Here is a 54,592-nt window from a genome sequence, read left to right as displayed (position 1 = left end):
CGGTCACGTCGTCGGCGCCATCAACGGCGCTTCGATTGCGCGCAAGACCAGCTTCCTGAAGGACAAGCTCGGCCAGCAGCTGTTCGCCAAGAACATCCGCATCATCGACGATCCCCTGCGCAAACGCGGCCTGCGCTCGCAGACGTTCGACGCTGAAGGTGTCGCCGTGAAGAAGATCGCGCTGATCGACGAAGGCGTGCTGACGACCTGGCTGCTCGATTGCGCCACCGCGCGTGAGCTCGGTCTCACCACCACCGGCCATGCCCATCGCGGCGTCTCCTCCTCGCCGTCGCCCGGGCCGTATAATCTGCATCTTGAACCCGGCACGCCGACGCCGGCCGAACTGATCTCCGACATCAAGCAGGGGTTCTACGTCACCGATTTGATCGGCTCGGGCGTCAACGGCGTGACTGGCGACTACAGCCGCGGCGCCTCCGGCTTCTGGATCGAGAACGGCGAACTCACTTATCCCGTGAGCGAGGTGACGATCGCCGGCCATCTGTTCGAGATCTTCAAGTCGATGCAGCCGGCGAACAATCTCGAGTTCCGCTACGGCGTCAATGCGCCGACGGTGCGCATCGAGGGTTTGACGCTTGGCGGACGTTGACGCGAACGCAACAGGCGAAGCCATCCTGACGCGCGACGCGGCGCTGCTGCAAGACACGGTGCGGGAGGCGGGCGCACTGGCGCAGTCGATGTTCCGCACCGAGCTGAAGAAGTGGACCAAGGGCGCGTCCTCGCCGGTCTCGGAAGCCGACATCGCCGTCAACGATCTCCTGGAAGCGCGCCTGCGCGCGGCGACGCCCGACTATGGCTGGCTGTCGGAGGAGAGCGCCGACGATGAGGTGCGGCTGTCGCGGCGGATGACCTGGATCGTCGATCCCATCGACGGCACCCGCAACTACCTCAACGGCCACGACGAATGGTGCGTCAGCGTCGCGCTGGTCGAGGACGCCTCGCCGGTGCTGGCCGCGGTGTTCGCGCCGACCAGCGATGAGTTCTTCTTCGCCGCCCGCGGCCAGGGCACGACCCTCAACGATGTGCCGGTGCGGGCGACGGCTGGGTCCGAGCTCGACTTCTCGCGTGTCGCGGGTCCGAAGCCCCTGGTCGAGCGCCTGAAGCCGTCACTGGGCGAGATCAAGCTGCATCCGCGAATCGGTTCGCTCGCGCTGCGGCTGTGCCGGGTCTCCCATGGCGCGCTGGATGCGGCTTTTGCGGGCGGCAACAGTCATGATTGGGACCTTGCGGCGGCGGATTTGATCGTGCAGGAAGCCGATGGTAGGATGAGCGATCTCTCCGGAGATCCCATCCTCTATAACCGCCGGCAAGTCACGCATGGGGTGCTGGTGGCAGCGGGTCGCGATCGTCATGCGAACATTGTCTCGCATTTTCGAAACCGCCCCTTGCCGTGAAGCGCTTTCTCGTGCTTGTCGAACACTGCTTTGCCGGGCAGCCCGTTAGGAACAGAACCGATGCCAGATAGTGCCCCGCAACAACTGCTCCACCTCGTCGTCGGCGGCGAGCTCGTCGATCTCGAGCACAACACCTTCAAGAACCTCGACGACGTCGAGATCGTCGGCCTCTATCCGAACTATGCGACCGCGCACGCCGCCTGGCGCGCCAAGGCGCAGAGCACGGTCGACAACGCGCAGATGCGCTATTTCATCGTCCATCTCCATCGGCTGCTCGACCCGAATCAAGAACCGGCGCGTTGAAAAAGCTGCTTCGCAATACGCTGAGGAGCAGCTTCGTTCAGCGTGCCGTCGGAATCCTGGCGGCGGAATATCTGCGTCTGGTCTGGCGGACGAACAAATTCACGTTCGATCCGCCCGACGTCTATGAGCGCGTCGAGCCGCAAATCCCGGCGATCTTCGCGTTTTGGCACGGCCAGCATTTCCTCACCCCCTTCATCAAGAACAAGGACTGGTACAAGGCGAGGGTCCTGATCTCCCGTCACCGCGACGGCGAGTTCAACGCGATTGCCGCCGAGCGGCTCGGCATCGGCACCATCCGCGGGTCCGGCGACCATGGCGGCGCGTTTCACCGCAAGGGCGGGGTCGGTGCCTTCAAGGAAATGGTGCGGACGCTCCAGGACGGTTGTAATGTCGCGCTGACCGCCGACGTCCCCAAGCGCTCGCGCGTGGCCGGGCTCGGCATCATCATGCTGGCACGGGAATCGGGGCGGCCGATCATGCCTTTTGCGATGGCGACCAGCCGCTTCGTCCGGCTCAAGAACTGGGACCGCACCACCATCAACCTGCCGTTCGGGCGGGGCGCGTTGGTGGGCATCAAGGAAATCCACGTTCCGCCGGATGCGAACGCCGCCACCATGGAAGCGCTGCGGCTCGAGCTGGAGGAGACCTTGAACGAGGCGACCCGCCAAGCCTATGCACAGCTCGGCCGGCCGGGACCTGCAGATGCCTAAATCGCTGCCCGGCTCGCTGCCGTTGACGCTGCGGATGTACCGGCGCCTGGCGCGTGGCCTGGTGCCGCTCGCGCCTGTGCTGATCAAGCGGCGCCTGAAGCAGGGCAAGGAAGATCCCGCGCGGGTCAGCGAACGGCGGGGCCTGTCCCGGGACGTGCGGCCGCACGGTCCGCTGGTCTGGATTCACGGCGCCAGCGTCGGCGAGGTCCTCGCCGCGGCGGCGCTGATCGAGCGCTTGCGCGATCTGAACCTGCGCATTCTGCTCACCTCGGGCACTGTCACGTCGGCTGCTATTGTGGCAAAGCGTTTTCCGCCCGACGTGATCCATCAATACGTGCCGTATGATTCCCCGCGTTATGTCGCGCGCTTCCTCGACCATTGGAAGCCGTCGCTGGCGCTGTTCGTCGAATCCGATCTGTGGCCGAACCTGATCCTGGCCGGCGCCGCGCGCCGCGTGCCGATGGTGCTGATCAACGGGCGGATGTCGCCGCGCTCGTTCCCGCGCTGGCGCCGGATGCAAGGCACCATCTCGGCGCTGCTGTCGCGGTTCGACATTTGTCTGGCGCAGTCGAAGACCGATGCCGAGCGCTTCTCGACGCTCGGCGGCCGCGACGTCGTCACCACGGGCAATCTCAAGCTCGACGTGCCGGCGCCGCCGGCCGATCCCGCCAAGCTCGAACGGCTGATGGCGATGACGCGCGGGCGTCCGATCATCGTCGCGGCCTCGACCCATCCGGGCGAGGAGGAGATGCTGGTGGCGGCGCATCGCAGCCTCACCGGTTTCTTCCCGCAGCTCCTGACCGTGATCGTGCCGCGCCATCCGGATCGCGGCTCCTCGATCACAGGCCTGATCACGGCCTCCGGCCTGAAGCCGGCCCTGCGCTCGCGCGACGAGCTGCCGACCGCGACCACCGACGTTTATGTCGCCGACACCATGGGCGAGCTCGGCCTGTTCTATCGCCTCTCGGACATCGTGTTCATGGGCGGATCGCTGATCCATCATGGCGGCCAGAATCCGATCGAAGCGATCAAGCTCGGCGCGGCCATCGTCCATGGTCCACACGTCTTCAATTTCGCCGATGTCTACGAGGCGCTCGATCACAGCGGCGGCGCGCGCCAGGCCGACACGCAGGAACTACTGATCAAGCAGCTCGGCCAGCTGCTCGCCGATCCTGCCGTGCGCAAGAAGATCCAGCAGTCGGGCGCCGGCGTGGTCGAGGATCTCGGCGGCGCGCTCAACCGCACCATGACCGCGCTCGAGCCTTATCTCTTGCAGTTGCGGATCGAGATGGGGGCCGCCAATGCGTGAGCCGGCCTTCTGGTACCGGCCACGTTCCCTCGAATCGTACGCATTGGGGCCGCTGGGTGCGCTCTACGGCGCGATCACGGAACGGCGGATGCTGCGCGAGGGCGTCGACGCCGGCATCCCCGTGATCTGCGTCGGCAACTACCATGTCGGCGGCGCCGGCAAGACGCCGACCGTGCTGGCGCTGACGAAGCTCCTGCGCGAACTCGGCGAGACGCCGGTGGTGCTCAGCCGCGGCTATGGCGGCAGCCTCAAGGGCCCGGTGATGGTCGACAGCATGCGTCACACCGCGTCCGACGTCGGCGACGAGCCGCTGATGATGGCGCGCGACGTCCCTGTCACGGTCGCGCGCGACCGTCTCGACGGCGTCGTGCTGGCGAAGTCGCAAGGCGCCACCGTGATTTTGATGGACGACGGTTTCCAGAACCCGCGTCTTCTCAAGGACACCTCGCTGATCGTGATCGACAGCGAGCGCGGCCTCGGCAATGGCAAGGTGTTTCCGGCCGGTCCCCTGCGTGCGCCGCTGAAGGCGCAGCTTGCGCGCACCGACGCGCTGGTCCTGATCGGCGGCGGCCGCGCCGCCGACGCTGTCGCCGCCGAGCTTGCCAGGCGCAACAAGCCGGAGCTGCGCGCGCGGCTGAAACCCGACGCCGGGTCGGTCGCTAGACTGTTGGGCAAGCCGGTGTTCGCGTTCGCCGGCATCGGCGATCCCGAACGGTTCTTCCGCAGCTTGCGCGCTGGCGGTATCGAAGTCGCACGCACGCGCGCCTTCGCCGATCATCACATGTTTTCGAACGACGAGATCGCAACTCTCGCCGCGGAGGCGCAGCGCGAGCAGCAAACACTGGTGACGACGGAAAAGGATCTCGCGCGTCTGCACGGCCGCGAAGGCGTGCCGGACGGCATCGTGCCGTTCGCCGTCCAGCTCGAGTTCGACGACCCGGCTACGCTCCGGCAACTGATCAGCGATCATCTCTACAAGGCGCGCGAGCGAAGATTCGGCAGGCGATAATGTCGGACGGCGGGCGAACCGCGCTCGTTGTGGACGCACGGTGTGACGAAAAGCATTTCATGCGCGGGTGCAATATGTGGCAACCGAGGTGACATGTCGCGGCTGACGAATTCTCTTCCGCACGTTCGGGAGTTGATGTAGCGTTTCATGAGAGCCGTCACCGGGACGTGCCGAACTCCCGGAAATCATCGACGGCGTTTATGCCCACGGCGGGCAGTACCTTCATCATTTCAGATGCAGCGGCCGTAACGACGAGTTCGGAACGGCAGGGAAAGTCATTGCCAAAAACCCAGAGGAGAACATGCCATGCATTTTTGCCTCACCGGACAATACACACCACGCGCTCTCAATGCCATTTTGGAGAACCCCAAGACCGATCGTCAGGAAGCGGCAAGAAAACTTATCGAAGCGGCCGGCGGAAAGCTGATTTCGATGTTCAGCGTTGCGGCCGACGGCCCAGGCGTTTTGGTGATTTTCGATGTGCCTGATCCGGGTGCGGCTCCGGCCATTTCCGGCCTGACCGTCACGGCGGGCACCCTGCAGAACGTGAAACTGACGCGGCTGTTCACGCAGGACGAGATCAAGCAGGTCCGCCAGAACGCGGCGAAGCTGCGCTCTTCGTATACCCCGCCCGGAAGCTGACATCCGGATCTGAAGCGAAGCCGCCGCAGTCCGAAACGGCGGCAACGCTCACCTCACAGCAGGAATAATGTTTGCAAGCCGAGGCGAAGGCCTTCCAGCCTCCGTTGACGAACCATGCTGTACGCTGCGTGCTGCGTCCGCGCCGTCGTCCGACCGGACGTGCTTGCCAGCGACCTCGGCAACGGCCTGCGATTGCGGTTCAGCAGTCAATCATGCTCACCACGCCCCAACGGCCATCAATCCGATAATGGTCAGGCACGAGGCGCAGGCTACCATGGCGGTATAGTACTCGGGTGTATTCATTGCTGCCTCCCAAACTGTTGCCAACTGCTTGGTCACTGCTATGCGGGAGAGATCGCCGGTCTCGGGCCGCTTCAATTCGGCGCGCGGCGACCGGTCTTGCGCTGTGTGTCCGTCCTCTCATCGTCACCCTGATCCGGATGATGATGCGCTTCGAGAGCTTCAAAGCGTTCAGCTGCGATCAGAAGCTGTTTCCGCATTTCAGCGAGGCGGGCGCGGCAATATTCACGATAGAGCAGGTCTAATATGGTGGGCATGATCACCCCCATCGTTGATTTTCGATTTACAAATAATCCACCGCGAATTTTCGAGGTGATCGTAGCCCGACAGATGGCTCTTCGATATGAGCCCGTTCACAGACTGCGCCAATTCCAGAGCTCAGTGGCCGTTTGGTTGACTTGATTGTCTGTGCGATAAAAAGAGCAGGGCCAATTACCTAAGATGAAGCATAGCGGCGCTTTGTTTCACCAAGACTTCGTCAAACAACCTAAGAGCGCCAATCGCAACAAAGAATCCAACCACAACGCGAAATGGCTAACCACGGAGTGCAAGCACTCTTCGATGCAACGCGGATCGGCATAACGGAAATCGTCTCGGCTGTGCGAGCAGCATTTCTGGTGCGTGCGAACATGCCTCGTGAAAAAGCTGCACCGCTCGTGCTGTGCCGGCAGGGCAGCTGCGCTTTGCCCATCCGACAGCAGCCTGCCATTCACGCGTCGTTCATCGCAAAACTCCTAACCGTTTCAGACGACCAGGAGAGTTCGATGAAGTTGCCGTTCGCCGCCGTTGCCGCCAGCCTTGTGTGTCTGATCATTGCGCCGGTGTTTGCACAAACGACTCCGCCGGCTCCTCAAACCACCACCGTGCCGGTGCCCGCGACCAAGCGCGTCACCTGCCTCGCGACGACTCAGAACCTGAAGGGACAGGACAAGCGCGACCAGATGCAGCTCTGCATGGCGCAGGCGCGGCTGGATTGCCTCAAGCAGGCGATCGATCAGAAGATCGTCGGCGAGCCCAGGAAGAGTTTCATCAAAACCTGCGTGGGCGCGGATGGCGCGGATCAGCACTAGACGCGCGGCCGCGGCCTCAGGCTTGCGGCTTGGGCGCGCCCGGGTAATGCCGCTCGAGCACGGCGGCGGGTGTGGCGTAGGCTTCCTGCAAATCCACGCTCCAGTATTTCAACTCGTCGAGCGGGATGCGCGTATCGGTGATCGCGCAGCGCACGAAGGTCCCCGGCGAGATCACACGGAAGTCGCCGTCGAGATACTGCACCTGCGCTTCGCCATGGCCCGAGGGGCCGAACTTGTTCAGCACGGTCGAAAGTCTCCGTGGAAGGCCGCTCCGGGGCATCTTGGAGGGCACGATGTGTTGGACGGGATGTAGCATAGATAGGGTGGCTTGTCCGCCCGGTAAACCCACCGGTTTGTGATGTTTTGGCGCCGTTTCCGCATGATAGTGCTTGAGCGAAGGATCCAACGGCAAAGTTCGATGCGCCTTCCGTTCACCGCCCTGTTTCTGACGTTCCTGATCTCGGCCGCGCACGCGTCGCCGGCGCCGCAGCAGGTCGAGATTCCGCTGGCGTCCGGCGTGCTGCATGCGCAGCTCTACAAGCCCGAGGGCACCGGGCCGTTTCCGACCGTGATCGCGCTCCACGGCTGCGGCGGCCTCGGTGGCCATTCCGATTCCGTCCTGCCGCGCTATCGCGACTGGGCCGAGCGGCTGCTCAAATCCGGCAACGCCGTGCTGCTCCCTGACAGCTACGGCTCGCGCGAGCTCGGGCCGCAATGCCGCGTCAAGGACATCCACGTCAAGGCGCGGCGCGAACGCGTCACCGATATCGCGGCGTCGCGCGCCTGGTTGATGAAACAGAGCTGGGTTGCGCGCGACCGCGTCAGCCTGATGGGCTGGGCGAATGGCGCCAGCGCGCTGCTCTGGGCCGTGCGTCCGCAAAACCTTGCGCGCGAGGTCGGCCCGGATTTCCGCGCCGCCATCGCGTTCTATCCGGACTGCAGGATTTCCGCAGGCCTCGGCTGGAGCACACGGGTGCCGACGCTGGTGCTGATCGGTGGCAATGACGACGTCTCGTCGCCGCCGGCCTGCCGCCAGATGGTCGATGGTGCGCATGGCCGCAGCGCGCTCGCGCGCATCGTGGTCTATCCCGGCGCCTATCACGACTTCGACCGCGCCAACACGCCGCTGCACGCAGCTGCCGGCAGCACCGACGCCGCCACGCCCGAGCACGGCCATCTCGGCACCGATGCGGCAGCGCGCGCGGAATCGCAGAAGGAAGTTGCGGAGTGGCTGGCGCGGTGACGGCAGTGCCGTAGCCCGGATGAGCGTAGCGATATCCGGGTAGGTCCGTCCCGCATATCGCTGCGCTCATGCGGGCTACATGTGCCGAGCGGGGCCGCCCTTGGGAACAACAGCGGACAGCCCCGCATCGACCACCGCCCTGCACGGAAAATGGCCGACCGTGACTCTACGGATCCCGCGCCGGGATGGTTTCAGCCCGTGCCGACGCCATCATTCGACCACGATGTCGATTAAACGCAGTCCCATGCGCAACCGCTTCGTCCTGTTCTCCTCCGCCCTGATCGTTTTCACCGTCGCGGTCTTCCTGTTCGAAGCCCATCTGTTCGAAGCCCATGCCGGCGCACCACAACTCGCGCCGGAACATTGCGGTTTCTGGACCACGATCGACGCGGGCTTGTCCTGCCGCTGAGACGCGCAGTCTTGTAGCCCGGATGAGCGTAGCGATATCCGGGGCCGCTGGTCCCGGATGTCGCTACGCTCATGCGGGCTACGACAGCGATTTCGTGGCACGCGTCCCACACACTCACTGTCATCGCCCGGCTTGACCGGGCGATCCAGTACGCCGAGGCGGCTGTGATTCATCGAGAAGCCGCGGCGTACTGGATTCCCCGCTTTCGCGGGGAATGACGCCGAGGGTGGCGCGACGCGCTCGCGCTCTAAAACAAATTCCCCTGATCCACCGGCTTGCCCACGCGCTTTGGCGCTGGCTTCGCCTCCTGCGCCGCCGCCTTGGCTTGCGCCGGCGCGCGTTTTGCCGTCGGTGCTGCACGATCCGCATCCGCGGTCGCACCCACACGCCCATCCGCAAACTCGATCTCAACCCGTGCGCCGGGACCGACGCTGTCTGCCGAATGCAGGGGATGGCCGGCCTCGTCGCGCACCAGCGCAAAGCCGCGCGCGAGCACGCCGCGATAAGACAATGCTGAGAGCAGCTTGCCGCTGTTCTCGACGCGGGCGTCGAGCCGCTGCAACAGCGTCACCAGCGCGCGGCCCGCGCGCTCGGCCAGGCGATGCGTGCGTTCGCGCTGGCGCGCAATCGCGTTGCGCTGCGCCTGCGCATTGGAGAGCTTCGAGGCGCGCAAGCGCACCTCCAGCCCGGCGAAGCGGTCGCGCCGCCGCCGCAGCAGCGAGCGCGTGGACAGTCCGAGTCGCTCGCCGCACACCGTGAGGCGATGATCGGCCTGCGCGATCTGGCCATGCAGCACCCGCAGCGTCAGCTTGGCGCCTGCGGCGGTGAACCTGCGGAAATGCGCGTGCGTATTGGCCTTGAGGCAGCGGGGCAGGGACGCACCCGCCGAATCCAGCCGCTGCCGCGGGATCGCCAGCAAATCGCCGGCGGCCGGCAGCGCGCGCGCGGCGGCACGCAGCTCGCTGCGACGGCTCTCCTGGCCGCGTTGCCAGCAGGACCGGGTGCGTCGCCCGAGATCGCCGACCTCGACAAAGAGATCGCTGCGCACCGGCACGGCCATCTCGGCCGCCGCCGTCGGCGTCGGCGCGCGCTTGTCGGCGACGAAATCGATCAACGTGATGTCGGTCTCATGCCCCACCGCCGAGATCAGCGGGATCATGCTCTCGGCCGCGGCACGGACCACGATCTCTTCGTTGAACGACCACAGATCCTCCAGTGAGCCGCCGCCGCGCGCGACGATCAGCACGTCCGGGCGCGGAATCTTGCCGCCCTCCGGCAGCGCATTGAAGCCGCGGATCGCGGCCGCGACCTGCTCGGCCGAGCCTTCGCCCTGAACTTTCACCGGCCACACCAGCACGTGACGGGGAAAGCGGTCCTCCAGCCGATGCAGGATGTCGCGGATCACGGCGCCGGTCGGCGACGTCACCACGCCGATCACCTCCGGCAGCCACGGCAGAAGCTGTTTGCGCGCCTCGTCGAACAGGCCTTCGGCGGCGAGCTTCCGCTTGCGCTCCTCCATCAGCGCCATCAGCGCGCCGATGCCGGCCGGCTCCAGCGCCTCGATCACGATCTGGTATTTCGAGGAGCCCGGATAGGTCGTGAGCTTGCCGGTGGCGATGACCTCGAGCCCCTCCTGGGGCTTGAAGCGCATGCGGCCGTGCACGCCCTTCCAGATCACCGCCTCGATCTTGGCGCTCTCGTCCTTGAGCGCGAAATAGCAATGGCCGGAGGAATGCGCGCCGCGGAAGCCGGAGATCTCGCCGCGGACCCGGACATGGCCGTAGGTGTCCTCAACCGTCCGTTTCAGGGACTGCGAGAGCTCGGAAACGGTGAATTCGGGTGTGTTGAGCAGGGGTTCCGCTGAAGGCATCGGCAAACGATTCGGCATTTGGGGATCAGACCCGACGTTAAGGATTTTTGCGGCGCCGCGCCAATCCGGGGATTGACCAAGAGAGTACTCTGTCATATAGAGTTCTCTATAGTTGATCGGTTTGAGGGGAGTGGATCATGGCAGTTCGATTGCTGCGCGGCGTGTTGAACGGAATGAAATGGGCCCTCTGTGCGGTCGGCGCCGTGGCGCTGATCCTGATCGCGATGATCGCAACCCCGCTGACGCGGCCGCCCGAGATGCGATCGGTCTCCGACTCCGCCAAGGGCATCGATTGGTCCACCCTCCCGCCCCTAGAGCGCTTCCAGGCCCGCGACGGCACCTGGATCGGTTTCCGCCACTACGCTGCCAACGGCCCCGCGACCGGCCGCGGCGCGATCTTCATCCATGGCTCGTCCGGCTCCAGCGGCACCGTCAATCATGCCCTGACCCATGCCATCGCCTCGCGCGGAGTGGAGACCTGGGCGCTCGACATCCGCGGCCATGGCGGCTCCGGCACGCGCGGCGACATCGGCTATGTCGGCCAGCTCGAGGACGACCTCGTCGATTTCGTCGCCGAGGTGCGCAAGACCGCGCCGGAGCTGCCGCTCACCTTGATCGGCCATTCCGCCGGCGCCGGCTTCTCGCTGCGCATCGCCGCGACACCGATCATGCAGGACATGTTCGTGCGCACCGTGCTGCTCGCGCCATATCTCGGCTATGACGCCCCGACCAATAAGCCGCATGCCGGCGGCTGGGCCAATGTCGACCTGCCGCGCTTCTTCGCGCTCGCCACGCTGCGCAAGCTCGGCATCGACTGCTGTTCGCAGCTTCCGGTGCTCGCGCTCGCCGTGCCCGCGACTTCGGCAAAGTACCTCGTCTCCACCTATTCCGATCGCCTGACGCGCAATTTCGCGACGCGCGGCTATCGCATCGATCTTCCGGCGACGACACGTCCGGTCACGATCTTCGGCGGCGCCGAGGACGAGATGATGATCTCGGACAAATATGCGGAAGTCGTGCAGGCCATCAAACCGTCGGTCGACGTCAAGGTCATCGACGGCATCAACCATATGGGCATCGTCACCAACCCGAAGGCGATTTCGGTCATCGCCGACGATGTGGCGACGCGCGGGGCAAGGCAGTCATGATCGACAGCAAGGAAGCGTCCGCGGCGCTGGCCGATATCGACGACATCGTCCAGCGCGTGAAGCAATCGCAGCTCTATGAGCTGGCGAGCTTTGCTGCCGTCTGGTGGGGCCTCTTGGTGTTCGCGGCCAATCTCGTGACCTGGCTTTGGCCGGTCTATGCGGTCTACGCCTGGGTCGCCGTGGACACTTTGGGCGCCGGCGGTCTGGTGGCGCTGCGCATTTTCAATCCGCCGCATCACTCCCATGGCGCCGCTTTCAACGTCAGACTGCTTCTGGTGTTCGTGCTGTTCTTCGCCTTCGGTTATCTCTGCACCAACGTGATCGGTCACTTCGGCCCGCGCCAGCTCGGCACGTTCTGGCCGCTCTACTTCATGCTGTTCTATACGCTGGCCGGTCTCTGGTTCGGCTATGCCTTCATGGCGATCGGTGTCGGCATCTCCGCGCTGACGCTGATCGGCTACTTCTACATCGGCGAGGCGTTCCCGCTCTGGATGGCCTTCGTCAATGGCGGAGGCCTGATCCTCGGCGGCCTCTGGATGCGGCGGATCTGATGGCCGAGCTCGACGACATCATCCACCAGCCGTTGCGGCTGAAGATCATGGCGGCACTGAACGCGCTGCCGGCCGCGACAGGATTGGAGTTTTCCCGGCTGAAGAAGCTCACCGGCGCGACGGACGGCAATCTCGGCGCGCATATCGAGACGCTGGCCAAGGCGGGCTACGTATCGGTGGAAAAAGCCTTCGTCGGCAAGAAGCCGCAGACCACGGTCATCGCCACCGCGGCAGGCCGCGGCGCGTTCGCGCGGCATGTCGCGACGTTGCAGGAGATCATTGCGGGGAAGCAGGTCTGATCTTCCAATAGGTCTGATCTTCCGAAGCTGGCGCGCTCGTTGTTCGCTTGCCACCAGGCCCACATCGCTATGCTGCGCATACGTCACCGGGTTGTACGGGATGCGAAGAGACTTAGTTGCGAGCCGGCGCCGGAGTCGACGAGTATTCTTCCGCTGGTCCGACCTTAAACAGAAGCAGAAAGATCAGAACGTGACTGACAAGTAGCAAGGGGACGTAAAGTGCGGGCACGTAAATCCCTGCGCCCATCAGACCGGGATCTCTGAGTTGTGTCACTCCCATGTAGTATGCGTTCAGGAGGTCGATCGTGCCCCAGACATTGAAGACCCAAACAGCTGGAATGGCGATCGACCAGCGCCGGGAGAGTGCCGCCATCGAGCCAAGGGCCAAGGCCGCGGCGATGAAATCGCCCCATCCGACCTGACGGGCGAAATCCGGATTCAATTCCGGCGACACAAATCCAGTCACCAGGAAATTCATCCCAAAGAATCTGAAGGCATGAAAGGCCGCAATCAATCGCAAAGCCTCAAATCGCGGCAGGCTACGCAGCCATGGCCAGACATAGATGTAACCGATCGCTGAACTTGTCAGGAAGGCGCCGACGACGCTCAGAACAAATGGCAGGTTGATGGCGGTCATTTCTCTGCCTCCTCGCTATTGCGGGCGTTCCGGGCTGGCCAGAAGCAACCGAAGGGGCAGCAACGGACCGACCGCGATGTACTCGTGATCGACGAGGCCTTGCCGGGCCAGCGGCAGATCATCCATGATCGCGTGCGCTTCCGCGACATCCCTGGTGTCGAGCAAGAAGACAGCACCGCGGCCATCGGCACGCGAGAACCATTCCCGGATTTTCCCGCCGACGTAGAGCTGCACGGTCTGTCGGACTTCGGCCGGCATTACAGCCATGACCTGTTCGCGTGTGACGTTGCTCTTGGCCGTCAGGATAACCATCACCCCAGTTGTTACGGGAGATAGGTTTTGTGTTTGGGCAATGGATGCTTCAGTCATGGCAAGGGCTCCTATGAGGATGAAGGTGAGGGCGGCGTTCCGGACTTGCGTCATCGTTTTCAGGCTCCGACTCTGGCGCGATAGGCAACCAAGTCACCCGCCGGCGTGGCGTCTCGCTCTGCAACTGAACTTAAGAAAGCTTTCGTCGGTCCACTATCCGCTATAAAGTGGACAAGCCATGAAGCAGAACTTCACAATGAAGCAGGGCACGATCGATGGTGTGGAGGCATTCCTCAGCGTTGCCCGGCACCGCAGCTTTCGAAAGGCGGCCGCAGAGCTGGGCATCACCCCATCGGCGATGAGCCAGGCGGTGCGCGCGCTCGAGGCGCGCATGGGCGTTGCCCTGTTCGTTCGCACAACGCGCAGTGTCGGCCTCACTCAAGCTGGCGAGCAATTCCTGTCCCGCGCCAGACCAGCCTTTGAAGAGCTCATCGCGGCCGGAGCTGCCGTGCGCGAACTCGGGCAACGTCCCGTCGGGCTTTTGCGGCTCGCCGTTCCCAGAGCGGTCGTTCCGCTGATCCTGCAGCCGGTCATCCTCTCGTTCTGCAAGGCTTATCCCGAGATCGAAGTGGAGATCGCTGCCAGCGAGGAGCGAGTAGATCTCGCCGCCGGAGGATTTGACGCCGGCATCCGGATGGGTCAGTTCATCGACGCCGACATGATTGTGGTCAGGCTTTCCCAGCCCTTCCCGTTCGTCGTTGTCGGGAGTCCCGATTATCTGCGCGCACGGACACGACCGAAGCTTATCGACGACCTGCGTGGCCATGCCTGTCTGCGTCTGCGCCGGCCGAACGGATCAGTCGTGCCGTGGTCGTTTCTCGACGGCAACAGAACGATCGAGGCAGTCGTCTCGGGTCCGCTTGTCGCGCACGATTATCCGACGCTGATCGAAGCGGCAGTGGAGGGTTTGGGACTTGCGCAGGTGCCTGGCCCACCTGTTAAGGCTCATATCTCGGAGGGCCGATTGCAGGCGGTGTTGACGCGCTTTGGCACGACAACGCCCGGCCTTTTTCTCTATTATCCGAGCAAGCGCCAAATCTTGCCGAAACTGCGCGCTTTCATTGACCATCACGCCAAGTCTCGGCGCCGTTGACGCCTGCACTCACTGGGCCGCCCCGGTGTGGCGGTCAGCGCCCGCGGAAGGCGGGAGCACGCTTTTCCCCAAGCGCCCGGAAATATTCCTGGTGATCGTCGCTCTGAGCCAATCGAGCCAGTTCAGGAAACAGCGCCGCGTACGCGGCTTCCTGACCTTCGCTCAGCGCGCGATGGGCCGAGGCGATTGTCGCTCGAATTCCAAGCGGAGCCGCGGCCGATATCCTGCGAGCGACTGCGATCGCCCGATCAAGTTGCTTTCCGGGCGGCGTCACGTATTGAACCAATCCCATTCGGTAGGCCTCATCGGCGCTCCATTCGTCGCCTGTCAGCATGTAGCGCATCGCATTCGCCCAACCCGCCTCCCGGACGAACGTGATCGGTGCACCCCCAGCAGGGAAGTGTCCGCGGGTGACCTCTGGTTGGGCGAACACGGTATCGCTCGCTGCAACGCGGACATCTGCCGCCAGGAAAAGCTCATGGCCTGCACCCTGGCATTTGCCCTGGACGGCGACGACGAGTGGCTTCTGCCTGCGAGGAGGTATCGTGCCGACGGGATTGATGAACTCAGACATTTCCGGGAACTTGCCCGTGCGCAAGACTGGCGCCCAGCTGTCAGGATCGAGCACACCGCCAACGAAGTCGGAGCCTTGGGAGTAGAGGACTGCGACGCGCAGCGCGTCATCGTGGTCGAGCATATACATCAGGCGACCCAAGCCAATGACGCTTGATAGGTCGACACCGTCGGTCTCCTGCCGAATGCCGATCAGCAGAATTGAGCCGTCCACGCGTTCCACTCTGACATTGCTTGGCATTGTGCCCGAACCCGTTGGAGCAGAGGCAACCGGGGATTGGACCTGCGCAGAACTCGGGCCCCCAAGCAGAACCGTGGCGCCTGCACTTGCAGCTAGAAACGCTCGGCGATGTATTCCGCCCGCGTTCTGCTCAGAAAGCCGTCGAGAAGGCGGCGAATAAACTTCTTTCTGGTGGAGTTCATCGCGCTTTGCGGGGATGTCGTTCATCTCAGTGTCTCCTGTGAGAGCTTTGAAATTGCTGAGGAGAGATAGGACGCATGCTCGACAGGGGCTATCCAAGATAAAACTCACAGGGCGTGAAGGAGAACTTCACAGTCAAATGATATGGCGAGCGACATTCATTCCTACGATGTCAAGCCATGAGATGACTCGCCTCGCCCCGAATTCGCGCCGCTGAAGAAGCTCACCGGCGCCAACGACGGCAATCTCGGCGCGCATATCGAGACGCTGGCCAAGGCGGGCTACGTGTCGGTGGAGAAGGCCTTCGTCGGCTGGAAGCCGCAGACGACCGTCACCGCCACCGCCGCCGGCCGCGTCGCTTTCGCGCGGCATGTTGCGACATTGCAGGAGATCATCGCGGGGAAGCAGAGCTAGGACGTGTGCTCATAAACGTCGGCTTACTAACGCAAAGCGGAAGTCTCCCACCACGGGCGTGATCGACGGCTTGTGACCCGTTGCGGACCTGCGCCGGCCTGCTACCTAATGGCAGCTTCTGACCGAAGGCGGTCATCGCATGGTCTCTACTTCTCCGCCCGCGAAACGGCTCTGGATTCACCCCTCGCTCCGCCGGACGAGACGATGGCGCTTTCCCGGAACGGCGCACGGGTAGGTTGGGGCGCCGACAATTCCTGGCAATACATCCGATCGATCTTGCGCTGCATAAGCGCATAGCAGTCGCATGCGACCCTCTCGAGCCGCGCCCGATCGATCTCAACAAATCCGCGCCGGTCGGAGGGGACGGCTCCGGCCTCGCGTAGCTTGCTCATCGTCAGAGTCACTGTCGTCCGCCGCACCCCAAGCAATTGCGCAAGCGCCTCCTGCGTCACCGGGAGGAGGTCATCGGGAACGCGGTCGTGAAGCTGCAGAAGCCACCGCGCCATGCGGCCATCCACCCGGTGCAGCGCGTTGCAAGCGGCTACGTGCTGGAGTTGCAATAACACCGCGCGGGCGTGGAGCTGAACGACATTCCTGATGGCCGCGCTTTGCGCATAGGCATCCCGAAATTTGGCGGCGGAAATCAATGATGCTGTGCCCGCCATGCGTGCAATCGCGGTCACGGATGAAAGCGATGGGCCGAGTACGGAAAAAGAGGCCAAAGCGCCTTCCCGTCCCATCAAGGTGGTTGCGACCGTTTGCCCGTCCGGCATATCGAGCATGAAGGCGATTGCGCCGCTATGGGGAAAGTAGACCGGGTCCATCTCATCGCCCGAGCGCACCAAAACGGCATCTGGCCCAAAGGAGACCTTCCGGAAGTGGGGCGTGAGCAAGCCGAGATCCGCCGGCGGCAGAGCCGCCAAAAGCCGATTCCCGATGCCGGTACGGTAGAGGGTCACGATGCTTTCTCTTGTGAAAGAGCATCCATTGAACGTCGGTATCCATCTCTTTCATTCACTATGATTATCCGAATACGAGTTGCGCGAAACGCAACTATCCAAACAGAGCCATTGGTCGAGATCAAGCACGGACATTTGCGGAGACACTGCCGCCGTCTCGCCGCGCAAGCAGGATCTTGCATACATCATACTATTCACGCCCGTTGGGCGACTCGGCGAGCGGGACCTGCGGGATGATCGAGCGATGATGGTTCCGGAAGCGCCCGCTCCTGGCTTCCTAGCTGACGTCTTCAGCTCGTAGGATGGGTTGAGCCCTTGCGAAACCCATCGCTTCTCTATCCCCGTTCTCCGAAATCGCGGCCGTCATCCGACTGATCGCCGGCCCAATCGGCCGGGTAATTGCCGAGCTTTATGCGGCGATGAAACGAGGAGGGCGCCCAGTCACGGAATCGGCATCACCTTCTGGTAAGGTCCACGCCGTGTGAAGGTGATCGGGCAGCACCACGATGGCATCGATCGTGAATGGATGGCGTCGGTGCGTTTCACGAAACGCCGTGCGCAACAACCCGATATGATCCGTCAGCAACGCTAGCTTCCGCTCCGCCAGGTTAACGGTGAAGAAGAAACACCCACCCGAAACGAAGTTGCGGCGGTACGAGGTCATGACGGGACGTTACCACGCAACAAGTGCGATGGGTTTCGCAAGGGCTCAACCCATCCTACGGGCTGCGCATCTTCAATCCGCCGCATCACTCCCATGGCATCGCCTTCAACGTCAGACTGCTTCTGGTGTTCGTGCTGTTCTTCGCCTTCGGTTATCTCTGCACCAATGTGATCGGTCATTTCGGCCCGCGCCAGCTCGGCACGTTCTGGCCGCTCTACCTTATGCTGTTCTATACGCTGGCGGGTCTCTGGTTCGGCTATGCCTTCATGGCGATCGGCGTTGGCATCTCCGCGCTGACGCTGATCGGCTATTTCTACATCGGCGAGGCGTTCCCGCTCTGGATGGCCTTCGTCAATGGCGGAGGCCTGATCCTCGGCGGCCTCTGGATGCGGCGGATCTGATGGCCGAGCTCGACGACATCATCCACCAGCCGCTGCGGCTGAAGATCATGGCGGCCCTGAACGCGCTGCCCGTGTCTACCGGCCTGGAGTTCTCGCGGCTGAAAAAGCTCACCGGCGCAACCGACGGCAATCTGGGGGCGCATATCGAGACGCTGGCCAAGGCCGGCTATGTCGAAAAAGCCTTCGTCGGCAAGAAGCCGCAGACCACGGTCACCCCGACGGCGGCGGGGCGCGGAGCGTTCGCGCGGCATGTGGCGACGTTGCAGGAGATTATTGCGGGGAAGCAGGTTTGATCGGCTGAAGCTGACGCGAACTTCCACGAACTCGTCCGGAGGCAATGGAGCGCTCTGGGTGTCAGTCCTGGCCCGTAGATGTCCGAGGGATGGCGCCGAGGTGGCGGAGTGGCTGAAGAGGGGTCATCAAAGGCTATTCAAGCAGACTAGTTTCCCCGAACGGCGCGCCTAGAGGCCCGAAATTGCCCAGGAAGCTTCGGCCTTGGAGGGCAGAAAAAATCCCCTGAAACATCAACGGTTTGAGTAGTGATACTTTGCTCTTGCGGAGCCTGATTTTCTCGGCGACAAACTTCTGTCCTTCTGAAGCACAGCAATACACTTCCTTAATGGGAGAGTTGTGCGATGGGCATCCACCGTTTTGTCATTGACGTTGAGAGGTCGGCGCGGTGCGTTGCGCCGATCCCGAATCTATGTCTCCATACCTCTGCTGATTCGGAGGGCTCCATGATGCTTCAATGGAGTACTCCGTGATGACGCCACCCCCCAAACTGACCGTAAAATTCTGGCCGCCCAGCGTGACAGCTGAGGGCGTTCCGGCCATCAATGCTATCCGGAGACCGTTGGCCGCTCTAGTCTACGCCCGGGCAGCTACAGCCGTTATCGGTGTTCTCGGGCTGGTCTGGGGCGGGAGCGAATTGGCGCCATGGGCGTTACGTCTTTTGAGATTCTGGTAGCTTGACTAAAGGTTCTCTTTGGCCAGTGCATCCATCTCTTGAATTACTCCATGCTGCTCAAACTCAGACGGGTAAACAAACTTGACGATATGCAGAGCTGTGAGGCCGGCCTGCGCGGTACTTTTGAGCGCGTGCATCAGCACCCTTGGGTCACTGCTTAGCGCCTCGACCGAGAAAAATTCCGCTTCAGTCCCGCCCGTGGTGATCGTACTCATGGTCGCATGCGGGTTCGGGTGGCCGCCGAAATCAATCGCGCGCTCGTAGTTCTCGCTGAAGATCTCGGCCAATAGAGCATCATGTCTCGTGATGGCTGCTCTAACCTCGCTGATCTTGAAAGCCGTCTTCTGGGCCTTCATACCCTCAGGCGTCATATTTCTTCCCATCCAGACCGACTCAAGCTCTGGCTTTTCAGAAATCGCCAGCGTGTAGCCAGCGTGCTCCAGGCAAGACCTTGTCATCTGAAAAGCCTCTGTTACCTGGCCCGACAGTGACATGCCAACCGCAGACTTGAAGGCGTACTGAGACCTCAGGAAAAGCAGCGCACAGATGAACGACTTGGATTTGGAGAAATGGAATGCCGGCGCGGTGAAACACTTATTGATGCGGCTAAGAATCTGATACTCGGCCGCAAAGTTGGCCGTATTGACCATCCGGTTAGAGGCCGCATCTTCGAAAAACTCTTCAAGGTCGTTTGTCTTGTCCATGCGGCACCAAACCCCGACTGGTTACGGGGCTCGTTCAGAGTTCTCGGTTCTGCGGTACGTTTGGCATTCTTCGCAGTAAGCCCGCAGCGTCCTTACGCTATCCATCATCGAAGCACGTTGAAGGTGCAGCCATTCCAGAGAGCCTCGGCATTCTTCTGGTCAATCCTGCAAGAGTCCTCGACAGAAAAGCTCTTCCCGCTCACCCAGCAATACAGCCGTTCGATGATAGGTATCGATGCCTTCAAGAGTTCTGTTTCATCGCCGTATTTCATCGGCTGAATTGGGCCGTGCTTTTCTCGCCGCGTGGACTCCAACGAATGAGCAAGATTCTTATCGCGGATGTTCATCACGGAAGCCAATCTCGCCGACGCAATAATCGCGCGACTGTCGGCTATTGCCTGCCTGAGCTCCGTCTTAGCTTTCGCTGCCTGTTCGCTCCCGAACTGGCGTTCGCTCGCCGCTATCGCCTCGCGTTCGAGCCGGGCAAGGTTAGGATCGGTGGAGGGGTTGCCAATCGAAGCTGTCTTACCGCTCCAATAGTGTAGGTTCTCGTCGCCGAGTTGCTCGATGATTTCACTGTCATCAATCAGTTCTACGACGGTCGAAATATTTTCTTTTTGGGCATCAGCGCTGTCCCATATGGCGCAAAGTCTGACGATCTCGATCTGGTGCATACTGCGCTGGAAAACCTCGAAGGCGTTAGCTGCAAAAGAGGCCGGAATTTGCGATGCGAGCGTCGGTGAGTACACCACGAATGAATTGTTTGCGTGCAACTCAATAACATAAAGGAAGTGATCAAGGAGTCTTTCCATCTTGACCTTAGCTTGATCGATCCGTTCCGTCTTTGTTAGCTGTTTCAACCATTTCATATCGACCATTAGCGACTCGCTTCAAATTCTTGGACTCCACCCCAGAACGCGGCGGTGCGCGGTCATGACGCGACGTTACCACGAAACAAGTGCAATGGGTTTCGCAAGAGCTCAACCCATCCTACGGGCTGATTAAATCACTTTGTCACGCGGCCACTGCATCTTTGGGAAGAGGCCACGATACCTGTCGCGCGCATTGATGGCGCGGGCGAGGTCGGAAAACCACATCGCCCTGCTTCCTCCAGGAAGCTCATCGCCGATCAATGGGCAAAGCCCCTCATCCCTGTCGGGAACGAGCACAAAATACATATCAAGGCTGTGCCGATAATGGATGCCGTGTCTGCCTTCAAAATTGAAGGTATGGTTGCGCATGTATTCTGCAATTACGTCAATCCTGGGAGTACGCGCACGGCACTGCGGAGCCTGCTGAGGGCGATAATACTTCCGCTCATTCAGGAGATTGTCGAAGAGATTGATCCAGTATGTTTCACGATCGCTGACCTGACTTATGTCGCACCACTCGAGCAATGCGGTCCGAACCGGAAAGGCGTCATTCCACTCGTCACGCATCCAGCTTCGCACGACACCTATCCCGTCATAAGGACCCCGCCGGTGCTGCACAAAACGGCGATCGATGGTGCCGGTCGTCATCCCGACGTATCGCACCCGCCCGTCGCGGCAAGAATAGAGAGCGTAGATGGATGCCATCGAGGCTCCTGGATGGTTTCCGGCTCAGCAAATGAAGTGATAGGCTCGAGGTCTGTCAACCTACGGCCGGCACATCTTAAGCTGCTGGGTGACGGGGTTGGCCCGGAACGTGTCGCTCGTAGGATGGGTTGAGCTCTTGCGAAGCCCATCGCTTTCCTATTCCCGCTCTCCGTCGTCGCGGCTGTCATCCGACTGCAAGTGACGACAAACCGCGGGTGGCGCCTGGTCGGCTAGCTTTACGGATGCTTCGAGAAACACGTGTGATGAGTTTCGCTCGGCTCAACCCATGCTACGCGCTAGTCCGGACGGCCCGGACGGAAGAGAAAAAACCGCTGATCAGGCCAACCACTTGAACGATCATCCACTTTCTGCAGGGGTGGTCTGCCAAAGTCTCTTCCGGTCATGTTGTCGCGCTATCGCGCGGGGGTTTGACAGCGCACTCAGATACTTATCGGCATAGTAGTTTTCGGTCGCCTACATCAGCGGTTTTTTTGCAAGAGCGCTGATGACACTGCGTCCTGCTTAAGGCCTTACGATCACTCAGGATCTTTCTTGAGCGCCGAATAGTCTTGGCACCACGTGCCGACGCTGACCCAATGGCGACATCGGTTCGGATCGTCTGAGCCAAGTAGCACGGAGCTAATCTGGTGGACCAATTTCAACGACTCGAAATACACTTCCTCGGAGCAGTTATCCGTGCCGATGGAGTGGTCGGCATAGCTGCGGCGGTTGTGATTATCACCATGCTTCTGTTGATGTACTCGCACGCCGAGGGGCTGTGACGGACAATGGCGCTAACGCTCAAGCAACTAATAGATTCCTATCGAAGCGATTTGGACTCGCCTTTCCAAAAACTTCGCTATCAGGTGCGCATCAAGCAGGGCCGCACGTTCGATCGGATGAGTGAAAAATACGGCCAACATCAGGTCCGAGGCATCAAGGCGCCAACGCTGCTTTACTGGTACAAAGTTTCGGGTTCTGGCGGTAGGACTGCCGCAGCGAATGAAATGATCGCGCGGCTTCGGGCTCTATTTAAGTTTGGCTTTACGCTCCTCGAAGATCCAGAGTGCAGGCGTCTTGCGGAAATACTTCGCGAGAGCCGGTTTAGCACTCAGGGACCGCGCTTCGTGCAACTAACTGTCGAGCATGTCCAAGCTATCCGTCGCACGGCTCGCGAACACTTTGGTTGGTATTCGATAGCTCTCGTTCAAGCGTTTCAATTCGAATTGAGGCTTGGCCAAAAGGATGTAATTGGTGAGTGGGTTCCTGTCGGGGAGCCGGGAAGCTCCGACGTTGAAATCCATGGTCGGAAGTGGCTCCGTGGCCTACGTTGGTCCGACATCGACAAAAATTTGATCTTGCGGCACACGACAGGATCAAGCGGCCGCCCGATTGAAGTCGATCTGAAGAAGGCTCCGATGGTGTTGGCGGAGTTCAAGGCGCTTGGCCTCGACATTTTGGCCCTCCCAACGTCCGGCCCAATTATCATAAACGATGTTACCGGCTTACCTTGGTCCACGACCGAATTCCGCAGAAAGTGGAGATTGGTGGCTAAGAAAGCGGGGGTACCTGATGTGGTAAAGAACAGGGACAGCGTTCCAACGGGGACAATAGTGGGCGGACCGGATCAGGCTCCAGTGTCGCAGCGGATTACGCTTGCGCGCATTGGTCAAAGTTTGAGAAGGGCCCGTCGCTAGAAGGGCAGCTTCGAGGGCGTGTTCCCTGCTCCTCAAATGATTAGGGGCGTGCGCGATGCGCAAAGAACATCGCCAACCGGCTTCGGCATCGGTCTACGCCATAGATGGACAGCAGGAGCACGCGCGCCTCGGAATGACGGGGAGTTCGGGCCGCCCCCCTTGAGCCCCACCCCGATTCGTGCGACCTCGCGTCCAGCAAACCTCTATTTTTCGAGCCCTCGATGCATATTCTCCTGCTTGGTTCCGGCGGCCGCGAACATGCGCTGGCGTGGAAGATCGCAGCCTCTCCCCTTGTGACCAAATTCTGGTGCGCGCCGGGCAATGCCGGGATCGCGCGCGAGGCGGAATGCGTGGCGCTCGATGTCGCCGACCATGCCGCCGTGATCGACTTCTGCAAGGCGAATGCGGTCGAGCTCGTGGTGGTCGGCCCGGAGACGCCGCTGGCGGCCGGGATCGTCGATGACCTCACCGCCGCCGGCATCAAGGCGTTCGGGCCGGACAGGATCCCCGCCCAGCTCGAAGGCTCGAAGGGCTTCACCAAGGCGCTGTGCACCGAGTTCGGCATTCCGACCGGCGCCTACAAGCGATTCACTAACGCCGCCGATGCGCGCGCTTACGTCCAGAGCCAGGGCGCGCCGATCGTGGTCAAGGCCGACGGCCTTGCCGCCGGCAAGGGCGTCGTCGTCGCCAAGTCGGTGCGCGAGGCCGAGGACGCCATCGCCATGATGTTCGAGGGCGGCTTTGGCGAGGCCGGCGCCGAGGTCGTGATCGAGGAGTTTCTGCCGGGCCGCGAGATCAGCTTCTTCGCGCTGTGCGACGGCGAGACCGCCATTCCGCTGGCGTCCGCGCAGGACCACAAGCGCGTGTTCGACCACGACGTCGGTCCGAACACCGGCGGGATGGGCGCCTATTCGCCGACGCCCCTGGTCACGCCGGCGGTCCATGACGCGATCATGGCCAAGATCATCCTGCCGACAGTCGCCGGCATGAAGCAGCGCGGCACGCCGTTTCGCGGCATCCTCTATGCCGGGATCATGCTGACGACGCAGGGCCCAAAGCTGTTCGAGTTCAACGTGCGCTTCGGCGATCCCGAGTGCCAGGTGCTGATGCTCAGGATGATGTCGGACATCGTGCCGGCCTTCCTCGCCGCCTGCGACGGCCAGCTGAAGAACTTTGACCTCCGCTGGTATCCGGAAGCCGCACTCACGGTGGTGATGGCGGCGAAGGGATATCCCGGCGACTATCAGAAGGGTACGCGGATCGAGGGGCTCGACGACGCCGCGAAGGTCGAGACCGCCGAGATCTTTCACGCCGGCACGGTCGAGAAGGACGGCGCCATCCTCGCCAATGGCGGCCGCGTGCTCAATGTCTGCGCGCTCGGCAAGACCGTGACGGAAGCGCAGGCCCGCGCCTATCAGGCCGTCGACCGCATCAACTGGCCGGAAGGCTTCTGCCGCCGCGACATCGGCTGGCAGGCGGTGGACGCCGAGAAGTCCAAGGGCTGACAGGCTTTTTTCGCACGCGCGCGCAATTTCCGCCCGCGCCGTCGGCACTCCGAAATTGTGTAGGCGGCGGTTGGACTTAGCTACTGTGCATGGGGTTGTTTTTCGACTTTTTTGTTTTGGGGCATTCTCAAGACCGAACAGCCCACGCTGACAGATAAGGATGCAGAAGATGTCCGATCTCGCCGACCTCTATCCCGGCTTCGCCTCCGAATGGATCAACACCTCCCTCGGCCGCATCTTCGCCCGCGTCGGCGGCAAGGGACCGCCGCTGTTGCTGCTGCACGGCTTCTCCGAGACCAACGTGATGTGGCACCGCGTCGCGCCGCAGCTGGCCGACCAGTTCACGCTGATCATCGCCGATCTGCCCGGCTATGGCTGGTCCGACATGCCCGAGAGCGACGCGCTGCACATCCCCTACAGCAAGCGCGCGATGGCCAAGGCCATGGTCGAGGCGATGGAGCGCCTCGGCCACGTGCACTTCGCGCTCGCCGGCCACGATCGCGGCGGCCGCGTCTCGTATCGGCTGGCGCTCGATCATCCCGGCCGGCTGTCGAAGCTCGCGGTGCTCGATATCCTGCCGACCTACAATTACTGGGAGCGGATGAACCGCGCCTACGCACTGAAGATCTATCACTGGACTTTTCTGGCGCAGCCCGCCCCGTTGCCGGAGACGCTGGTCGCGAGCAATGGCGAGTTCTTCCTCCGCTTCAAGATGGCGAGCCAGACCAGATCGAAGACGCTGGAGGCCATCGACGAGCGTGCGCTCGAACACTACATCGCCCCGTTCCGCGATCCCGCCCGCGTGCATGCGATGTGCGAGGATTATCGCGCCGGCGCCTATTTCGATTACGATCTCGACAAGGCCGATTTCGAGGCCGGCAAGAAGATCACGATTCCGATGCTGGCGCTGTGGGGCAACGCGGGCGTAGCGCAAGCCGCCGCCACCCCGCTCGACATCTGGAAGCAGTGGGCGACCAACGTGGATGGCATGCCGGTGGATTCGGGGCACTTTCTCACCGAGGAGAACCCGGATGTGACCGCGAAGGCGCTGCGCGAGTTCTTTGCCGCGCCTTAGCGCCGCTCGCGAAAGAAGTCCTTGAGCAGCCGCGCCGCCTCGCTTTCGCCGACCCCGGAATAGACATCCGGGACGTGATGGCAGGTCGGCGAGGTGAAGAACCGCACGCCTGATTCAACCGCGCCGCCCTTGGGGTCGGCGGCGCCGTAATACAGGCGCCTCACCCTTGCAAACGAGATCGCGCCCGCACACATGGTGCACGGCTCCAGCGTCACGTAGAGGTCGCAGTCGACCAGGCGCTCGCTGCCGATTTTTTTGGCCGCCTCGCGCAGCGCAACGATCTCGGCATGCGCCGTGGGGTCGTAGTCGGTCAGCGTCCGGTTCGCCGCGGTGGCGATGACCTCGTAATTGCGGACCACGACGCATCCGATCGGAACTTCGCCCGCCTTTCCGGCGTTTTCGGCCGTTTTGAGCGCCAAATCCATGAAAGAGGGGGCTTTCAAGCCTCGTATCATCGCGAGAAACCTGCTAGTAGCTGCGCCTTCAGCAGAAGTGCTTACCGAATTTGCCTGAGCATGCGGCTCGAAACGAGCGCGCACAATGCTTTCTGGCCACCCCCTGAGTGAGATTATTCATGCCTCGCGACAGCGACAAAGACAACGATTCCCGCGGCCGTCGTGATCGCGGCCCGGCCAAGGGCGGCCGTTCCGGCAAGGCGCGGGGCCCCGAGAAGAAGTTCGCCAAGCGCGGCTTCGAGGGCAAGGGCGACAGCGGCCCGCCCCGCGGCGACCGTGACAGCCGACCGGTCCGCCGCCGCGAGGAGGGCGACGCCCCGCGCCGCGACTTCAGCGACCGTCCGAAGTTCAATCGGGAAGACCGGCCGCGCGGCGAAGATCGTGGTGAGCGCAGCTTCAAGCCGCGTGGCGATCGGCCCTTCAAGCCGCGTGAAGACCGTCCGTTTTCGGATCGTCCGTCGCGCGACGGCGAGAAGCGCCCCTTCAAGCCCCGTGGCGACCGCCCATTTTCTGATCGCCCCTCGCGCGATGGCGAGAAGCGGTCGTTCAAACCGCGCGGTGATCGCCCGTCCTATGGGCGTGATGACCGTCCGCCGCGCAGGGATCGCGACGATTCCCGTCCGGCCGGCCGAACCGGTGACACGAAGTTTGGCGACAAGCGACCTTACGCGCCGCGTGGCGACCGTCCGGAACGCAAGTTCGACGGCGAGCGGAAGTTTTCGCGCGGCGCACCGGACCGCAATCGCAGCGAGCGCAGCGATTCGAAACCCTGGCAGAAGCGCGATGCGGCCCCACGCGGCGACCGGCCGCCGCGCAAGGACTTCAGCAAGGGTCCGCGCAAGGATTTTGGCGGCAGCGACCGCGGTCAGGACAAGCCTTGGCAGAAGCGCGACGATCGGCAAGGCGGCGGCGACGACCGTCCGCGCTTTTCGCGTTCGCGCGACGATCGTCCATCAGGTGACCGTCCATTCCGCGAGCGGCCTAAATTCGATCGCCCCCGCGATGATCGTCCCAGGTTCGATCGCGGCGGCGATCGCCCGAAATTCGATCGTCCGCGCGAGCGCTCCGAGGGCCGCTCCGACTGGCACGAGCATCCCCGCAGCGAAGCTCGTTCCGGCGACCGTCCGCGCCGCGAAAACGAGGACGAGAGCAGGATCTTCGAGAAGCGTCCGGCCTTCGGCGGTCGCGGCGCCTATCGCGAGCGCGATCGTGATTCCGAGCGGCGGCCGCGCCGCGAGGAAGAGGTCAAGCCGAAGAAAGCTGGCGAGCGTATCGCCAAGGTGCTGTCGCGTGCGGGCCTTGCCTCGCGCCGCGATGCCGAGGAGATGGTCACGCAGGGCCGCGTCAGCGTCAACGGTCGTGTCATCAACTCGCCGGCGCTCGACATCACCTCGAACGATGTCGTCACCGTGGATGGCAAGCCGTTGCCGGAGCGCGAGCGCACGCGGCTGTTCCTCTATCACAAGCCGCGCGGCCTGATGACGACCCATGACGATCCCGAGGGACGTCCGACCGTGTTCGACAATTTGCCCGAAGGTCTGCCGCGGCTGATCAGCGTCGGCCGGCTCGACTTCAACACCGAGGGCCTGCTGCTGCTCACCAATGATGGCGGGCTCGCGCGCACGCTCGAGCTGCCGGACACCGGCTGGCTGCGCCGCTACCGTGTCCGCGCCCATGGCGACGTCACGCAGGCGCAGCTCGACGAGCTGAAGAACGGCATCGAGATCGAGGGCGTCAAATACGGTCCGATCGACGCGACGCTGGAGCGTGACCAGGGCGCCAATGTCTGGCTGGTTTTCGCGATCCGCGAGGGCAAGAACCGCGAAGTGCGCAATGTCTGCGCTCATCTTGGACTCGAGGTGAACCGGCTGATCCGGGTCTCCTACGGCCCGTTCCAGCTCGGCGAGGTCCCCGAGGGCCAGGTCGAGGAGATCAAGTCCCGCGTGCTGCGCGACCAGCTCGGCGAAAAGATCATCGAGAAATCGGGTGCGCAGTTCGACGTGCCGCAGAAATCTGCCTCGCATGAGGGAGACGACGCGCCGCGCGAGAAGAAGCCCGCGAGCAAGCGCGGCGTGATCAACGACCGCAAGGGCCGCCGCGTCCTGGTGCAACGCACCGGCAGCGAGGAAGCGCGCGAGCGCAACGAGGCTGAGGCCAGCGGCTACGGCCCGCCGCGCCGTCCCAAGCGCGGCTATCACGGCAAGCGCGATCTGGCGCCGAAGGAGGACTGACGTTGCGCGTCGTCGGCGGTCGATTGAAGGGGCGCAATCTGGCCTCACCGTCCTCGCGCGACATCCGCCCCACGGCGGACCGCCTGCGCGAGTCCGTGTTCAACATCCTCGTGCACGCCTATGACGATCCGATTGCGGATGCGCGCGTGCTCGATCTCTTCGCCGGCACCGGCGCGCTGGGCATCGAGGCGTCGTCACGCGGCGCGAAATTCGTGCTGTTCGTCGACAACGGCGCGGAGGCGCGCGCCCTGCTGCGGAATAATGTCGAGACGCTGGGCTTGGGTGGCGTGACAAAAGTCTATCGTCGTGATGCGACCGATCTCGGGCCTGCGCATCCGGTCGAGCCGTTCTCGCTGGTGTTCCTCGATCCGCCCTATGGCAAGGGGTTTGCGGAGAAGGCGCTTGCGAGCCTGCGCGACGGCGGCTGGCTGACGCCGGGCGCGCTGCTCGTCGTGGAAGAGGCGAAGGCTGCGCAGTTCGTCACGCCGGAAGGCTTCGAGGAATTGGAGCGGCGCGCGTATGACGACACGGAGTTCGTGTTTTTGAAGCGGCCGTAATTTCGAATTACCTCCGTCCGAACAGCTTCTCCACGTCGCTCAACTTCAGCTCGACATAGGTCGGGCGGCCGTGATTGCACTGGCCGGAGTTCGGGGTGTCCTCCATCTCGCGGAGCAGGGCGTTCATCTCCTCCGGCCTGAGCCTTCGGCCGGCGCGCACCGAGCCGTGGCAGGCCATGGTGGCGGCGACGTGCATCAGACGGCGCTCCAGCGGCAGCGCCTCGTCCCACTCGGCCATATGCTCGGAAAGATCGCGCAACAGCCCGCCCGCATTGGTCTTGCCGAGCAGCGACGGCGTCTCGCGCACCGCAACGGCACCGGGGCCGAAGGATTCGATCGCGAGGCCAAACGACGCCAGCTCCTCGCTGCGCTCGAGCAGGCGCTCCACCGTGGCCTCGTCCATCTCGACGATCTCGGGGATCAGCAGGATCTGCCGCTGCACGCCGTTGGCAGCCAGCGAGGCTTTCAGCCGCTCGTAGACGATGCGTTCATGCGCGGCGTGCTGGTCGACGATGATCAGGCCGTCGCGGGTCTGCGAGACGATATAGGTCTCGTGGATTTGCGTGCGCGCCGCGCCGAGCGGGCGGTGGACCAGATCGCCGGCGGGCTGCGTTTCGATCCGCACGTCCGCACTGGGCGCACCGACATCGAACGCAGCCTGCGCGCGCTCGGCGAAGGTGGGCGCAGCCGCACCGTCGAATGACGGCATCGGCGCGACCGGGGCGGATGGCGACGCCCGCCAATCCCAGCTTGCCGGGCGCGGCGTGAATGCGGGGCGGAACGACGACAGCGCGCTCTCGCCGCTGTTGGCGGCCGTACGCCGGCCCTCCCGTGCAAGCCCGTCTTTCAATCCGTGCACGATCAGCGCGCGGACGAGGCCGGCGTTGCGAAACCGCACCTCGGTCTTGGCCGGATGCACGTTGGCGTCGACCTCGCGCGGATCGAGCGTGACGAACAGCGCCAGCACCGGATGACGATCGCGCGGCAGATAATCGGCATAGGCCCCGCGTACCGCCCCTAAGATCAGCCTGTCGCGCACCGGACGGCCGTTGACGAAGAGATATTGTCCGAGCGCGTTGGCTTTGGTCAGCGCGGGCGCTGCGGCATAGCCGGCGACCGCCACGCCCTCGCGCTCGGCGTGGACCTCGATGGCATGGCTGCGGAACTCTGCCCCCAGGATGTCGCCGAGACGCGTGAGGCGACCGGCGACGCCGGGCAGCGCCGCAGCCCAGGTCACCGGGGCGCGCTCTTCGCCCGCGAGCGTGAAGGCGATTTCCGGCCGCGCCATCGCGAGGCGCCGCACCACCTCACGGATCGCTTCCGCCTCGGTCCGGTCGGTCTTCAAGAACTTCAGCCGCGCCGGCGTGGCGTAGAAGAGGTCATTGACCTCGACCCGCGTGCCGTGCGCGAGCGCGGCCGGCATGATCTCGGACTTCTCGCCGCCCTCGACATTGAGCGCCCAGGCATGCGGCTCGCTGGCATGCCGCGTGGTGATGGAGAGCCGCGCCACAGAGCCGATCGAGGGCAGCGCCTCGCCGCGGAATCCGAGCGTGCGGATCTGCAGCAGGTCCTCGTCGTCGAGCTTGGAGGTGGCGTGACGCTCGACTGCCAGTGAGAGGTCCCTGGCGGTCATGCCGCCGCCGTCGTCGGTGATGCCGATCCGCCGCCGTCCGCCGCCATCGGTAAAAACGTCGATCCGGCTGGCGCCGGCATCGATGGCGTTCTCGACCAGTTCCTTGACCACGCTCGCAGGACGTTCGACCACCTCGCCGGCGGCGATGCGGTTGACGACCTGTTCGGGCAATTGGCGGACGGGCATGAGTTCGATTTCAGATTCGGGGCGTTATTCTATGCCGTGTTGCGTCAAAAGCATCGGGTGAGCAACAGGCGCGTCGCGCCCTGGGGAAAAGGGAGGCTTATCACATTGAAGACATTGGACGATCGCGCCGGTCGCGGGGGCCGTCGTTGACGACCCCGCGAGCCCGAGCGTCGCGTTCGCGGTCCGCAACTTGTTCCGCACCGCCGCATATGAGGAGCACAATTCCGCGAAACCGCCGCGAAATCCCTCAACGATGACCACACGATCCGGATTGCATGGCGACTGCGCCGTTCGGCTCTCTGCGCGATGGGATGGTCCAGTCCAGGCGAACGGCGAAAACACCAACCGCTCATCGCGAACAAAATCCAGGAGAAATGGATGAAGGTAGTGAAGACCTCTGTAATCGCATGCGCTCTTTCCGCACTGCTGGTGGGACCGGTTCTCGCACAAGGCGCATCGTCGGACACCAAGTTGCGTGGCAGCGCGCAGGGCAAGACCATGCAGGGCGGTGCCTCGAGCGGCGATGAAGAGGATCTCGGCGCACAGCAGGGAGCCGCGGGTGAGAAGGTCGGCATGAAGTCGACCAAGGGTACGAAGGGCACGGTCGGCACCACCGGCAGCGCGACGCATAAGGGCACGGCTGACGATTCCGTGTCGGGCGGTGCTGCGACCGGCAAGCGCTACTGACGCAGCCAGCGAAACGGCAAACCTCCGGTCGCATGGCGGCCGGAGGTTTTTTCGTCAATCGGTCAATCGTCGAAATGCCCGCCGCGCTTCGACTTGATGTCGCTGCGGCGCTTCTTGCCCTCGAGCCGGCGCTGCTTGGACCCAAAGGTCGGCTTTGTCGCGCGCCGTGGCTTCGGCCGGATCATGGCTTCGCCGAGCATCTCCGTAAGGCGATCGATGGCGTCCTGGCGGTTGCGCTCCTGGGTGCGGAAGCGTTGGGCCTGGATCACGATGACGCCGTCCTTGGTCATGCGCTGCCCTGCGAGCCGGGCCAGGCGCAACGCGGCATCCTCCGGCAGCGTCAGTTTGCGGGTGTCGAAGCGCAATTGCGCCGAGGTCGCGACCTTGTTGACGTTCTGCCCGCCGGGGCCGGAGGCGCGGACAAAGCCGATCTCGATGTCGTCCTCGTCGATGACGAGATCGCGGGATATCCGCAGCATGGTGGCACCATTCGTGATGCCCGGACATATCCCGGACGCCTAGGTTCGGCAATGGCGCCCGGAATGCAAATGGCCGGGCGAGCCCGGCCATTTCAGGAAGCGTATGGAAGACGTCAGTTCGACTTCGTCACCGGTGCGGCTGCCGGTTGCGCCGCCGCCTGCGGAGCGCGGCCGACGACGACGGTCAGGAGGCCCTGGCCCCAGAGGCGCTTTGCGGCCGCCTTGGCGTCATCCATGGTGACCGCATCGACGACGGCGTTGCGCTTCTCGATGTAGTCGATCGGCAGCTTGTCCTGCTGATATTGCAGCAGCGCCTGCGCGAGCTTCGAGGAGGTATCGAGCGCCAGCATCTGCGAGCCCTTGAGGTAGGACTTGGCCTCATCGAGCTCCTTCTGCGTCGGGCCTTCCTCGGCGATCCGACGCACTTCCTTGTCGATGGCGTCGATGGTGTCGCCTGCGCGGTCGGCGCGGGTGCCGGTATTGCCGATGAAGACCGCCGAATGCTCCATCCAGAGCAGCGATTCGAACACCGAATAGGCCAGCCCGCGCTTCTCGCGCACCTCGCGATAAAGCCGCGAGGACAACCCGCCGCCGCCGAGGATGTGGTTGACGACATAGGCCGCCATGAAGTTCGGATCGCTGCGCTTCACCCCGGGGCCGCCGAAGGTGATCACGGTCTGGGGAACGTCGAGCGTCACGAAGGCGCGTTGCGGCGGCTTGGCGGCCTCGACGTCGGGGACCGGCACGAGATTGGCCTTGGCGGGCAGGCTGCCAAACGTGTGGTCGAGCAGCTTACCGAGCGTATCGGGATCAACGTCGCCAACCACCGCGATCTTCAGCGTGTCCTTGGCGAGCACGCGGCCGACATAGTCCTTCATGTCGGCGATCGTGATGGTCGGAACGCTGTCGAGGTTGCCGTTGGACTGCCGGCCGTAGGCATGTTCGCCGAAGGCGACTTCCAGGAATTTGCGGCTCGCCAGCGAGGTCGGGTTGGTGGTCTCGCGGCGCAGGCCCGAGATTACCTGCGAGCGAATGCGTTCGACATCGGCGGTTTCGAAATGCGGCGAGGTCAGCGCGCTCCGCAGCAGGTCGAAGGCCTCGTCCTTGTTGTCGCGCAGCATGCGCAGGCTGCCGCGGAGCGTGTCGCGGGTGGCGGAGAAGGAGAGCTCGATGGCGCGGCGATCGAGCCGCTCATGGAAGGTCTTGGAATCGAGATCGCCGGAGCCTTCGTCGAGGAGATCGCCGACCAGATTGGCGACGCCCGACTTGTCCTTGGGATCCTGGGCCGAGCCGCCGGCAAAGGAATATTCCATGGCGATCAGCGGTACGGTCGCATCCTGCACGAACCAGGCCTCGATGCCGCCCGGCGACGTCAAGTGCTGGATCTTTGCAGCCGCCTGCGACGGCGAGACGGTAGCGAGCGCGAGTGCCGCGCCGGTGGCAAAGGAGAACGCAACGCGTCGAAGGAAGGGATAGGTCACGAACGCTTCTCCTCGCGTTTGGTGGTCGCGGTGTCCTTGATCAGATAGCCTGTCACTGAGCGCTTCTTCTCGAGCCATTTCTGCGCGACGGTGCGGACCTGCTCGGCGGTGACCGCGCGGATGCGATCTGGCCAGCTCCGGATGTCCTCGATCGACAGGCCCGTGGTCAGTGCGCCGCCATACCAGCGTGCCAGCACCGCCTGGTTGTCCTGTGCGTAGATCGCCTCGGCGATGAGCTGGGTCTTGACCCGCTCGAGATCCTCGGCGCGGATCGGATTCTGCGCGATGTCGGCAATGACGCCGTCGACCACCTGCTCGATCTCGGCGAAGCTGACCCCGGATTTGGGCGAAGCCGAGATCGCGAACTGAGTCGGGTCGAGCGAGATGCTCGAATAGCTGGCGCTGGCGGAGACCGCGAGCGGCTTGTCGACCACGAGCGCACGGTAGAGATAGGAATTGTTGCCGCTGCCCATTAGCTGCGCCAGCACGTCGAGGGCCGCGCTTTCGCCGGCCGCAGCCGTGGTCGCCGAGGGCACCAGGTAATAGCGCCGCAAGCCGGGTTGCTCGACGCGCGGATCCGCCAGGGTCACGGTGCGCGGCGCCGCGGGCTCCGGCTCCTGCGGGCGGACACGGCGGGCCGGGATCGCGGGTTGGGCCGGGATGGACCCGAAATTGCGCTCCACCAGCGGGCGGATGTCGGCGGCCTCGACGTCGCCCGCGATCACCAGGATCGCGTTGTTCGGCGCATAGAAGCGGCGGTAGAAGGCGAGCGCATCCTCGCGATCGAGCTTCTCGATCTCCTGGTGCCAGCCGATCACCGGCCGGCCGTAGGGATGGTTGAGATAGAGCGCGGCCATGATCTGCTCGTTCAGCCGCGCGTCCGGATTGTTGGCGACGCGCATGTTGTATTCTTCGAGCACCACGTCGCGCTCGGGCAGCACGTTCTCGTCCTTGAGGATCAGGCCGGTCATGCGGTCGGCCTCGAACTCCATCATGGTCGGCAGCTGCTCTTTCGGCACGCGCTGGTAGTAGTTCGTGTAGTCGACCGAGGTCGAGGCGTTCTCGTTGCCCCCGACGCGGAGCACGGTCTGGGAGAATTCGCCGACCGGATGCTTCGATGTGCCCTTGAACATCAGGTGCTCGAGGAAGTGCGCGAGCCCGGACTTGCCCGGCGTCTCGTCCGCCGAGCCGACCTTGTACCAGATCATTTCCGTGACGACGGGCGTGCGGTGGTCGGGAATCACCACGACCTGCATGCCGTTTCCAAGCGTGAAGCTGGCGGGCGGAGCCGATGTCACCGTGGTCTGCGCAAGAGATGCGCCGGCCGTGAGGACACTCGTCGAAAGCAGCGCGGCAAGGAGGCGGGCAGCCGATCGGTAAGAGGACATCATGATCCTTATGAAAGGCCGAGCCCGGATGTCCGGCTCGGAGGCACGGCATGGTACACCGTGCGGCAAACGCTTCGCGTCACGAAGCAGAGAACTCAACTCGGGCGCAAGTTACTGATAAGCAATTAAAGACCGCGTCCGGCGCGCACGAGCCGTCGGCGCGGGACCGCGTCTGTCGGGATATCGCAAAGTGACAGGAGCGTTATTGTTCCTTGTCCTTCCCGGACATGATGTCGAAATAGGTCCGCCTCGTCTTGTCCTCTCCGGCGCCATAGGCGTAGCTCGGCGACGGCGTCTGGTAGCCCGGCGGCGGCTCGACCAGCGACTGGCGCGGCGGCTCGGTCGTGAATTGCTTGGCCTCGCCCTTGTTGTTCGACATCATGCCCCATAGACCGCCGGTGAAACCGAGCTGAGCGGGGCTGAGCGACGGGTTACCGTTGGTGCCCGGCTGGATGGGGTCGTTGCTCGTGCGCTCGGGTGCAGCTGTTCTGCCGACCTCCATCTCGGCGGGCGACAACGTCCGGCCTGCCTGCCAATTCTCCGTCGCCTTGACGGCCTTTTTCCGCTGGGCGATGGCCTCCTTGCGGCGCTTTTCGTCCGGGTCCTTCGGCCAGTTCGGCGCGTTCTTGGCTTCGGTGCCGGCGGGCGGCGGCAGGTCGAGCTTGGGCGGTACCACCAGCGGCGACCGCTCACGGTACTCAATACCCTTCTTCTCCATGCTCTTGGCGCCGATGCCCGACATCAGATTGTCGATGAGCTTCTCTTCGAAGGTCATATCGTCATCGTCCTCGCCGTCGTCACCGGCGCGGGCAGCGCCAGCCGACATGACGAGACCGATGCCGAGTGCGACAGCGGACAATTTCAACGCCCGCCAGAACCCCTGCCGGGGGTCTCCAACCATCGAACTGCTGGTCTTCGAGCTGCGCATCACTGTACCTGTTCCAAATTGTGGCAGTTTGCCGCTCTCGCGCGGCATAATCCCTCGCAAAAACAAGGTTCCGCCTGCCGGTCCGTATCGGCCGGGATCAGGGCGCTTTTGCGGCGGGTACCCCCAAGAAGGAATCATACAATAGCGCCGCCACGCCAGCAACGATGGCCACGTCCGCGAGGTTGAACACGTACCAATTATAGGTATTTCCGCCGATCTCGACGTGGAACAGGGCGAAATCGACCACCGCGCCATAGGCGAGGCGATCGATCCCATTGCCGATGGCGCCGCCGATGATCAGGCCGAGCGCGATGGTTGCCAGCAGGGTGTGCGAGCGGGCCATCCAGATCGCCAGCGCAACCACGGCGAGGACCTTCACGGCCATCAGCGCCAGTTGCGCAGCCTGGCCGTCGTTCTGGAGCCAGCCGAAGCTGATGCCGATGTTCCAGGCCAGCACCAGGTCGAAGAACGGCGTTACCTCGACCGCGCCGCGACGGGCGAGGTCGAACACGTTCAGGAGCCAGAGCTTTGAGGCCTGATCGGCCACCAGCGTGAGCAGGGCCGCGAGGATGCCGGCGCGGAGCGGGGTCATGCAGGGGAGATCTCTATCTCCACTACAAACACCGCCGTCGTCCCGGCGAAGGCCGGGACCCATATTCCGAGGCGGAAGTTGTTTGAGGGACTCGTGGTCATCAGCCTTCGCTGCAATCGGCGGTCGTGGTTATGGGTCCCGGCCTCCGCCGGGACGACACGAAGTTAGACACTCACCCCCAGCGCCTTCCATTCGCGCAGCGCCTTGGCGTCGCGCGGGGTGACGTCGGGGTATTCGGGGTCTTCACCCACCGTCGGCGAAATCTTCCAGGAACGGGCGCATTTGGTGCCGACCGCCTTCTCCACCACGACAGCGATGCCGGGAACGGCATCGAGACGGAATGCGGAAGGCGGCGCCTCGTCCTGGCGCACCTCGTAGTTCGAGGTGATGCAGATCTCGGCGAGGTCGGTGTCGAACAGCGTCGCAAGCATGTCGCGGTCGGCGACATAGATCACCGGCGAGGCCTCCAGCGACGAGCCGATGTTCTTGGCGGCGCGTTCGAGCTCCAGCGCACCGGTGACGACGCGGCGGACGTTGCGGATCGCTTCCCACTTCGCGGCGAGCTTGTCGTCGCGCAGGCTTTCGAGGTCGTCGGGAAACTGCGTCAGGTGCACCGAGGGCTCGGCGCCGGGCCTGTACATGCGCCAGGCTTCCTCCGCGGTGAAGCTGAGGATCGGCGCCAGCCATTTCAGGATCGAGCTGCACAACAGATCGATCGTGGTCAGCGCCGCCTTGCGCGTCGGCGAGGAGGGCGGATCGCAATACAGCGTGTCCTTGCGGATGTCGAAATAGAACGCGGAGAGCTCACTGTTCAGGAATGCGGACAAGGTTGCGACCACCGTCTTGTAGTCGAACTCCTGATAGGCCTTGCGGACGACGGCAGCACGGACCGCGAGCTCGTGCAGCATCAGCCGTTCGAGCTCAGGCATGTCGGCGGGTGCGACTGCGTCGGCGGGCTTGTAGTGATCCAGCGTTCCCAGCATCCAGCGCACGGTGTTGCGCAGCTTGCGATAGGTCTCGATGGTGTTCTTCAGGATCTCCGGGCCGATGCGCTGGTCGTCGGCATAGTCAGTGGCGCAGACCCACAGGCGCAGGATATCCGCGCCCGAATCCTTGATCACCTTCTGTGGCTCGACGGTGTTGCCGATCGACTTCGACATCTTGCGGCCGTTCTCGTCGAGCGTGAAGCCGTGGGTGAGCACGATGTCATAGGGCGCGCGGCCGCGCGTGCCGGCGCTCTCCAGCAGCGAGGAATGAAACCAGCCGCGATGCTGGTCGCTGCCTTCGAGATACATCACGGTGTCGTCGCCGCCGTCGACCTTGCGAACGATGTTGCCGAGCTGCGGGAAGTTCTGGCGGTCCTCGAGCACGAAGGCGTGCGTGGAGCCGGAATCGAACCAGACGTCGCAGATGTCGTCGATCTTCTTCCAGTCTTCCTTCGCCCGCGATCCAAGGAAGCGCTCGCGGGCGCCTTCCATGTACCAGGCGTCGGCGCCTTCCTCCATGAAGGCCTCGGCGATGCGCTGATTGACGATCTCGTCCTGCAGGATTTCGGCCGAGCCGTCGCTCTTCTCGCGCACGAACACGGCGATCGGAACGCCCCAGGCGCGCTGGCGCGAGATCACCCAGTCGGGGCGGTTGGCGATCATGCCGTTGATGCGGTTCTCACCCGACGGCGGCACCCATTGCGTGACCGAGATCGCATGCAGCGCGCGGGCCCGCAGTGTATCGCCCTTCTTGGCATGGCCATCTTCGCTGATGTCCTTGTCCATCGCGATGAACCATTGCGGCGTGTTGCGGAAAATGACCGGCTTCTTCGAGCGCCAGGAATGCGGATATTGGTGCTTGAGGCGGCCGCGCGCGAGCAGCTTGCCGGCCTCGATCAACGCCTTGATCACGGCCTCATTGGCATCGCCCTTCTCGCCCTTGTCGTTGAGCACGCGCTTGCCGGTGAAGCCGGGGGCCTGCGCGGTATAGGCGCCGTTCTCGTCGACAGTGTAGGGGATCGCGGTCGAGATGCCGCGTTCATCGAGCTCGCGGGTATTGGCCATCCAGACGTCGAAGTCCTCGCGGCCGTGGCTCGGCGCGGTGTGCACGAAGCCGGTGCCGGTATCGTCGGTGACATGCTCGCCGGCGAGCAGCGGCACGATAAACGCGTAACCGCCATCGAGGCCGCGCAAGGGATGAGCGCACTCCACGGCGTCCAGCGTATCGCCGGGAATGTCGCGCAGCTTCTCATAGGCCGTGACGCGCGCCTGCTTGAACACCTCTGCGGCAAGCGCATCGGCCAGGATCAGGAGATCGCCGGTCTTCGCCCAATTGTCCGCGGCTGCATCCGTCACCTTGTAGAGGCCGTAGGCGATCTTCGGTGAGAACGAGATCGCGCGGTTGCCGGGCAGTGTCCAGGGCGTGGTGGTCCAGATCACGACCGAAGCATTGGCGAGCGCACCATGTGCCGGGGACGTGACGGGGAACTTCACCCACACCATGTCGGAGGTGTAGTCCTCGTACTCGACCTCGGCCTCGGCGAGCGCGGTCTTCTCGACCACGCTCCACATCACCGGCTTGGAGCCGCGATACAGCGTACCGTTGGCGGCGAACTTCATCAGCTCGCGGGCGATCTGCGCTTCGGCGGGATAGCTCATCGTCTGATAGGGATGATCCCAGTCGCCGATGATGCCGAGGCGCTTGAATTCCTCGCGCTGCACGTTGATCCAGTGCGTCGCATAGGCGCGGCATTCCTTGCGGAACGCCACCATCGCGGCGGAGTCGCGGAAGTCGGGCTTCTGCTTGCCCTTGGAGCGGTAGTTCTCTTCCTCGATCTTCCATTCGATCGGCAGGCCGTGGCAGTCCCAGCCAGGCACATAGTTGGAGTCGAAGCCGAGCATCTGCTGGCTCTTGGTCACGACGTCCTTGAGGATCTTGTTCAGCGCGTGCCCGATATGGATGTTGCCGTTGGCGTAGGGCGGGCCGTCATGCAGCACGAATTTGGCGCGGCCCTGGGCTTGCTGGCGCAGTCTGTCGTAGAGGCCGATGTCGTTCCAGTATTTCAGCAGCTCCGGCTCGCGCTGCGGCAGGCCGGCGCGCATCGGGAATTCGGTCTGCGGCAGGAACAGGGTTTTCGAATAGTCTTTGGCTTCGGATTTTTGGGACTTTTGTGGCTTGTCGGACATGAGGCTGACTGGCTCGGAAGGGCGCGGGAACGGATGGCGATGCGGAATCGCGGGTGAAACGACAACATCCCGGTCTTGCGCCGAGCCGAAGGCTCAGGCGGAAGCCGGGCCGCTAATCCCTATGATGCGCCGCGCAAACATGGGCTCTCCATAGCAGGGGGCTAAGGGAAGCGCAAAAGGTTCGGGGGCCGGTTTCCGGCCTCAATCGATGATGCCAAGCCGCGGAAACGCGACCGGGGCGGCGGCGAGCATGGCGCGGGCGCGGGCGGAATCGTCGTCCATCTGGCGGATCAGGGCATCCAGGCCGTCGAATTTCAGCTCCTCGCGGATGAAGCCGATAAAGGCGCAGTCGAGCGTCTGTCCGTAAAGATCGCCCTTGAAGTCGAACAGGAAGATTTCCAGCAGCGGCGCGCCGTTATCGAAGGTCGGGCGGCGGCCGAAGCTTGCCACCCCGTCCAGCCGCTCCGCGCCGCGGCCGACCCGCACCGCATAGATGCCGTGCTTGAGGCCGCAATTGGCATCGAGGCGGATATTGGCGGTGGGATAACCGAGGTCGCGGCCGCGCTTCTCGCCGTGGATGACCTCGCCGGTGATGAACCAGGGCGCGCCGAGCATGGCCGTGGCCTCGTCGATCTGGCCTTCTGCGAGCGCGATCCGGATCGCGCTGGACGAGACCGGCCGCTCGTCGATGTCGACATGCGGCTGCACGTCGACCTCGATGCCGAGCCGGGGCGCCTCGTTGACCAGGAGGCTCGGCGAGCCGACGCGACCCTTGCCGAAGTGGAAGTCGTAGCCGACTGCGATTCCGCCGATGCCCAGGCGCCCGATCAGGTCATGGTGAATGAAGTCTTGCGCGCTGGTCCCGGCGCGGGACTTGTCGAAGGTCATGACCACGGCGCCGTCAAGTCCGGTGCCGGCCAGAAGCCGCAGCTTGGCACGCTCGTCCGTCAGGCGGAATTGCGGGGTGTTGGGGCTGAAAAACCGCCGCGGATGCGGCTCGAAGGTCAATGCCAGCGCAGGGCGGCCATGGATCCTGCCCATTTCCAGGGCTGCGGCGATCACGGCGCGATGGCCGAGATGAACGCCGTCGAAATTGCCCATGGCGACCACGGCCCCCCTTGCAATGGCGGAGTCCGGCGTGGTGTCGCGGATAACGGTAAAATGCGGAGCCATCAGGGGAATTCTCGAACCGGCGGGACCGGCCGGGACCGTGGCGCGACGGGCCGGATGAAGTCAAGCGGGAGGGGGGCGGCCGCATCGAAGGTGATTTCAGTCCACCGGGGGCGTTCCCAGTTAACGCGCTGTTTAACGCCTTGGTGCTAGTCCTTGGAGCGTGGAACCGCGGGGCTCCGGCCCGGCAGGTCCGATCGTAATATTTCCTGGGTTTGCGTTGGGGGAGTCGAGATGGCGGTTGATTTGTCGATGTCGGTTCTGGTGGTTGACGACTACAGCACCATGATCCGTATCATCAGGAACCTCCTGAAGCAGCTTGGCTTCGAGAATATCGATGATGCAAGCGACGGTTCGGCAGCGCTGAACAAGATGCGTGGCAAGAAGTACGGTCTCGTGATTTCCGACTGGAACATGGAGCCGATGACGGGTTACGACCTGCTGCGCGAAGTGCGCGCGGATCCGAACCTCGCCACCACGCCCTTCATCATGATCACGGCCGAATCAAAGACCGAGAACGTGATCGCGGCCAAGAAGGCCGGCGTGAACAACTACATCGTCAAGCCGTTCAACGCGGCGACGCTGAAGACCAAGATCGAGGCGGTCTTCCCGGACATGGCGAGCGCGTAAGGCGCGCTCGAAGCCATCGGTTGAATTCGGAAGGCCCGGGCGGTTGTCCCGGGCTTTCTGCGTCTGGTTCGTCGTTCTGGAATCGATGCCCGATATCAAGCCGGAATGACGATCAACTCGCTACCACTTCAGTTCGCGCATCAGCGCCTTTGGCGGATGGCCGAACAATTCCAGCACCGAAGCCGGGTCGAGCTGGTCGAGACCCTCGAACTCCTCGGCATGGATGCCGCGGGTCACGAATAGGCAATCGATGCCGAACTCGCGCGCGCCGGTGAGGTCGGTCCGGACGGAATCGCCGATCGCGAGCACCTTTTTACGGTCGATCTGGTGGCCCTGGCGTTCGCCGGCGAGCGCCATCGCGCGCTCGTAGATCGGCCGGTGCGGCTTGCCGTAGAAGATCACCTCGCCGCCGAGCTCGCGATAGAGCTCCGCGATCGCGCCGGCGCAATAGATCAGGCGGTCGCCGCGTTCCACCACGATGTCGGGGTTGGCACAAACCAGCGTCAGCTTGCGCTCGCGCGCCTTCAGCATCATGCCGCGATAGTCTTCCGCCGTCTCGGTCTCGTCGTCATAGAGACCGGTGCAGACGATGTAGTCTGCCTCCTCCAGCGGCGCGGTCACCGCATCGAGGCCGCGATAGATCGAGTTGTCGCGCTCGGGGCCGAGCCAGAACATCTTGCGGCCGGGATGGTCGGCGACATAGAGCCGCGTCAGGTCGCCTGACGACACGATCGCGTCGTAGGTCTCGTCGGCGACGCCGAGCTTGCGCAATTGACGCTGCACGGAGTCGGCCGGGCGCGGCGCGTTGGTGATCAGGATGACCGTACCGCCGCGGCTGCGATAGGTGTGCAGCGCGTCGCAGGCTTCGGGGAAGGATTCGAGGCCGTTATGGACCACGCCCCAGATGTCGCTGAGCACGACGTCCACGCCCGCCACGAGTTCACGCAGGCTTTCAGCGAAATGCAGCGTGGTCATGATGCGTGGGGCCGATCAGATGCGGCGCGCGAGCGCGGCGTTGCCGGTGACGCGCTGTGGCGCAGACGCAGCCGACGTTGCGCTTGAGCTCGGTATGCCGGAGCCATTGGATCCCTGAGTGTCCCGTGCCTGGTTCGGCGCGGCGGTAGCAGATGACCCCTCCGGCCGCAATGGCCGGGGCGGCGCGAACAGGAACCCCTGGCCGAACCGCACGTCATAGTCGAGCAGGTCGATCACGGCGCGCTCGCCCTCGATCCGCTCGGCGATCAGGTCGATGCCGAAGCGGCCGAGCAGGTCGGAGAGATCGGACGGGTGGATATCCGAGGCCGAAGCCTGCCTGGGGTCGAGCAGGAGCGAGGCAGGCACCTTGATGAAGCGCACGCCGCGATCGGCGAGCTCGCGCGGTTCGATCCGCAAATCGGTGACATGGTCGATCGAGAAACGGAAACCGCACTGGGCGAGCGCGGCGAGATTCTCGGTCTCGGCCGGACCGAGATTGCGGAAGGTCGATTGCTTGAATTCCAGCACCAGCGAGGGCGCCAGCGCCCGGTTGGCCTCGAGGAAATCGAGGTATTGCGCGAAGGTCGTGGAATTGCCGAGCGTGGAAGCCGCGACGTTGCAGAACACGCCGACCTCCTTGTTGCGTACCATCAGGCGTCGCAGCACCTGCACGCACCGCAGCATCACCATGTTGTCGATGCGCCCGATCAGGCCGGAGGCCTCCGCAATGCTGATGAACTCCTCGGCCGCGACCAGCTGGTCACGCTCGTCGCGCAGGCGCGTCACGGCCTCGTAGAAGCGGACCTTGCGCTGCGGCAGCGTCACCATCGGCTGGAGGAAGATGTCGATGCGGTTCTCGTCGATCGCGTTGCGGAGCGTCGCCAGCAATTGGGTCTGGTTGCGGCCGTTGGCGGTCTGAACCGGATTGGCGCTCTGGGTCTGGATCGCCGGTGCCGCCGGCCGTGGCGTCGGCGCGGGTGCCGGGGGAGGGGCAGCCGACCGCTCCTCTTCGAACGGGGCCGTCAGGTCGAGCGACGCGTCCTGCTCCTGCCTTGCGACCGGAGCTGGGGCCGGGAGCGGCGCGTTGCCGGCCATCAGATCCTCATGAGCCGAGACGGTGGTGGCGAGCTGCCTGACCAATCCGCCGAGCTCGTTGATCTCGCCGACCACCGCCTGAATGCGGTCTGAGTTGGCCGAATTGGAGGAGGCGATGCGTGCTTCGATCGTGGCAAGCCGGCGGCCGAACTCGGCGACCTGGCGGGCGAGATCGGCGGTGCCGCGCGAAAGGTCGGCGATCTGGCCGCCGACGTCGCTGCGGTCGCGCAACCGCATCGACACTGCATTGTAGAGGATTAGGAAGGTCAGCGCCGTTAGCGCCACGATCGCGGATTCGGTTCCGCTGATGCCGGCGACCGCGTAGAGCACGAGCCCGAGCGAGGCCGCGACCAGAACCATGCAGATGGCGATGAAGATCGTCGAAATACGAATCATGCCGCGCGTTACGCCTCAAGAGCTGACTGCCTGACCGGGAAAACACGGGTGGCGTCTCGAACCCGTCACGCCGCATGCTCCCCCAAGCGGCATGAGCTTAACATCATTGTTGATTCGAGGGGATAGCGACCCAATCGCGGAGTCAGGATGGCGCCGCAGCGCCGACCGTGTCGGCCGAGACGGCCTCGCGGGTGCCAAGCGGCTTGGGTGCCCCGGTGGTCGTGTCGCGCAGGGTCTGCCGTTCGATCTCCGAATTCAGCTCGGCCCCGAACATGATGACGATCGCCGACATCCACATCCACATCATCAAGCCGATCGCAGCGCCGAGCGAACCGTAGGTCGCATTGTAATTGGCGAACTCCGAAAGGTACCAGGACAGCAGCGCCGAGCCGGCGATCCAGAGGATCGCGGCCGTCACCGCGCCGGGGCTCAGCCATTGCCAGCGCGGGGCATCGCGGCTGGGCGCGAAGCGGTAGAGGACGGCGAGCGCCGCAAGGAGAATGACGAACAGCACCGGCCATCGCGCCAGCGCCACGATCAGCTTGCTTTCGGGCGCCATGCCGAGGTGGTTGAGCGCGAGCGGGAAGGCGACGACGGCGCCCACCATCAGCAGCAGGGCAACGATGCCACCGACCGTGAAGGCCAGCGAGACCGTGTTCAGCCGGATGAAGCTGCGCTTTTCACGCTCCTCATAGGCGACGTTGAGGGCATCGAAGATGGCTTTGACGCCGGCATTGGCGCTCCAGATCGCGAGCACGAGGCCAAACAGGAAGGTGACACCAAGCGTCGCACCGCCGTGCGACACGACGCGCGCCACCTGGTCCTCGACGATCTGGAACGCACCCTCGGGCAGCATCATCGCGAGCGATTGCAGGTTGGAACTGATTGTCGAGGGATCGGCGAACAGGCCATAGAATGAAACCAGAGCTGTGATGGCGGGAAAGATCGCGAGCAGCCCGAAAAAGACGACGCCACCGGCGGTCGCGAGCAGGCGATCCTCGTCGATGCGCTGATAGGTGCGCCAGAGGATGTCCTTCCAGCCTGCCCACGGGATTGCGAACGGGCTTTTCGCGCGGCGGCCGCGGCCGGGCTGCGAGGCTGCGCCCGTCGGGCTCGTTTCCGGCGAATTCGCCTCGCCGTTGCGGTGGTCTTGCGGAGGTCCCGCCCTGACCAGGCCAGAATCCTGGAAATACCGTTCCGCGGTGAGCACGAACACGGTCGTGGCTGCCACTAACAGCCAGCTGTCGAATTGCTCGGCGCGCCGCATACGCATTTTCAGGTATCCGCTCGGTGGCCGTGACGCCGCCGGCGCGCGGCCGTGAGCCCGACCAGCCCAACGGCCGCGAGCATCAGCCCGAGTTGCACGGGCCGGTTGGACCGAGCCGGCCATGTGCTGCCGCCATGTCCTCCTTCATGTCCTCGTTCGCCCGGTGCGAGCGGCGCCAGGGGAATTGTGGTCGCGACCTCCTTCACCGCCTCCTTCACCGTTCCGCGCGGGATGCGCGGAGTGGCGATAGCCACGCGCAGGCGGCTGGCGAGCGGCACGATCGGCTTGGTCTTGCGCTTCATCTGAGCCGTGGCCACGCCGGCGCAGGCGGCAGCCAGGACCAGGAGCACGGCGCCGACGGCGCCGAACCCCCAGAATTGCCCGTAATGGATTGCAATCCAGCGGTACAGGGCAATTAGGCCGACGAAGAAGGCTGCGACGACAAACAAGCCCGCCACCGCGAGCAGTCCGGCCGCAGCCGCGTACGACGTCATGCGGCCCGTGGCCTGGTTGCTCCGGTCACGGGCATAGGACTGGGCAGCGCGCTTGAGATGGTTGAGCTTGAGCGCGACGCCGGCGCGCAGCAATTCGCCCGATGGCGCAAGCATGCGGTTATCCTCCGAGTGCGAGAAAATTCGTCGGGGGATGAACGTGGCGGTATTTGACTTGTTCCGACGAGGTCTGCCCGCCGTGATGGATCAGCCGAGATCGGCGGCCGCGATCCAGAACACTTCGCCCTCTGAGTCCTCGGTGTCGAGCCAGAGCAGCGGTAATTCAGGAAAGGCCTCGTCGACCAGTTCGCGGCCGCGTCCGATCTCGCAGATCAGCCCGCCATCCGGCGTCAGGTGGTCGGGCGCGTCGCGCAGGATCCGGCGCACCACGTCGAGACCGTCGGCGCCGCCGTCAAAGGCGAGCTTCGGCTCGGCCCGGCACTCCGGCGGCAGCGCCGCCATGCCTTCGGCATCGACATAAGGCGGGTTGGTGATGATCAGGTCGTATTTGGCGTCACCGAGCGGGGCGAACAGGTCGCCGCGATGCAGGCTGATCCGGTCATCGAGCCCGTATTCGCCGACATTCCATCTGGCGACGTCGATCGCGCCCTTGGAGATATCGACGGCGTCGATCGTGGCGTTCGGAAAATGATGCGCGGCGAGGATCGCGAGGCATCCCGATCCCGTGCAGAGATCGAGCACGCGCTCGACGGCGCTGGGATCGTCGATCAGCGAGCCGGCTTCGCCGTCGCCGCCGAAATGCGACTCCAAGAGCTCGCCGATGAAGGAGCGGGGAACGATGACGCGCTCGTCGACATAGAACGGCAGGCCGCGCATGTAGATCTTGTTGACGAGATAGGCGGCCGGTTTGCGCGTGGTGACGCGCTGATGAATGAGATCGATGATGATCCTGCCCTCGGCGGCCGTGACGCGCGCGTTGGCAAAAATCTCGAACTGCTCGGGATGCAGATGCAGGGCTTCACAGACCAGGAAGGCCGCTTCCGCGACCGGATCGGGCGTGCCATGGGCAAAGGCAAGCTTGGCCTCATTGAAGCGGCTCACCGCATAGCGGACGAAATCGACGAGCGTGAGAAGCTCGCCGCGGCCCACTTTCGCGAGCTTTGGCGCGGCGCGGCCGCGCACGGTCTTTTTGGATGTTGTTGCCATCAGGATCGGGTCCAGCGTGCGGCGGCTTCGTCGTCGCGGGCTTGGGCCTCGACCCAGCCGGTGCCGGTGGCGCTCTCTTCCTTCTTCCAGAACGGCGCGTTGGTCTTGAGATAATCCATCAGGAACTCGGCTGCCTGGAACGCGGCCTGGCGGTGCTGAGAGGCGGTCAGCACCAGCACGATGTTCTGGCCGGGCATGAACCGGCCGACGCGATGGATCACCGTGACGCCGCTGAGAGGCCAGCGCGAGCTGGCCTCGTCGGCATGGCGCCTGATCTCTTCCTCGGCCATGCCAGGATAATGCTCGAGCGAGAGCGCGGCGATCTTCGCGCTGTCCTCGTCGCCGCGGCAGATGCCGGAAAAGCTCACGACCGCACCGATATCGGTGCGGTTCCCGGTCAACACCGCGATCTCGCGCGCGATGTCGAAATCGTCTTGCTGGATACGGATGGTGACCGGGCAGGTGGTGACGGGCATGGCCTAGCCGCCGGTCATCGGCGGGAAGAACGCGATCTCGCGAGCGCCCGCGATCGCGGCGTCCGACTTGACGTGGGCATGGTCGATCGCGGCGCGGATCACCTTCGGCTTCTCGAAGGCGTAGGCGTAGGCTTCGCTTTGGCCGGACAGCCAGGCGATCAGCTCTTCCACGGTGCGCACGGTTGCGGGCGGCTCGATGGTCTCCTCGGCCTTGCCGACGCGCTCGCGCACCCAGGCGAAGTACTTCACCTTCATCCCTCATCCTCCTTGATGAGGTGATGGATGCCAGCGCCGAAATAGTCATAGCCCGTGTACATGGTGAGGATCGCCGAGGCCCAGAGCAGCGCCAGCCCGATCATCGAGACCATGGGCACCACCTCATCGCCGGCCGGACCAGCCAGCAGGAAGCCGATGGCGATGAGCTGAACCGTCGTCTTCCACTTCGCAAGCTTGGTCACGGGCACGCTGACGCGCAGCGCGGCAAGATATTCGCGCAGGCCCGAGACCAGGATCTCGCGGCACAGGATCACGATGGCGGCCCACAGCGACCAGCCGTGAATGATGCCGTCGGCGGCCAGCATCAGCAGGCACGAGGCGACCAGAAGCTTGTCGGCGATCGGATCGAGCATGCGGCCGAACGCCGATTGCTGATTCCAGATTCGCGCGTAATAGCCGTCGAGGTAATCGGTGACCGCAGCCGCGATGAAAATGGCGACCGCAACCCAGCGCAGCCACAGCGGGCCGTCCATGATCGACTGTGCGTAGATGCACCCGACCACGACCGGGATCGCGGCGATCCGGCCGTAGGTCAGGATGTTCGGGAGGGACATCGCGCGGCTGGTGGTCCCTCGTGTCGTGGCGATGTTCATCCGTCCTACCAATACCGCTGCAGCCTGAAGGTCAACCGTTCCGCTCCCCAAATGGGGTGCGGGATGCGACGACCATATGACCGCGGCCCCCCTTTATTTCACCCCGGCTGGGGATGGAAATACTCGAAAATCCTGCGAGCGCTCTCGGCGCTCACCCCCGGAACCTTGCCGAGATCGGTGATCGAAGCCCGTTCGATCTCCTTCAGGGTTCCGAAATGGTGCAGCAAGGCACGTTTGCGTGACGGACCGATGCCCGGAATCTCCTGCAAGCCGGCCTCGCGGATATCCTTCTTGCGCAGCTTGCGGTGCGAACCGATGACGAAGCGGTGCGCCTCGTCCCGCAGCCGCTGGATGAAATAGAGCACGGGGTCGCGCGGCTCCAGCTTGATCGCCTCGCGCTCCGGCATGAACAGGGTCTCGCGGCCGGCATCCCGGTCCGGCCCCTTGGCCACCGACATCAGCGCCACCTGGGTCAGGCCGAGATTTGCAAAGATTTCCCGGACCGCGTTGAGCTGGCCGCGGCCGCCGTCGATGATCACGAGATCGGGCCATTGCGGGAAGTCGTCGTCCTTGGTTTTGGCTGCGTTGTCCTCGGGTGGATTGATCAAGCGCTTGAAACGGCGCTCGAGCACCTCGCGCATCATGGCGAAGTCGTCGCCCGGCGTGATCCCTTCCGACTTGATGTTGAACTTGCGGTACTGGTTTTTCACAAAACCGTCCGGCCCGGCGACGATCATGGCGCCGACTGCGTTGGTACCCTGGATGTGGCTGTTGTCGTAGACCTCGATCCGCTTCGGCGCATGCGGCAGGCTCAGGGTCGTGGCCATGGCGTCCAGCAGCCGGCTCTGCGTCGCGGTGTCCGCGAGCTTGCGGCCCAGGGCCTCGCGCGCGTTGGTGAGCGCGTGGGTGACGAGCTCCTTCTTCTCGCCGCGCTTCGGCGTGGACACTTCGACCTTGCGGCCGGCCTTGATCGACAGCGCGTTGCCGAGCAGCTCGCTCTCTTCGATCTCGTGCGAGAGCAGGATATTCCTCGGCGGCGGCTTGTCGTCGTAGAACTGGGCGAGGAAGGAGCCGAGCACCTCTTCCGGCGTATACGTCTTCTCCGCGCGCGGGAAATAGGCGCGGTTGCCCCAGTTCTGCCCGGTGCGGAAGAAGAACACCTCGACGCATGAGAAGCCGCCCTCCTGGTGGATGGCGAACACGTCGGCTTCTTCCACCGTGCGCGGATTGATGCCCTGCTGCGACTGGATCGCGGAGAGCGCAGCGAGGCGGTCGCGGTAGAGCGCGGCGCTCTCGAATTCGAGCTCGCCGGAGGCCTTCTCCATCTCGGCGGCAAGCTCCTGTTTCACCGCATGGCTCTTGCCGGACAGGAAGTCGCTCGCCTCGCGCACAAGGGTCGTGTAGCCGGGGAAGTCGATCTCGCGGGTGCAGGGGCCGGCGCAACGGCGGATCTGATAGAGCAGGCAGGGCCGCGAGCGGCTCTCAAAGAAGGAATCCGTGCAGGAGCGGATCAGGAACGCGCGCTGAAGCGCGGTGATGGTGCGGTTGACGGCGCCGGCAGAGGCGAACGGGCCGAAATAGCGACCGGGCCGCGTCTGCGCGCCGCGATGCTTCAGGATCTGAGGCGCCCAATGGTCGCCCGTGATCAGGATGTAGGGAAACGACTTGTCGTCGCGCAGCTGCACGTTGAAGCGCGGCCGAAGCTGCTTGATGAGGTTGGCCTCCAGCAGCAGTGCTTCAGTCTCGGTGTGGGTCGAGATGATTTCCACGGTAACTGTAGCGGCGATCATGCGCAGGATGCGGGCCGGCTGCGGCGCACTCTGGCGCGCATAGTTCGACAGGCGCTTTTTGACGTTCTTGGCCTTGCCGACATAGAGCACGTCGGCATTCGCATTGAGCATGCGGTAGACGCCGGGCGAGGTGGGAGCGAGGCGGACCGCGCGTTCGATCGCCTCGTGGCCGGTCGCCAGCGGCTCTTCGCCGACGGTGCCGCTCTCTTCCAGGATGTCCGGCAGCCGTGCGTCGTCCTCGTCGTCGCCGTTTGCTGTGGCGGGATCGAGGTCGGGCGGCGCCGCTTCGGTTTCCTGGGCCGGGACATCGGGTGCGTTGCCGCGCACGGGTTTGCGCGTGCGTGCGTCGTCCGGATTGTCGGTGGAATCGTGAACCATGGTGCGAATTTAGGCGCTGCGGGTGCCGATTTGAAGTTCCGGCCGTGCGGCACGCACAGGATGGCGGCGCAGTTCCCGGTAACGCTTGCTTAAGCCTGTTAACAGCCCGGTAACCCGACTTAACAGGCCTTTAACTTAAAACTCTCGATAAATCTTACGCGAAAAAGTGGTGGTTCCGTAACCATGCGGTTTTGCCTCGCGCGGCGGCGCAGGCATCGCACCGGTGACGGCAGTTGCGTTGGAGTGTGTGATGAAGGCGCTCGTTGTGGGCGCAGCCGCGTTGGCTGCAGTCGGCTGGACGGCTTCGGCAGAGGCCGCCGATCTCAATTACGGGCAGCGTGCGCCCTATACGGTCAATCAGCCGCTCAATGCCTATAGCTGGGCCGGCCCGTATCTCGGTGCCAATCTCGGCTATGAATGGGGTTCGGTGAACAACAATCCCGCAAAGCCGTCAGGCTTCGTCGGCGGCGTTCAGGCCGGCTACAATTTCCAGACCGGCCCTTGGGTGTTCGGCGTCGAGGGCGACATCCAGGCCGCCGGTGCCGACGACACCTTCGCGCCGTGGAAGTTCTCCAATCCGTGGTTCGGTACCCTGCGCGGCCGCGCCGGCTATGCCTTCAGCAACGTGCTGTTCTACGGCACGGCGGGCCTCGCCTTCGGCGAGCTGCGCGCGCAGACGTTCGGCTGGACCGAGTCGCACACCAGCGCTGGCTGGACCATCGGTGCCGGCGCGGAAGTCGGATTCGCGCCGAACTGGAGCGCCAAGCTCGAATATCTCTATATCGATCTGTCGACGAGTCAGTTCGCGATTACAGGCGTGTCAAACGGCTATAGCGCCAGCGTTGTGCGCGCAGGCGTGAACTATCACTTCTGATAGCTAAGAAGAAAATACCGGACCAACCTCCCGGCCGCTTGCGGCCGGGATTTTTTTTACGCCAGGCTCGCTAGGGAAGGATGACCAAATCGACCGCCTTCGGCCCCTTGCCCTTCTTGTCCGGTTCGACTTCGAAAGTAATACGCTGTCCTTCGGCAAGGTCCTTCAGTCCGGCCCGCTCCACAGCAGTAATATGTACGAAGACGTCGCGGCCCCCGTCGTCCGGCTTGATGAATCCGTAGCCGCGCTCACCGTTGAAAAACTTGACCGTTCCCGTCATGGCCATCGGGAAACTCCCCCTCATTGCTCCTCCGTCGTGACGCAGACGCACGTCACGACATGACCGGGCCTTACGAAGCCCGGGAGCTGGCCATCCTTGGGCAGACCATTTGGTCCGACTGGATCTTTCTTAGGCCTTCACTCCGCCGCAACCATTCGCGGAAGCGGAACGTAAAGCCAGTCACGGAAACAGCATAATACGGTTCTCCGCAGATTGACCACCGCTCCTGCATATTTTTCCCAAGATGCCGGAGTGTTACGGTCTCGGCACCTCTAATCGGAATCTGGCAGCGCCACCCTGGCCGAGCGGCATTTCCAGCTCGGGCAGGATCGTCTTGAGCTCGCCCTGCAGCGTGTAAGGGGGATTGACGATCAAGAGCCCGGTGGAGGTGAGAGTTGCACCGTCGGCCTGCGGCGCCACGCTGAATTCGAGGCGCAGGCATTTTCCCGGCGGTTTTGCTGCGGCTGCGAGCCGCGCCACTGATTGCACCAGCGCGTCGGTGGCGCGCCGGCTCTTGGCGGGATACCAGATTACATAGATACCGGTCGGCCATTTCGCGAAAGCCGTCGAGAAGGCCTCGCCGAGCTTTTCGAACTCGTCCTTTGCCTCGAACGGCGGGTCGATCAGGACGATCCCGCGCCGTTCCTTTGGCGGCACGAAAGCCGGCAACGCCATCCAGCCGTCGAGGTCGACCACGCGGGCCTGCTCGTCATGGCGCAGCACGCCGATCAGCGCTTTCCGCGCCTTCGGCTCGAGTTCGCAGGCGACGAGGCGATCCTGCGGCCGCATCAGGGCGCGCGCGATCAGCGGCGAGCCCGGATAGGCCTTGAGCTCGCCTTTCGGATTGAAGGCGCGGACGATGTCGAGATAGGGCTTGGTCAGTGCCATGGCGTCGTTCGACAGCCGCGCCTGCATCAGCCGCGCAATGCCCGTCAGCCACTCGCCGCCGCGGCGCGCCTCGTCGCTTTCGAGATCGTAGAGGCCGGCGCCGGCATGGGTGTCGATGACGCGGAACGCGCCCGGTTTGTCCTGGAGATAGGTGATGATGCGCGCCAGCACGATGTGCTTGATGACATCGGCGAAGTTGCCGGCATGGAAGGCGTGGCGGTAATTCATGCAAGAGCACTACGCCACGTGGCGGCTTGAGCAAAGAGGCACGATGCCTGGGCTACCCACCCCGGATCGGCGGCATCGCCACCTGGTCGCGGCGGCAGGCGCGGCGGTCGATCTCCTCGCAGGCGCGGAATTGCAGGTCCTTGCTGAGGCAGATGCGGACTTCCGATAGCCGCGTCCGGTTGCAGGTGATCGAGACGGCGGCATTGCTGAGGCCCGGATTGGCCTTGATGAAGGCTTCCTCCACCTCCGCCGGCGCCACGGTCTTGGCCTGCGACAGATCGAGATATTCAGCCGGAATCTTGATCGCGGCGCGCGCCTTCCGGATCGTCTCGAAATAGCTGCGGTCGGCGAGCCCCGAGCAGGTGCCGTGCTTGTCCCATTCGTTGAAGATCAGACCCGGCGCCGGCATCAGATCGAGCATGGAGGAGACGATGCTGCGGTTCAGCCGCGGCGAGGGCCGCTGGCAATATTCCGGAAAACCGTTCTCATATTGCGGCCACAGACCATGCACCACGAAAGCGTAGGGCCGTCCGCTGCACTGGGTCTGCGAGCGGCCGCCGCGCTCCGCCGCCTCCTCGCAGAAGGAGGGCGACCACGACAGCGACAGCACATAAAAATCGAATTCGCCGGGCGTGTTCTGCCGCTTGTCCTGGGCCTTGGCACCGCCGGCCAGCGCAGCCAGCCCGGCTGCAAGCGTCAGCGAGATCATAAGGCGGGAGAAAAAATGCAATCTGGAATGAAACATGGCGACGCCCCTCAACTAGACTGTGCAGAAGAGCCTAGCAGGCGGTAAGAACATTTCAAGAACAAAATTCGGACGACCGTCGTTCGGCCGCCTGATCGGTCCGGATCAGGACTTTTGCAATTATTGTTTGGCGGCGCGGCAGGCCGGGTTGTAGGCCCAGTTGCGGTCGAGCCCGACCACACACCATTCGACGCCCTGGCCGTAGCCGGCGAAGCCGCCATCCTCGACAATCGAGAAATGCACCTTGCGCAGCTTGCCATCCGTGAGCATAGCCTCGCCGGTGCAATAGCGGCGCGGGATGTTGTCGGACGCCCAGGGCCGGAACGCGGTCTCGTGAACGGCGGAGAAGCCGGTGATCTTCAACGAGGAATTCCAGAACGAGCTTTCTTTCTCCCAGAACTGGCTGGCGATCGTCGGCAGCGCCCTGTCGCATTCGGAGACGTTGCCGTCATAGCGCGGCCCGCTCAGCCAGAAATTCAGCTCCAGCGGATTGGCGGCCCTGGCCTCACCGAGCGACAGCGCCCCGAACAGGAGGCCGAGCACGGCGGCAAAGCGGAGCGATTTCAGGAAGGTCGAGGCGCGCATGGGCAATCCAGACAGCATGATCTGCGAGGGTCCGACGGTGCCGTGAAGGCCGGGGGAGGTCAAGTGCAGCGCGGCAACACTTGCCGACGAGTTGACCGCAATGCTGCACCAGAGGGGTCTTCGGTTCTTTCCACCGCCGCGCCGGCACCGTAAACTGCCACCAACCAATCGGAGTGACGGGAATGCGAATCATTGCGGCCGCGGGCCTACTTGCCTTGGGTATGATGGCGAGCCAGTCGGCGCGCGCCGATCTCCTTCCGGTGCCTCCGTTCAAGGGCAACGACACCGGCGGTATCATCGCCTATTCGATGGCAACCCAGGTCGATGCGCGGCAGGTCGCGGTCGATCACTGCGCGCGCTACGGCAAGGTCGCCAAATTCCTGGCGATGCAGGCCTATGAGGGCGGCTACATCTCGTTCTCCTGCCGCTGGGTGCCCTATGGCGCGGCCGACCAGCCGATCCGCACGCTCTACTGAGGCGCTTTCGCAGCGCCGCTACCTCTCAGCCGGGAGCTTCCCACATGACGCGCAAACTCGCTTTGCTCGGCTCCGCCCTTTGCCTCGTCGTGTCGGCAGGCAGCGCCCGCGCTGACGACCTGCCGGTGCGCAAGGCGGGCCTGTGGGAATTGAAGATGGTCAGGACCGGCACGCCGGTGCCCGAGATGACCATGCAGCACTGCACCGACGAGACCGTCGACAAGGAGATGAACAACAACGTCTCCCCCATGGCCAAGCAGATTTGCGCCAAGCAGGACATCAAGAAGACCGCGACCGGCTATGTCAGCGATTCCGAATGCAATGTCGCCGGCATCAGCACGACCTCGCATGCCGAGATCACCGGCGATTTCAATTCGGCCTATACAGTGAAGACGTCGTCGCACGCGCAAGGCGGCGCCGCCGGCGCAGCAGGCCGCGACACGACCCTGCAGCTCGAAGCGAAATGGCTGGGGGCCTGCAAGCCGGACCAGAAGCCCGGCGACATCGTGATGCCCGGCGGCTTCAAGATGAACGTGCGCGACATGGACAAGCTGAAAGCGCTGTTGCCGAAGTAAGACTCTTCCCTCTCCCCTTGCGGGCCTGTTGCGCTATTGGCTTTTGAGGCTGAAGACGTCGAGAGAGAAGGTCTGGGTCGCGACAGGCTCCGGCCAAGACTGTGATTGTCGCCCTC

58 protein-coding genes and 2 pseudogenes (1 of these 60 cut by a window edge) are annotated in these 54,592 nt (G+C 63.8%); 27 read left to right on the top strand and 33 right to left on the bottom strand.

Translation table 11 applies throughout. The features are described from left to right. The 7 genes from ABIB91_RS26525 to ABIB91_RS26495 all read left to right on the top strand — a co-directional run. A protein-coding gene (locus tag ABIB91_RS26525; protein ID WP_354168611.1) for a TldD/PmbA family protein crosses the window boundary here: on the top strand, positions 1–607 show its 3' end. The gene continues 797 nt to the left of window position 1, outside the view; the window shows 607 of its 1,404 coding nt (coding positions 798–1,404); its start codon lies beyond the left edge, outside the window; it ends in the stop codon at positions 605–607. Next, the gene (locus ABIB91_RS26520) at positions 594–1,412 is read left to right on the top strand and encodes an inositol monophosphatase family protein (protein ID WP_219685579.1); all 819 of its coding nucleotides are present in this window, start codon (positions 594–596) and stop codon (positions 1,410–1,412) included. The genes ABIB91_RS26525 and ABIB91_RS26520 overlap by 14 nt, the downstream gene beginning before the upstream one ends. A gap of 60 nt (positions 1,413–1,472) precedes the next feature. Further along, positions 1,473–1,715: a DUF4170 domain-containing protein gene (locus tag ABIB91_RS26515; protein ID WP_007596929.1), complete on the top strand. Its 243-nt coding sequence runs from the start codon at positions 1,473–1,475 to the stop codon at positions 1,713–1,715. Continuing rightward, on the top strand, positions 1,712–2,425 hold the full coding sequence (locus tag ABIB91_RS26510; RefSeq protein ID WP_219685580.1) for a lysophospholipid acyltransferase family protein: 714 nt from the start codon (positions 1,712–1,714) through the stop codon (positions 2,423–2,425). Before ABIB91_RS26515 ends, ABIB91_RS26510 begins: the two co-directional genes overlap by 4 nt. Beyond that, positions 2,388–3,734 (top strand): 3-deoxy-D-manno-octulosonic acid transferase, encoded by a 1,347-nt coding sequence (locus ABIB91_RS26505; protein ID WP_354168608.1) that lies wholly within the window; start codon positions 2,388–2,390, stop codon positions 3,732–3,734. Before ABIB91_RS26510 ends, ABIB91_RS26505 begins: the two co-directional genes overlap by 38 nt. Continuing rightward, positions 3,727–4,743, top strand: coding sequence for a tetraacyldisaccharide 4'-kinase (lpxK, locus tag ABIB91_RS26500; protein WP_354168606.1), 1,017 nt, complete (start codon positions 3,727–3,729; stop codon positions 4,741–4,743). The genes ABIB91_RS26505 and lpxK overlap by 8 nt, the downstream gene beginning before the upstream one ends. Positions 4,744–5,049: 306 nt before the next feature. Continuing rightward, positions 5,050–5,385 carry a GYD domain-containing protein gene (locus ABIB91_RS26495; protein ID WP_007596925.1) on the top strand — a complete coding sequence of 112 codons (336 nt, stop codon included), beginning with the start codon at positions 5,050–5,052 and terminating at the stop codon, positions 5,383–5,385. A 374-nt stretch (positions 5,386–5,759) separates the two neighbouring features. Here the strand turns inward: ABIB91_RS26495 and ABIB91_RS26490 are convergent, their stop codons facing one another. After that, positions 5,760–5,954 carry a hypothetical protein gene (locus ABIB91_RS26490; protein WP_083869876.1) on the bottom strand — a complete coding sequence of 65 codons (195 nt, stop codon included), beginning with the start codon at positions 5,952–5,954 and terminating at the stop codon, positions 5,760–5,762. A 276-nt stretch (positions 5,955–6,230) separates the two neighbouring features. Between ABIB91_RS26490 and ABIB91_RS41765 the strand changes: the two genes are divergently transcribed. Further along, the gene (locus ABIB91_RS41765) at positions 6,231–6,755 is read left to right on the top strand and encodes a hypothetical protein (protein WP_473366910.1); all 525 of its coding nucleotides are present in this window, start codon (positions 6,231–6,233) and stop codon (positions 6,753–6,755) included. Between the two features lie 16 nt (positions 6,756–6,771). On the opposite strand, the gene ABIB91_RS26480 is transcribed toward ABIB91_RS41765, so the two are convergent. Next, complete coding sequence (locus tag ABIB91_RS26480; protein WP_007596922.1) at positions 6,772–6,999, bottom strand: DUF2093 domain-containing protein; 228 nt, start codon at positions 6,997–6,999, stop codon at positions 6,772–6,774. 174 nt (positions 7,000–7,173) lie between these two features. Here ABIB91_RS26480 and ABIB91_RS26475 point away from each other — a divergent pair, with 174 nt between their 5' ends. Further along, positions 7,174–7,998 carry a dienelactone hydrolase family protein gene (locus tag ABIB91_RS26475; RefSeq protein ID WP_354168603.1) on the top strand — a complete coding sequence of 275 codons (825 nt, stop codon included), beginning with the start codon at positions 7,174–7,176 and terminating at the stop codon, positions 7,996–7,998. Positions 7,999–8,242: 244 nt separating this feature from the next. Then, entirely contained in the window at positions 8,243–8,407 is a 165-nt protein-coding gene (locus ABIB91_RS26470; RefSeq protein ID WP_007596920.1) for a hypothetical protein, read from the top strand. A gap of 247 nt (positions 8,408–8,654) precedes the next feature. Here the strand turns inward: ABIB91_RS26470 and xseA are convergent, their stop codons facing one another. After that, the gene (gene xseA, locus ABIB91_RS26465) at positions 8,655–10,277 is read right to left on the bottom strand and encodes an exodeoxyribonuclease VII large subunit (protein WP_246649584.1); all 1,623 of its coding nucleotides are present in this window, start codon (positions 10,275–10,277) and stop codon (positions 8,655–8,657) included. 137 nt (positions 10,278–10,414) lie between these two features. On the opposite strand from xseA, the gene ABIB91_RS26460 reads away from it, so the two are divergent. Genes ABIB91_RS26460 through ABIB91_RS26450 form a run of 3 tightly spaced genes read left to right on the top strand, consistent with a single transcriptional unit; the run spans position 10,415 to position 12,275 of the window. After that, positions 10,415–11,425 carry an alpha/beta hydrolase gene (locus tag ABIB91_RS26460; protein WP_354168600.1) on the top strand — a complete coding sequence of 337 codons (1,011 nt, stop codon included), beginning with the start codon at positions 10,415–10,417 and terminating at the stop codon, positions 11,423–11,425. After that, positions 11,422–11,976 (top strand): hypothetical protein, encoded by a 555-nt coding sequence (locus ABIB91_RS26455; RefSeq protein WP_354168598.1) that lies wholly within the window; start codon positions 11,422–11,424, stop codon positions 11,974–11,976. Before ABIB91_RS26460 ends, ABIB91_RS26455 begins: the two co-directional genes overlap by 4 nt. After that, complete coding sequence (locus ABIB91_RS26450) at positions 11,976–12,275, top strand: winged helix-turn-helix domain-containing protein (RefSeq protein ID WP_007596917.1); 300 nt, start codon at positions 11,976–11,978, stop codon at positions 12,273–12,275. Before ABIB91_RS26455 ends, ABIB91_RS26450 begins: the two co-directional genes overlap by 1 nt. Before the next feature lie 112 nt (positions 12,276–12,387). Here the strand turns inward: ABIB91_RS26450 and ABIB91_RS26445 are convergent, their stop codons facing one another. Then, positions 12,388–12,912, bottom strand: a complete 525-nt coding sequence (locus tag ABIB91_RS26445; protein ID WP_354168596.1) for a DUF8737 domain-containing protein — start codon at positions 12,910–12,912, stop codon at positions 12,388–12,390. Between the two features lie 15 nt (positions 12,913–12,927). Continuing rightward, positions 12,928–13,281 carry a hypothetical protein gene (locus ABIB91_RS26440; protein WP_354128661.1) on the bottom strand — a complete coding sequence of 118 codons (354 nt, stop codon included), beginning with the start codon at positions 13,279–13,281 and terminating at the stop codon, positions 12,928–12,930. A gap of 178 nt (positions 13,282–13,459) precedes the next feature. Here ABIB91_RS26440 and ABIB91_RS26435 point away from each other — a divergent pair, with 178 nt between their 5' ends. Beyond that, positions 13,460–14,374 (top strand): LysR substrate-binding domain-containing protein, encoded by a 915-nt coding sequence (locus tag ABIB91_RS26435; protein ID WP_007596914.1) that lies wholly within the window; start codon positions 13,460–13,462, stop codon positions 14,372–14,374. A 34-nt stretch (positions 14,375–14,408) separates the two neighbouring features. On the opposite strand, the gene ABIB91_RS26430 is transcribed toward ABIB91_RS26435, so the two are convergent. Beyond that, positions 14,409–15,395: a crotonase/enoyl-CoA hydratase family protein gene (locus ABIB91_RS26430; RefSeq protein WP_354168593.1), complete on the bottom strand. Its 987-nt coding sequence runs from the start codon at positions 15,393–15,395 to the stop codon at positions 14,409–14,411. A 174-nt stretch (positions 15,396–15,569) separates the two neighbouring features. Here ABIB91_RS26430 and ABIB91_RS26425 point away from each other — a divergent pair. After that, positions 15,570–15,782 (top strand): annotated as a pseudogene (locus tag ABIB91_RS26425) (transcriptional regulator); the annotation flags it as partial. A 146-nt stretch (positions 15,783–15,928) separates the two neighbouring features. Here the strand turns inward: ABIB91_RS26425 and ABIB91_RS26420 are convergent. Beyond that, on the bottom strand, positions 15,929–16,741 hold the full coding sequence (locus ABIB91_RS26420; RefSeq protein ID WP_219685638.1) for a Crp/Fnr family transcriptional regulator: 813 nt from the start codon (positions 16,739–16,741) through the stop codon (positions 15,929–15,931). Positions 16,742–17,150: 409 nt separating this feature from the next. Then, entirely contained in the window at positions 17,151–17,405 is a 255-nt protein-coding gene (locus ABIB91_RS26415) for an REP-associated tyrosine transposase (protein ID WP_502917018.1), read from the bottom strand. 62 nt (positions 17,406–17,467) lie between these two features. Here ABIB91_RS26415 and ABIB91_RS26410 point away from each other — a divergent pair. Both ABIB91_RS26410 and ABIB91_RS26405 read left to right on the top strand, forming a co-directional pair. Then, positions 17,468–17,806 (top strand): annotated as a pseudogene (locus ABIB91_RS26410) (hypothetical protein); the annotation flags it as partial. Then, the gene (locus tag ABIB91_RS26405; protein WP_354168591.1) at positions 17,806–18,099 is read left to right on the top strand and encodes a winged helix-turn-helix domain-containing protein; all 294 of its coding nucleotides are present in this window, start codon (positions 17,806–17,808) and stop codon (positions 18,097–18,099) included. The pseudogene ABIB91_RS26410 and the gene ABIB91_RS26405, both read left to right, overlap by 1 nt. Before the next feature lie 679 nt (positions 18,100–18,778). Here ABIB91_RS26405 and ABIB91_RS26400 read toward each other — a convergent pair. From ABIB91_RS26400 to ABIB91_RS26390, 3 genes are all read right to left on the bottom strand, one after another. Continuing rightward, a complete protein-coding gene (locus tag ABIB91_RS26400; protein WP_354168589.1) occupies positions 18,779–19,477 on the bottom strand; it encodes a hypothetical protein in 699 nt (232 codons plus the stop codon). Positions 19,478–19,581: 104 nt separating this feature from the next. Then, complete coding sequence (locus tag ABIB91_RS26395; protein ID WP_354168587.1) at positions 19,582–20,355, bottom strand: AbiU2 domain-containing protein; 774 nt, start codon at positions 20,353–20,355, stop codon at positions 19,582–19,584. A 123-nt stretch (positions 20,356–20,478) separates the two neighbouring features. Continuing rightward, positions 20,479–21,054, bottom strand: coding sequence for a GIY-YIG nuclease family protein (locus ABIB91_RS26390; protein WP_354168585.1), 576 nt, complete (start codon positions 21,052–21,054; stop codon positions 20,479–20,481). Positions 21,055–21,842: 788 nt separating this feature from the next. On the opposite strand from ABIB91_RS26390, the gene ABIB91_RS26385 reads away from it, so the two are divergent. From ABIB91_RS26385 to ABIB91_RS26375, 3 genes are all read left to right on the top strand, one after another. Continuing rightward, positions 21,843–22,751 carry a hypothetical protein gene (locus ABIB91_RS26385; RefSeq protein WP_354168583.1) on the top strand — a complete coding sequence of 303 codons (909 nt, stop codon included), beginning with the start codon at positions 21,843–21,845 and terminating at the stop codon, positions 22,749–22,751. 221 nt (positions 22,752–22,972) lie between these two features. Further along, positions 22,973–24,256, top strand: coding sequence for a phosphoribosylamine--glycine ligase (gene purD, locus ABIB91_RS26380; RefSeq protein WP_354168581.1), 1,284 nt, complete (start codon positions 22,973–22,975; stop codon positions 24,254–24,256). A 169-nt stretch (positions 24,257–24,425) separates the two neighbouring features. Beyond that, positions 24,426–25,331 (top strand): alpha/beta fold hydrolase, encoded by a 906-nt coding sequence (locus ABIB91_RS26375; RefSeq protein WP_354168579.1) that lies wholly within the window; start codon positions 24,426–24,428, stop codon positions 25,329–25,331. On the opposite strand, the gene ABIB91_RS26370 is transcribed toward ABIB91_RS26375, so the two are convergent. After that, complete coding sequence (locus tag ABIB91_RS26370; RefSeq protein WP_007596901.1) at positions 25,328–25,786, bottom strand: nucleoside deaminase; 459 nt, start codon at positions 25,784–25,786, stop codon at positions 25,328–25,330. The genes ABIB91_RS26375 and ABIB91_RS26370 overlap by 4 nt on opposite strands. Before the next feature lie 119 nt (positions 25,787–25,905). Here ABIB91_RS26370 and ABIB91_RS26365 point away from each other — a divergent pair, with 119 nt between their 5' ends. Both ABIB91_RS26365 and rsmD read left to right on the top strand, forming a co-directional pair. Continuing rightward, positions 25,906–28,017, top strand: a complete 2,112-nt coding sequence (locus ABIB91_RS26365; RefSeq protein WP_354168576.1) for a pseudouridine synthase — start codon at positions 25,906–25,908, stop codon at positions 28,015–28,017. A 2-nt stretch (positions 28,018–28,019) separates the two neighbouring features. Next, positions 28,020–28,574, top strand: coding sequence for a 16S rRNA (guanine(966)-N(2))-methyltransferase RsmD (rsmD, locus tag ABIB91_RS26360; RefSeq protein ID WP_027520407.1), 555 nt, complete (start codon positions 28,020–28,022; stop codon positions 28,572–28,574). Positions 28,575–28,581: 7 nt separating this feature from the next. Here the strand turns inward: rsmD and mutL are convergent, their stop codons facing one another. Continuing rightward, entirely contained in the window at positions 28,582–30,393 is a 1,812-nt protein-coding gene (gene mutL / locus ABIB91_RS26355; protein ID WP_354168573.1) for a DNA mismatch repair endonuclease MutL, read from the bottom strand. A gap of 378 nt (positions 30,394–30,771) precedes the next feature. Between mutL and ABIB91_RS26350 the strand changes: the two genes are divergently transcribed. Continuing rightward, positions 30,772–31,080, top strand: a complete 309-nt coding sequence (locus tag ABIB91_RS26350) for a hypothetical protein (protein ID WP_219685625.1) — start codon at positions 30,772–30,774, stop codon at positions 31,078–31,080. Between the two features lie 62 nt (positions 31,081–31,142). Here ABIB91_RS26350 and arfB read toward each other — a convergent pair whose 3' ends face one another. The 7 genes from arfB to ABIB91_RS26315 form a co-directional block, all read right to left on the bottom strand. Further along, entirely contained in the window at positions 31,143–31,559 is a 417-nt protein-coding gene (gene arfB, locus ABIB91_RS26345; RefSeq protein ID WP_354168571.1) for an alternative ribosome rescue aminoacyl-tRNA hydrolase ArfB, read from the bottom strand. Positions 31,560–31,672: 113 nt separating this feature from the next. Continuing rightward, positions 31,673–33,040: a M16 family metallopeptidase gene (locus ABIB91_RS26340; RefSeq protein WP_354168569.1), complete on the bottom strand. Its 1,368-nt coding sequence runs from the start codon at positions 33,038–33,040 to the stop codon at positions 31,673–31,675. Next, the gene (locus ABIB91_RS26335; protein WP_198288256.1) at positions 33,037–34,431 is read right to left on the bottom strand and encodes a M16 family metallopeptidase; all 1,395 of its coding nucleotides are present in this window, start codon (positions 34,429–34,431) and stop codon (positions 33,037–33,039) included. Before ABIB91_RS26335 ends, ABIB91_RS26340 begins: the two co-directional genes overlap by 4 nt. Before the next feature lie 199 nt (positions 34,432–34,630). Continuing rightward, positions 34,631–35,356, bottom strand: coding sequence for a hypothetical protein (locus ABIB91_RS26330; protein WP_354168745.1), 726 nt, complete (start codon positions 35,354–35,356; stop codon positions 34,631–34,633). Positions 35,357–35,453: 97 nt separating this feature from the next. Further along, entirely contained in the window at positions 35,454–35,948 is a 495-nt protein-coding gene (gene lspA, locus ABIB91_RS26325; RefSeq protein WP_354168566.1) for a signal peptidase II, read from the bottom strand. A 164-nt stretch (positions 35,949–36,112) separates the two neighbouring features. Then, positions 36,113–39,121 carry an isoleucine--tRNA ligase gene (gene ileS, locus ABIB91_RS26320; protein WP_354168564.1) on the bottom strand — a complete coding sequence of 1,003 codons (3,009 nt, stop codon included), beginning with the start codon at positions 39,119–39,121 and terminating at the stop codon, positions 36,113–36,115. A 201-nt stretch (positions 39,122–39,322) separates the two neighbouring features. Beyond that, positions 39,323–40,294: a bifunctional riboflavin kinase/FAD synthetase gene (locus ABIB91_RS26315; RefSeq protein ID WP_354168562.1), complete on the bottom strand. Its 972-nt coding sequence runs from the start codon at positions 40,292–40,294 to the stop codon at positions 39,323–39,325. A gap of 231 nt (positions 40,295–40,525) precedes the next feature. Here ABIB91_RS26315 and ABIB91_RS26310 point away from each other — a divergent pair, with 231 nt between their 5' ends. Then, a complete protein-coding gene (locus ABIB91_RS26310) occupies positions 40,526–40,921 on the top strand; it encodes a response regulator (protein ID WP_007596883.1) in 396 nt (131 codons plus the stop codon). A gap of 120 nt (positions 40,922–41,041) precedes the next feature. Here the strand turns inward: ABIB91_RS26310 and ABIB91_RS26305 are convergent, their stop codons facing one another. The 9 genes from ABIB91_RS26305 to uvrC form a co-directional block, all read right to left on the bottom strand. Continuing rightward, complete coding sequence (locus tag ABIB91_RS26305) at positions 41,042–41,896, bottom strand: TIGR01459 family HAD-type hydrolase (RefSeq protein WP_007596875.1); 855 nt, start codon at positions 41,894–41,896, stop codon at positions 41,042–41,044. 15 nt (positions 41,897–41,911) lie between these two features. Then, positions 41,912–43,387 carry an EAL domain-containing protein gene (locus ABIB91_RS26300; RefSeq protein WP_354168559.1) on the bottom strand — a complete coding sequence of 492 codons (1,476 nt, stop codon included), beginning with the start codon at positions 43,385–43,387 and terminating at the stop codon, positions 41,912–41,914. Between the two features lie 142 nt (positions 43,388–43,529). Continuing rightward, complete coding sequence (locus ABIB91_RS26295) at positions 43,530–44,660, bottom strand: YihY/virulence factor BrkB family protein (RefSeq protein WP_354168557.1); 1,131 nt, start codon at positions 44,658–44,660, stop codon at positions 43,530–43,532. A 2-nt stretch (positions 44,661–44,662) separates the two neighbouring features. Beyond that, positions 44,663–45,262: a phage holin family protein gene (locus tag ABIB91_RS26290; RefSeq protein ID WP_354168555.1), complete on the bottom strand. Its 600-nt coding sequence runs from the start codon at positions 45,260–45,262 to the stop codon at positions 44,663–44,665. A 90-nt stretch (positions 45,263–45,352) separates the two neighbouring features. Further along, on the bottom strand, positions 45,353–46,312 hold the full coding sequence (gene prmB, locus ABIB91_RS26285) for a 50S ribosomal protein L3 N(5)-glutamine methyltransferase (RefSeq protein ID WP_354168553.1): 960 nt from the start codon (positions 46,310–46,312) through the stop codon (positions 45,353–45,355). Continuing rightward, on the bottom strand, positions 46,312–46,788 hold the full coding sequence (locus ABIB91_RS26280; RefSeq protein WP_354168551.1) for a molybdenum cofactor biosynthesis protein MoaE: 477 nt from the start codon (positions 46,786–46,788) through the stop codon (positions 46,312–46,314). The genes prmB and ABIB91_RS26280 overlap by 1 nt, the downstream gene beginning before the upstream one ends. A gap of 3 nt (positions 46,789–46,791) precedes the next feature. Beyond that, positions 46,792–47,043, bottom strand: a complete 252-nt coding sequence (moaD, locus tag ABIB91_RS26275) for a molybdopterin converting factor subunit 1 (protein WP_007596861.1) — start codon at positions 47,041–47,043, stop codon at positions 46,792–46,794. After that, positions 47,040–47,657: a CDP-diacylglycerol--glycerol-3-phosphate 3-phosphatidyltransferase gene (gene pgsA, locus ABIB91_RS26270; protein WP_007596859.1), complete on the bottom strand. Its 618-nt coding sequence runs from the start codon at positions 47,655–47,657 to the stop codon at positions 47,040–47,042. Before pgsA ends, moaD begins: the two co-directional genes overlap by 4 nt. Before the next feature lie 98 nt (positions 47,658–47,755). Next, on the bottom strand, positions 47,756–49,825 hold the full coding sequence (uvrC, locus tag ABIB91_RS26265; protein ID WP_354168548.1) for an excinuclease ABC subunit UvrC: 2,070 nt from the start codon (positions 49,823–49,825) through the stop codon (positions 47,756–47,758). 250 nt (positions 49,826–50,075) lie between these two features. On the opposite strand from uvrC, the gene ABIB91_RS26260 reads away from it, so the two are divergent. Beyond that, a complete protein-coding gene (locus ABIB91_RS26260) occupies positions 50,076–50,699 on the top strand; it encodes an outer membrane protein (protein WP_007596857.1) in 624 nt (207 codons plus the stop codon). Positions 50,700–50,769: 70 nt separating this feature from the next. On the opposite strand, the gene ABIB91_RS26255 is transcribed toward ABIB91_RS26260, so the two are convergent. The 4 genes from ABIB91_RS26255 to ABIB91_RS26240 all read right to left on the bottom strand — a co-directional run bounded on the left by ABIB91_RS26255 (position 50,770) and on the right by ABIB91_RS26240 (position 53,425). Next, positions 50,770–50,985: a cold-shock protein gene (locus ABIB91_RS26255; RefSeq protein ID WP_007614865.1), complete on the bottom strand. Its 216-nt coding sequence runs from the start codon at positions 50,983–50,985 to the stop codon at positions 50,770–50,772. A 249-nt stretch (positions 50,986–51,234) separates the two neighbouring features. Then, a complete protein-coding gene (locus ABIB91_RS26250; RefSeq protein ID WP_219683631.1) occupies positions 51,235–52,095 on the bottom strand; it encodes a 23S rRNA (adenine(2030)-N(6))-methyltransferase RlmJ in 861 nt (286 codons plus the stop codon). A gap of 52 nt (positions 52,096–52,147) precedes the next feature. Beyond that, positions 52,148–52,840 carry a ribonuclease T2 family protein gene (locus ABIB91_RS26245; protein ID WP_007596854.1) on the bottom strand — a complete coding sequence of 231 codons (693 nt, stop codon included), beginning with the start codon at positions 52,838–52,840 and terminating at the stop codon, positions 52,148–52,150. Positions 52,841–52,960: 120 nt separating this feature from the next. Continuing rightward, complete coding sequence (locus tag ABIB91_RS26240) at positions 52,961–53,425, bottom strand: hypothetical protein (protein WP_007596853.1); 465 nt, start codon at positions 53,423–53,425, stop codon at positions 52,961–52,963. 182 nt (positions 53,426–53,607) lie between these two features. Here ABIB91_RS26240 and ABIB91_RS26235 point away from each other — a divergent pair, with 182 nt between their 5' ends. Together ABIB91_RS26235 and ABIB91_RS26230 are read left to right on the top strand one after the other, a co-directional pair. Beyond that, entirely contained in the window at positions 53,608–53,901 is a 294-nt protein-coding gene (locus tag ABIB91_RS26235) for a hypothetical protein (protein ID WP_007596852.1), read from the top strand. A gap of 44 nt (positions 53,902–53,945) precedes the next feature. Then, positions 53,946–54,476 carry a DUF3617 domain-containing protein gene (locus ABIB91_RS26230; RefSeq protein WP_007596851.1) on the top strand — a complete coding sequence of 177 codons (531 nt, stop codon included), beginning with the start codon at positions 53,946–53,948 and terminating at the stop codon, positions 54,474–54,476. Positions 54,477–54,592 lie beyond the last annotated feature (116 nt).

It is taken from the genome of Bradyrhizobium sp. JR4.3 (genome assembly GCF_040547695.1).
In the GTDB taxonomy this organism is placed as follows: domain Bacteria; phylum Pseudomonadota; class Alphaproteobacteria; order Rhizobiales; family Xanthobacteraceae; genus Bradyrhizobium; species Bradyrhizobium canariense.
Note: the sequence above shows the minus strand (reverse complement) of the source record. Positions and strands in the feature narration are given on the sequence as shown.

Bases quoted from the DNA above. Each gene is read 5' to 3' on its own strand.
- ABIB91_RS26430 (WP_354168593.1), bottom strand. From the start codon at position 15,395: ATGAACGACATCCCCGCAAAGCGCGATGAACTCCACCAGAAAGAAGTT.
- ABIB91_RS26260 (WP_007596857.1), top strand. From the start codon at position 50,076: ATGAAGGCGCTCGTTGTGGGCGCAGCCGCGTTGGCTGCAGTCGGCTGG.
- ABIB91_RS26370 (WP_007596901.1), bottom strand. From the start codon at position 25,786: ATGATACGAGGCTTGAAAGCCCCCTCTTTCATGGATTTGGCGCTCAAA.
- ABIB91_RS26350 (WP_219685625.1), top strand. From the start codon at position 30,772: ATGAAGGTAGTGAAGACCTCTGTAATCGCATGCGCTCTTTCCGCACTG.
- ABIB91_RS26495 (WP_007596925.1), top strand. From the start codon at position 5,050: ATGCATTTTTGCCTCACCGGACAATACACACCACGCGCTCTCAATGCC.
- ABIB91_RS26335 (WP_198288256.1), bottom strand. From the start codon at position 34,431: ATGATGTCCTCTTACCGATCGGCTGCCCGCCTCCTTGCCGCGCTGCTT.
- ABIB91_RS26400 (WP_354168589.1), bottom strand. From the start codon at position 19,477: ATGGACAAGACAAACGACCTTGAAGAGTTTTTCGAAGATGCGGCCTCT.
- ABIB91_RS26250 (WP_219683631.1), bottom strand. From the start codon at position 52,095: ATGAATTACCGCCACGCCTTCCATGCCGGCAACTTCGCCGATGTCATC.
- lspA (WP_354168566.1), bottom strand. From the start codon at position 35,948: ATGACCCCGCTCCGCGCCGGCATCCTCGCGGCCCTGCTCACGCTGGTG.
- ABIB91_RS26375 (WP_354168579.1), top strand. From the start codon at position 24,426: ATGTCCGATCTCGCCGACCTCTATCCCGGCTTCGCCTCCGAATGGATC.
- moaD (WP_007596861.1), bottom strand. From the start codon at position 47,043: ATGAAGGTGAAGTACTTCGCCTGGGTGCGCGAGCGCGTCGGCAAGGCC.
- ABIB91_RS26245 (WP_007596854.1), bottom strand. From the start codon at position 52,840: ATGTTTCATTCCAGATTGCATTTTTTCTCCCGCCTTATGATCTCGCTG.
- prmB (WP_354168553.1), bottom strand. From the start codon at position 46,312: ATGGCAACAACATCCAAAAAGACCGTGCGCGGCCGCGCCGCGCCAAAG.
- ABIB91_RS26310 (WP_007596883.1), top strand. From the start codon at position 40,526: ATGGCGGTTGATTTGTCGATGTCGGTTCTGGTGGTTGACGACTACAGC.
- ABIB91_RS26470 (WP_007596920.1), top strand. From the start codon at position 8,243: ATGCGCAACCGCTTCGTCCTGTTCTCCTCCGCCCTGATCGTTTTCACC.
- lpxK (WP_354168606.1), top strand. From the start codon at position 3,727: ATGCGTGAGCCGGCCTTCTGGTACCGGCCACGTTCCCTCGAATCGTAC.
- ABIB91_RS26445 (WP_354168596.1), bottom strand. From the start codon at position 12,912: ATGACCGCCATCAACCTGCCATTTGTTCTGAGCGTCGTCGGCGCCTTC.
- ABIB91_RS26490 (WP_083869876.1), bottom strand. From the start codon at position 5,954: ATGGGGGTGATCATGCCCACCATATTAGACCTGCTCTATCGTGAATAT.
- ABIB91_RS26435 (WP_007596914.1), top strand. From the start codon at position 13,460: ATGAAGCAGAACTTCACAATGAAGCAGGGCACGATCGATGGTGTGGAG.
- ABIB91_RS26330 (WP_354168745.1), bottom strand. From the start codon at position 35,356: ATGCGCAGCTCGAAGACCAGCAGTTCGATGGTTGGAGACCCCCGGCAG.
- ABIB91_RS26475 (WP_354168603.1), top strand. From the start codon at position 7,174: ATGCGCCTTCCGTTCACCGCCCTGTTTCTGACGTTCCTGATCTCGGCC.
- purD (WP_354168581.1), top strand. From the start codon at position 22,973: ATGCATATTCTCCTGCTTGGTTCCGGCGGCCGCGAACATGCGCTGGCG.
- ABIB91_RS26300 (WP_354168559.1), bottom strand. From the start codon at position 43,387: ATGATTCGTATTTCGACGATCTTCATCGCCATCTGCATGGTTCTGGTC.
- ABIB91_RS26290 (WP_354168555.1), bottom strand. From the start codon at position 45,262: ATGCTTGCGCCATCGGGCGAATTGCTGCGCGCCGGCGTCGCGCTCAAG.
- pgsA (WP_007596859.1), bottom strand. From the start codon at position 47,657: ATGAACATCGCCACGACACGAGGGACCACCAGCCGCGCGATGTCCCTC.
- ABIB91_RS26235 (WP_007596852.1), top strand. From the start codon at position 53,608: ATGCGAATCATTGCGGCCGCGGGCCTACTTGCCTTGGGTATGATGGCG.
- ABIB91_RS26460 (WP_354168600.1), top strand. From the start codon at position 10,415: ATGGCAGTTCGATTGCTGCGCGGCGTGTTGAACGGAATGAAATGGGCC.
- ABIB91_RS26415 (WP_502917018.1), bottom strand. From the start codon at position 17,405: ATGACCTCGTACCGCCGCAACTTCGTTTCGGGTGGGTGTTTCTTCTTC.
- ABIB91_RS26515 (WP_007596929.1), top strand. From the start codon at position 1,473: ATGCCAGATAGTGCCCCGCAACAACTGCTCCACCTCGTCGTCGGCGGC.
- ABIB91_RS26505 (WP_354168608.1), top strand. From the start codon at position 2,388: ATGCACAGCTCGGCCGGCCGGGACCTGCAGATGCCTAAATCGCTGCCC.
- ABIB91_RS26295 (WP_354168557.1), bottom strand. From the start codon at position 44,660: ATGCGTATGCGGCGCGCCGAGCAATTCGACAGCTGGCTGTTAGTGGCA.
- ABIB91_RS26455 (WP_354168598.1), top strand. From the start codon at position 11,422: ATGATCGACAGCAAGGAAGCGTCCGCGGCGCTGGCCGATATCGACGAC.
- ABIB91_RS26315 (WP_354168562.1), bottom strand. From the start codon at position 40,294: ATGGCTCCGCATTTTACCGTTATCCGCGACACCACGCCGGACTCCGCC.
- ABIB91_RS26385 (WP_354168583.1), top strand. From the start codon at position 21,843: ATGGCGCTAACGCTCAAGCAACTAATAGATTCCTATCGAAGCGATTTG.
- ABIB91_RS26395 (WP_354168587.1), bottom strand. From the start codon at position 20,355: ATGGTCGATATGAAATGGTTGAAACAGCTAACAAAGACGGAACGGATC.
- ABIB91_RS26365 (WP_354168576.1), top strand. From the start codon at position 25,906: ATGCCTCGCGACAGCGACAAAGACAACGATTCCCGCGGCCGTCGTGAT.
- arfB (WP_354168571.1), bottom strand. From the start codon at position 31,559: ATGCTGCGGATATCCCGCGATCTCGTCATCGACGAGGACGACATCGAG.
- ABIB91_RS26390 (WP_354168585.1), bottom strand. From the start codon at position 21,054: ATGGCATCCATCTACGCTCTCTATTCTTGCCGCGACGGGCGGGTGCGA.
- xseA (WP_246649584.1), bottom strand. From the start codon at position 10,277: ATGCCTTCAGCGGAACCCCTGCTCAACACACCCGAATTCACCGTTTCC.
- ABIB91_RS26240 (WP_007596853.1), bottom strand. From the start codon at position 53,425: ATGCGCGCCTCGACCTTCCTGAAATCGCTCCGCTTTGCCGCCGTGCTC.
- ABIB91_RS26405 (WP_354168591.1), top strand. From the start codon at position 17,806: ATGGCCGAGCTCGACGACATCATCCACCAGCCGCTGCGGCTGAAGATC.
- ABIB91_RS26230 (WP_007596851.1), top strand. From the start codon at position 53,946: ATGACGCGCAAACTCGCTTTGCTCGGCTCCGCCCTTTGCCTCGTCGTG.
- mutL (WP_354168573.1), bottom strand. From the start codon at position 30,393: ATGCCCGTCCGCCAATTGCCCGAACAGGTCGTCAACCGCATCGCCGCC.
- ABIB91_RS26450 (WP_007596917.1), top strand. From the start codon at position 11,976: ATGGCCGAGCTCGACGACATCATCCACCAGCCGTTGCGGCTGAAGATC.
- ABIB91_RS26255 (WP_007614865.1), bottom strand. From the start codon at position 50,985: ATGGCCATGACGGGAACGGTCAAGTTTTTCAACGGTGAGCGCGGCTAC.
- ABIB91_RS26305 (WP_007596875.1), bottom strand. From the start codon at position 41,896: ATGACCACGCTGCATTTCGCTGAAAGCCTGCGTGAACTCGTGGCGGGC.
- ABIB91_RS26440 (WP_354128661.1), bottom strand. From the start codon at position 13,281: ATGACTGAAGCATCCATTGCCCAAACACAAAACCTATCTCCCGTAACA.
- ABIB91_RS26280 (WP_354168551.1), bottom strand. From the start codon at position 46,788: ATGCCCGTCACCACCTGCCCGGTCACCATCCGTATCCAGCAAGACGAT.
- uvrC (WP_354168548.1), bottom strand. From the start codon at position 49,825: ATGGTTCACGATTCCACCGACAATCCGGACGACGCACGCACGCGCAAA.
- ileS (WP_354168564.1), bottom strand. From the start codon at position 39,121: ATGTCCGACAAGCCACAAAAGTCCCAAAAATCCGAAGCCAAAGACTAT.